At 40.8% G+C, this 54,816-nt stretch carries 58 protein-coding genes; 57 read left to right on the top strand and 1 reads right to left on the bottom strand.

Annotated features, from left to right (window positions below):
- The 26 genes from AN618_RS13990 to AN618_RS06900 form a co-directional block, all read left to right on the top strand.
- Nucleotides 1-142, top strand: a 142-nt coding sequence (locus AN618_RS13990; protein ID WP_157081658.1) for a zinc ribbon domain-containing protein, incomplete at its 5' end; no start/stop codon positions are given.
- A gap of 19 nt (nt 143-161) precedes the next feature.
- A complete protein-coding gene (locus AN618_RS13875) occupies nt 162-290 on the top strand; it encodes a hypothetical protein (protein ID WP_281176817.1) in 129 nt (42 codons plus the stop codon).
- A gap of 7 nt (nt 291-297) precedes the next feature.
- The gene (locus AN618_RS07010) at nt 298-1,170 is read left to right on the top strand and encodes a YbaK/EbsC family protein (protein ID WP_342670475.1); all 873 of its coding nucleotides are present in this window, start codon (nt 298-300) and stop codon (nt 1,168-1,170) included.
- Nucleotides 1,171-1,237: 67 nt separating this feature from the next.
- Complete coding sequence (locus AN618_RS07005) at nt 1,238-1,882, top strand: glycosyltransferase family 2 protein (protein WP_066353461.1); 645 nt, start codon at nt 1,238-1,240, stop codon at nt 1,880-1,882.
- A 6-nt stretch (nt 1,883-1,888) separates the two neighbouring features.
- Nucleotides 1,889-2,551 (top strand): MgtC/SapB family protein, encoded by a 663-nt coding sequence (locus tag AN618_RS07000; RefSeq protein WP_066353475.1) that lies wholly within the window; start codon nt 1,889-1,891, stop codon nt 2,549-2,551.
- Nucleotides 2,552-2,564: 13 nt separating this feature from the next.
- Complete coding sequence (locus AN618_RS06995; protein ID WP_083515100.1) at nt 2,565-6,812, top strand: PolC-type DNA polymerase III; 4,248 nt, start codon at nt 2,565-2,567, stop codon at nt 6,810-6,812.
- Between the two features lie 168 nt (nt 6,813-6,980).
- Nucleotides 6,981-7,454, top strand: coding sequence for a ribosome maturation factor RimP (locus tag AN618_RS06990; RefSeq protein ID WP_066353459.1), 474 nt, complete (start codon nt 6,981-6,983; stop codon nt 7,452-7,454).
- Between the two features lie 11 nt (nt 7,455-7,465).
- Nucleotides 7,466-8,497: a transcription termination factor NusA gene (gene nusA, locus AN618_RS06985; protein WP_066353458.1), complete on the top strand. Its 1,032-nt coding sequence runs from the start codon at nt 7,466-7,468 to the stop codon at nt 8,495-8,497.
- 13 nt (nt 8,498-8,510) lie between these two features.
- Nucleotides 8,511-8,786, top strand: a complete 276-nt coding sequence (rnpM, locus tag AN618_RS06980; RefSeq protein ID WP_066353470.1) for an RNase P modulator RnpM — start codon at nt 8,511-8,513, stop codon at nt 8,784-8,786.
- Complete coding sequence (locus tag AN618_RS06975; RefSeq protein WP_222926384.1) at nt 8,773-9,114, top strand: L7Ae/L30e/S12e/Gadd45 family ribosomal protein; 342 nt, start codon at nt 8,773-8,775, stop codon at nt 9,112-9,114. Before rnpM ends, AN618_RS06975 begins: the two co-directional genes overlap by 14 nt.
- Nucleotides 9,101-11,089 (top strand): translation initiation factor IF-2, encoded by a 1,989-nt coding sequence (gene infB / locus AN618_RS06970; RefSeq protein ID WP_066353457.1) that lies wholly within the window; start codon nt 9,101-9,103, stop codon nt 11,087-11,089. Before AN618_RS06975 ends, infB begins: the two co-directional genes overlap by 14 nt.
- A 22-nt stretch (nt 11,090-11,111) precedes the next feature.
- Nucleotides 11,112-11,474 (top strand): 30S ribosome-binding factor RbfA, encoded by a 363-nt coding sequence (gene rbfA / locus AN618_RS06965; protein WP_066353454.1) that lies wholly within the window; start codon nt 11,112-11,114, stop codon nt 11,472-11,474.
- Between the two features lie 3 nt (nt 11,475-11,477).
- Nucleotides 11,478-12,470: a DHH family phosphoesterase gene (locus AN618_RS06960; protein WP_066353453.1), complete on the top strand. Its 993-nt coding sequence runs from the start codon at nt 11,478-11,480 to the stop codon at nt 12,468-12,470.
- The gene (truB, locus tag AN618_RS06955; RefSeq protein WP_066353452.1) at nt 12,454-13,353 is read left to right on the top strand and encodes a tRNA pseudouridine(55) synthase TruB; all 900 of its coding nucleotides are present in this window, start codon (nt 12,454-12,456) and stop codon (nt 13,351-13,353) included. Before AN618_RS06960 ends, truB begins: the two co-directional genes overlap by 17 nt.
- 11 nt (nt 13,354-13,364) lie before the next feature.
- Nucleotides 13,365-14,384 (top strand): bifunctional riboflavin kinase/FAD synthetase, encoded by a 1,020-nt coding sequence (locus AN618_RS06950; RefSeq protein ID WP_187694894.1) that lies wholly within the window; start codon nt 13,365-13,367, stop codon nt 14,382-14,384.
- A gap of 71 nt (nt 14,385-14,455) precedes the next feature.
- On the top strand, nt 14,456-14,776 hold the full coding sequence (locus AN618_RS13545) for a hypothetical protein (RefSeq protein WP_222926382.1): 321 nt from the start codon (nt 14,456-14,458) through the stop codon (nt 14,774-14,776).
- Nucleotides 14,777-14,778: 2 nt separating this feature from the next.
- Nucleotides 14,779-15,168: a transposase gene (locus AN618_RS13540; protein ID WP_066353450.1), complete on the top strand. Its 390-nt coding sequence runs from the start codon at nt 14,779-14,781 to the stop codon at nt 15,166-15,168.
- A 9-nt stretch (nt 15,169-15,177) separates the two neighbouring features.
- Nucleotides 15,178-15,453, top strand: coding sequence for a zinc ribbon domain-containing protein (locus tag AN618_RS13535; protein WP_281176818.1), 276 nt, complete (start codon nt 15,178-15,180; stop codon nt 15,451-15,453).
- A gap of 313 nt (nt 15,454-15,766) precedes the next feature.
- Nucleotides 15,767-16,036, top strand: coding sequence for a 30S ribosomal protein S15 (rpsO, locus tag AN618_RS06935; protein ID WP_066353448.1), 270 nt, complete (start codon nt 15,767-15,769; stop codon nt 16,034-16,036).
- A gap of 114 nt (nt 16,037-16,150) precedes the next feature.
- Nucleotides 16,151-18,259, top strand: coding sequence for a polyribonucleotide nucleotidyltransferase (locus AN618_RS06930; protein WP_083515098.1), 2,109 nt, complete (start codon nt 16,151-16,153; stop codon nt 18,257-18,259).
- A 113-nt stretch (nt 18,260-18,372) separates the two neighbouring features.
- Nucleotides 18,373-19,095 carry a polysaccharide deacetylase family protein gene (locus AN618_RS06925; RefSeq protein ID WP_066353446.1) on the top strand — a complete coding sequence of 241 codons (723 nt, stop codon included), beginning with the start codon at nt 18,373-18,375 and terminating at the stop codon, nt 19,093-19,095.
- Between the two features lie 87 nt (nt 19,096-19,182).
- Nucleotides 19,183-19,632, top strand: coding sequence for a dUTP diphosphatase (gene dut / locus AN618_RS06920; RefSeq protein WP_066353444.1), 450 nt, complete (start codon nt 19,183-19,185; stop codon nt 19,630-19,632).
- Nucleotides 19,633-19,688: 56 nt separating this feature from the next.
- A complete protein-coding gene (locus tag AN618_RS06915) occupies nt 19,689-19,943 on the top strand; it encodes a YlmC/YmxH family sporulation protein (RefSeq protein WP_066353439.1) in 255 nt (84 codons plus the stop codon).
- 54 nt (nt 19,944-19,997) lie between these two features.
- Nucleotides 19,998-21,665: a ribonuclease J gene (locus AN618_RS06910; protein WP_066353437.1), complete on the top strand. Its 1,668-nt coding sequence runs from the start codon at nt 19,998-20,000 to the stop codon at nt 21,663-21,665.
- Nucleotides 21,666-21,712: 47 nt separating this feature from the next.
- Nucleotides 21,713-22,873 (top strand): pyridoxal-phosphate-dependent aminotransferase family protein, encoded by a 1,161-nt coding sequence (locus AN618_RS06905; protein ID WP_066353433.1) that lies wholly within the window; start codon nt 21,713-21,715, stop codon nt 22,871-22,873.
- Nucleotides 22,874-23,511: 638 nt separating this feature from the next.
- On the top strand, nt 23,512-24,783 hold the full coding sequence (locus AN618_RS06900) for a double-cubane-cluster-containing anaerobic reductase (RefSeq protein WP_066353432.1): 1,272 nt from the start codon (nt 23,512-23,514) through the stop codon (nt 24,781-24,783).
- 706 nt (nt 24,784-25,489) lie between these two features.
- Here AN618_RS06900 and AN618_RS06895 read toward each other — a convergent pair.
- Nucleotides 25,490-25,912 (bottom strand): hypothetical protein, encoded by a 423-nt coding sequence (locus tag AN618_RS06895; RefSeq protein WP_066353431.1) that lies wholly within the window; start codon nt 25,910-25,912, stop codon nt 25,490-25,492.
- A 507-nt stretch (nt 25,913-26,419) separates the two neighbouring features.
- Between AN618_RS06895 and AN618_RS06890 the strand changes: the two genes are divergently transcribed.
- The 31 genes from AN618_RS06890 to AN618_RS06740 all read left to right on the top strand — a co-directional run.
- Entirely contained in the window at nt 26,420-27,118 is a 699-nt protein-coding gene (locus AN618_RS06890) for an ATP-dependent Clp protease proteolytic subunit (protein ID WP_066353465.1), read from the top strand.
- A 20-nt stretch (nt 27,119-27,138) separates the two neighbouring features.
- Nucleotides 27,139-27,363 (top strand): YlzJ-like family protein, encoded by a 225-nt coding sequence (locus tag AN618_RS06885; protein WP_066353429.1) that lies wholly within the window; start codon nt 27,139-27,141, stop codon nt 27,361-27,363.
- Nucleotides 27,364-27,431: 68 nt separating this feature from the next.
- A complete protein-coding gene (locus AN618_RS06880) occupies nt 27,432-29,612 on the top strand; it encodes a DNA translocase FtsK (protein ID WP_066353428.1) in 2,181 nt (726 codons plus the stop codon).
- 78 nt (nt 29,613-29,690) lie between these two features.
- The gene (locus AN618_RS06875) at nt 29,691-30,521 is read left to right on the top strand and encodes a helix-turn-helix domain-containing protein (RefSeq protein WP_066353427.1); all 831 of its coding nucleotides are present in this window, start codon (nt 29,691-29,693) and stop codon (nt 30,519-30,521) included.
- 111 nt (nt 30,522-30,632) lie between these two features.
- Entirely contained in the window at nt 30,633-31,961 is a 1,329-nt protein-coding gene (gene rimO / locus AN618_RS06870) for a 30S ribosomal protein S12 methylthiotransferase RimO (protein WP_066353426.1), read from the top strand.
- Between the two features lie 167 nt (nt 31,962-32,128).
- Nucleotides 32,129-32,578, top strand: a complete 450-nt coding sequence (locus AN618_RS06865; protein WP_187694893.1) for a hypothetical protein — start codon at nt 32,129-32,131, stop codon at nt 32,576-32,578.
- Nucleotides 32,579-32,601: 23 nt separating this feature from the next.
- Nucleotides 32,602-34,089, top strand: a complete 1,488-nt coding sequence (locus AN618_RS06860; protein ID WP_222926378.1) for an AAA family ATPase — start codon at nt 32,602-32,604, stop codon at nt 34,087-34,089.
- A 55-nt stretch (nt 34,090-34,144) separates the two neighbouring features.
- Nucleotides 34,145-35,407 carry a competence/damage-inducible protein A gene (locus tag AN618_RS06855; RefSeq protein WP_066353423.1) on the top strand — a complete coding sequence of 421 codons (1,263 nt, stop codon included), beginning with the start codon at nt 34,145-34,147 and terminating at the stop codon, nt 35,405-35,407.
- On the top strand, nt 35,395-35,943 hold the full coding sequence (gene thpR / locus AN618_RS06850) for an RNA 2',3'-cyclic phosphodiesterase (RefSeq protein WP_066353422.1): 549 nt from the start codon (nt 35,395-35,397) through the stop codon (nt 35,941-35,943). Before AN618_RS06855 ends, thpR begins: the two co-directional genes overlap by 13 nt.
- A gap of 64 nt (nt 35,944-36,007) precedes the next feature.
- Nucleotides 36,008-37,042: a recombinase RecA gene (gene recA, locus AN618_RS06845; protein WP_066353421.1), complete on the top strand. Its 1,035-nt coding sequence runs from the start codon at nt 36,008-36,010 to the stop codon at nt 37,040-37,042.
- Nucleotide 37,043: 1 nt separating this feature from the next.
- On the top strand, nt 37,044-38,051 hold the full coding sequence (locus tag AN618_RS06840; protein ID WP_066353420.1) for a metallophosphoesterase family protein: 1,008 nt from the start codon (nt 37,044-37,046) through the stop codon (nt 38,049-38,051).
- Nucleotides 38,052-39,503, top strand: a complete 1,452-nt coding sequence (locus AN618_RS06835; RefSeq protein WP_066353419.1) for an AAA family ATPase — start codon at nt 38,052-38,054, stop codon at nt 39,501-39,503.
- Between the two features lie 3 nt (nt 39,504-39,506).
- On the top strand, nt 39,507-39,749 hold the full coding sequence (locus tag AN618_RS06830) for a hypothetical protein (RefSeq protein WP_066353417.1): 243 nt from the start codon (nt 39,507-39,509) through the stop codon (nt 39,747-39,749).
- Nucleotides 39,750-39,760: 11 nt separating this feature from the next.
- Nucleotides 39,761-40,435: an AAA family ATPase gene (locus AN618_RS06825; RefSeq protein WP_066353416.1), complete on the top strand. Its 675-nt coding sequence runs from the start codon at nt 39,761-39,763 to the stop codon at nt 40,433-40,435.
- Between the two features lie 222 nt (nt 40,436-40,657).
- The gene (gene rny / locus AN618_RS06820; RefSeq protein ID WP_083515096.1) at nt 40,658-42,196 is read left to right on the top strand and encodes a ribonuclease Y; all 1,539 of its coding nucleotides are present in this window, start codon (nt 40,658-40,660) and stop codon (nt 42,194-42,196) included.
- Between the two features lie 57 nt (nt 42,197-42,253).
- The gene (locus AN618_RS06815; protein WP_157081654.1) at nt 42,254-43,030 is read left to right on the top strand and encodes a TIGR00282 family metallophosphoesterase; all 777 of its coding nucleotides are present in this window, start codon (nt 42,254-42,256) and stop codon (nt 43,028-43,030) included.
- 88 nt (nt 43,031-43,118) lie between these two features.
- Entirely contained in the window at nt 43,119-43,379 is a 261-nt protein-coding gene (locus AN618_RS06810; protein ID WP_066353413.1) for a stage V sporulation protein S, read from the top strand.
- A gap of 56 nt (nt 43,380-43,435) precedes the next feature.
- Nucleotides 43,436-44,248 (top strand): PHP domain-containing protein, encoded by an 813-nt coding sequence (locus AN618_RS06805; RefSeq protein ID WP_066353411.1) that lies wholly within the window; start codon nt 43,436-43,438, stop codon nt 44,246-44,248.
- 147 nt (nt 44,249-44,395) lie between these two features.
- On the top strand, nt 44,396-44,605 hold the full coding sequence (locus AN618_RS06800) for a 4Fe-4S dicluster domain-containing protein (RefSeq protein WP_066353409.1): 210 nt from the start codon (nt 44,396-44,398) through the stop codon (nt 44,603-44,605).
- Nucleotides 44,598-45,746: a 2-oxoacid:acceptor oxidoreductase subunit alpha gene (locus tag AN618_RS06795; protein ID WP_066353408.1), complete on the top strand. Its 1,149-nt coding sequence runs from the start codon at nt 44,598-44,600 to the stop codon at nt 45,744-45,746. Before AN618_RS06800 ends, AN618_RS06795 begins: the two co-directional genes overlap by 8 nt.
- Entirely contained in the window at nt 45,739-46,557 is an 819-nt protein-coding gene (locus AN618_RS06790; protein ID WP_066353407.1) for a 2-oxoacid:ferredoxin oxidoreductase subunit beta, read from the top strand. The genes AN618_RS06795 and AN618_RS06790 overlap by 8 nt, the downstream gene beginning before the upstream one ends.
- A 3-nt stretch (nt 46,558-46,560) precedes the next feature.
- On the top strand, nt 46,561-47,097 hold the full coding sequence (locus AN618_RS06785) for a 2-oxoacid:acceptor oxidoreductase family protein (RefSeq protein WP_066353406.1): 537 nt from the start codon (nt 46,561-46,563) through the stop codon (nt 47,095-47,097).
- Nucleotides 47,098-47,134: 37 nt separating this feature from the next.
- Nucleotides 47,135-48,382, top strand: a complete 1,248-nt coding sequence (locus tag AN618_RS06780; protein ID WP_066353404.1) for a Glu/Leu/Phe/Val family dehydrogenase — start codon at nt 47,135-47,137, stop codon at nt 48,380-48,382.
- Nucleotides 48,383-48,509: 127 nt separating this feature from the next.
- Nucleotides 48,510-50,189, top strand: coding sequence for an acyl-CoA mutase large subunit family protein (locus tag AN618_RS06775; protein WP_066353403.1), 1,680 nt, complete (start codon nt 48,510-48,512; stop codon nt 50,187-50,189).
- 15 nt (nt 50,190-50,204) lie between these two features.
- A complete protein-coding gene (icmB, locus tag AN618_RS06770) occupies nt 50,205-50,606 on the top strand; it encodes a coenzyme B12-dependent isobutyryl CoA mutase small subunit (RefSeq protein WP_066353402.1) in 402 nt (133 codons plus the stop codon).
- 17 nt (nt 50,607-50,623) lie between these two features.
- Nucleotides 50,624-51,562, top strand: a complete 939-nt coding sequence (gene meaB / locus AN618_RS06765; protein ID WP_066353401.1) for a methylmalonyl Co-A mutase-associated GTPase MeaB — start codon at nt 50,624-50,626, stop codon at nt 51,560-51,562.
- Nucleotides 51,563-51,569: 7 nt separating this feature from the next.
- On the top strand, nt 51,570-51,971 hold the full coding sequence (gene mce, locus AN618_RS06760; protein WP_066353400.1) for a methylmalonyl-CoA epimerase: 402 nt from the start codon (nt 51,570-51,572) through the stop codon (nt 51,969-51,971).
- Nucleotides 51,972-51,986: 15 nt separating this feature from the next.
- The gene (locus AN618_RS06755; protein ID WP_066353397.1) at nt 51,987-53,540 is read left to right on the top strand and encodes an acyl-CoA carboxylase subunit beta; all 1,554 of its coding nucleotides are present in this window, start codon (nt 51,987-51,989) and stop codon (nt 53,538-53,540) included.
- A gap of 22 nt (nt 53,541-53,562) precedes the next feature.
- Nucleotides 53,563-53,928: an OadG family protein gene (locus AN618_RS06750; RefSeq protein WP_066353395.1), complete on the top strand. Its 366-nt coding sequence runs from the start codon at nt 53,563-53,565 to the stop codon at nt 53,926-53,928.
- Nucleotides 53,929-53,978: 50 nt separating this feature from the next.
- Nucleotides 53,979-54,374, top strand: a complete 396-nt coding sequence (locus AN618_RS06745) for a biotin/lipoyl-containing protein (RefSeq protein WP_066353394.1) — start codon at nt 53,979-53,981, stop codon at nt 54,372-54,374.
- Between the two features lie 33 nt (nt 54,375-54,407).
- The coding region (locus AN618_RS06740) for a sodium ion-translocating decarboxylase subunit beta (RefSeq protein WP_187694892.1) at nt 54,408-54,816 on the top strand (409 nt) is incomplete at its 3' end.

The raw sequence follows: 54,816 nt of genomic DNA, 5'->3' as shown, positions 1-54,816 counted from the left end.
TCCGAAGTGCGGGAATGCTTCCCGGTATAACCGGAAGACCCAAGGCTGGTTTAAATGCATAAAATGTGGATACCAATCTGATGCGGACAGGGTGGGGGCAATAAACATAGCCGCGAGAGCGCTCGATGCTCTCGGGGCATGACCCCGGGAGAAAGGGGAGGGTGACACCCCTTAAGGCCAAGGTGATGAACCGGGTAGACCGGGGAGTGCTGGCTAACCTGCGGTGTGTACCGCCGTCCCACGCTGGGATGCCCCCTAATTCATTAGGGGGAGGATGTCACACCCAGTAAAAAAACGATAAAGGATCTGTGTGATTTTTTAGGAATACCTCCAGAAAAAACCATAAAAACATTGATATATAAAGCATATACTGAAAAAGAAAAAAATTATTTCGCTGTGTTAGTCCCAGGCTCCAGGAATATAGATGAAAGGAAGTTAAAATCGGTATTAAATGGAAAAGAGGTAGAACTTGCAGGTATAGAGGAGGTAGAGAGATTGACGGGAGCACCCCACGGCTTTGCAGGTCCCGTCGATTTAAAGGGGTTGAAGATAATAGCCGATATAGAGGTCGCGAAAATGAGGAATGTTGTAACGGGAGCAAATGAAAGGGATTATCATTTGATTAATGTGAACCCCGGCCGCGACTTTTATATAGATATACTTGCCGATGTAAAGGAAACGCAAGAAGGGGATAGCTGTCCATTATGCGGAAATAAATTGAATATAAGTGAAGGCATTAAAATAGCAGAGTGGGAGAAGTTTTGTTATAAGAATATGGAAGCAGAAAGCGGAACTATCTATTTTGATAATGTGATATTGGCACTTGCTGAGCAAAATTGTGACGAAAAAGGACTGAAATGGCCGTCGACTATTGCTCCATACAAAATTGTTGTAATACCAATTAATGTAAAGGATGAGAAACTCGTAAACCATGCTTTTTCATTATATACCAAACTAAATAAAATAATTCCGACAGTCATAGACGATAGAATTCAAAGTCCGGGAGTGAAATTTAAAGATGCAGAACTTTTGGGTTTTCCCATCTTTATAATCTTAGGCTCAAAATCATTCGAAAAAGGCTCTGCGGAAATTAAAATAAGGGAAACGGATGAAAAATTAGAAATCGATATCGATAAAGTAATTGAAAAAGTGTGTGAGCTGCTGTGTTGAATTTTAAAAGTAACTGTGATACATTTTTCTTGCTGGAAACATTTTAAGATAAGAAAGGAAGATTTTAATGCCTGTAGCGGCAGTTATCCCCGCTTATAATGAAGAAAAGACGGTAGGAAACATACTCCAACTTTTAAAATCAATAAGCCTTATTGATGAAATTATTCTTGTCAGCGATGGTTCCACTGACAATACAGCATATATCGGCAGAAGTTATGATGTTAGTGTAATAGAGCTTCCACAAAATCGGGGGAAAGTCGGTGCTGTAATGTGCGGGGTTAAAAGTACTAACGCAAATGTCATATTGCTTTTAGATGCCGATTTGGTCGGTTTAAAAAAGGAGCACGTCTACGACCTTTTACTGCCCGTTTTAAAAGGCGAATCAGACATGACTATAGGAGTTTTCAAAAACGGCAGAGGAGCCACCGACCTTGCTCAAAAGATTGCCCCGTTTTTATCGGGTCAGCGCGCTCTCCAAAGATGGGTTTTTGATAAATTGAAGGATTATAATGTAAAGGACTATGGCCTTGAAATGGCCCTTACCATTATAGCTAAAAAAGAAAATTTAAGGGTTAAGACAGTTGTTCTCAACGAACTAACCCATGTGATGAAGGAAGAAAAGAGGGGTTTTATCATAGGTGTTGCTTCCCGAATAAAAATGTATTGGGATATTCTGACTTGTATGCTTAAATTAAAATTAGAGGTGTTTTAAGTGGAAATGTCCCAAGCAGATATCCTGTTTAGACTTTTCCTGTCGGTTTTATTGGGAGGCATCATTGGAATAGAAAGGGAAAGCGTGAATAGGCCTGCAGGTTTCAGAACTCATGTACTGGTTTGTACAGGATCGACGCTGACAATGTTAGTTTCCATATATATGTTTGAAAAATACCGCGTCCTTACTACAATGGACCCGGCTCGAATTGCGGCCCAAGTGGTAAGCGGTATTGGTTTTTTGGGTGCAGGCACCATAATTAGAGAAGGGCCAACCGTAAAAGGTTTGACTACCGCTGCAAGCTTGTGGACGGTAGGTTCTATCGGTCTTGCGATTGGAAGCGGATTTTATGTAGCTGCCGTAGTTGCCACTTTATTTACCTTTTTAACTTTGATATCCTTGTCCAGGCTCGAAAATTTAATAATTGGGAGGAAACTTTTGCACTCTATATGCTTAATCGTAGATGATAAGCCGGGCCAGATAGGCAAGATTGGCACTGTTTTGGGCGAAATGGGAGTGAGTATTAGAAAAATACGAATTGAAAATGCCGAACAAGAGGATTCAAGAGTAGCGATATCTCTTTTAATCCGTTTACCATCGAACGTTAAGCTGGATGAAGTAATTTCTCGGTTTTCTCAAATAGAGGGCGTATATAGTATAGAAACATAACTGGGGGATACATATGATAAAAATGAACGCCGTCCTTGATACGAGCAAGTTCAGCCATGAAGAAAGGCTACTACTAGACAATGTTTTCATCAAAAAAGTGACCGTTAATGCCGCCAAAAGAAAGATAAAAATCGAATTGGCAACCGATCAAAAACTGTCGGAAGAAATGATCTTGAAAATCCAAAACGGATTAAAAGAAAATCTGAAAGGTTGTCTGGATGTTTCCTTACATTTTGTAGAAAAGAATCTCTGGGTCGAAAAAAAGCCAAGTGAAATAGTTAAGGAAAAGTGGAATGAATGTTTGAAAAGTCTTTTTAAAAAAATCCCCTCAGCTAGATTGTGGATGTTTAATAGCACATGCGAGTACGACAAAAGTACTCTATTTGTTTATATAGAAAAAAACGGAATCGAATATTTGCAAAAGAAACGGTGCGGTAAGTTTATAGAAGAATTTTTTAAAAATCTAGAAGTTAGATTGAAAGTCGTATTTAAAGAGAAAGAACAAACGGAATATTATGACATATCTGAGGAAGAAAGACAACTTGTAGAAGCTATATTGAAAACTACAACCGAAAAATCTGATGATAGGCCGAATGAAGAAGTTTCAAATAACGTAATTTTAGGCAAGGATGTGGAAGGCGAGCCGGTTCCTTTAAAGGATATAACAGACGAAATTAACGAAGTAATCGTATGCGGAGAGGTATTCAAGCTAGAATCCAGAGAAATTAAAAACGGCTCTAAAATGATTACTTTCGGGCTTACCGATGGTTCAAGTTCTTTGCCGGTAAAAATATTTTCATCTTCCGAAAATTATAGCAAGCTAGAAACAATCGAAGAAGGAATCTGGGTAAAGATAAGAGGGAAAATTGAAAAAAATTCTTACTCAGGAGAATTAGAATTAAAACCCAAAGACATCAAAATTATCCCCAAACCCATTAGAACGGACAATTGTGAAAAAAAGAGGGTTGAATTGCATCTACACACCAAATATAGCGCCATGGATGCGGTTTGTTCGCCCAAAGAAGTTATTGAGTTGTGCAAGAATTGGGGACATAAAGCGGTGGCTTTTACAGACCACGGTGTCGTCCAGTCCTTTCCTGAGGTTTACGAAGCTGCCCAAAAAGCAGGTATTAAACCAATCTATGGTCTGGAGGCTTACATATTTGATGACGAATTTCCTGTAATAGTCGAACCACCTGAAGGATTCATCGACGACTTTGTATACGTAGTCACCGATATAGAAACGACAGGTTTATCCATGGATTTGGACGAAATAATAGAGATCGGTTCGGTCAAAATCTATCGTGGGGAAATAATAGATAGATTCCATTCCTTTGTAAATCCCCGAAAACCCATTTCCCCACAAATAACAAATTTAACCGGTATCCGCAACGACATGGTAGAGCAGGCACCGTTTATAGAGGAGGTCCTTTCAAATTTCCTGAAGTTTGTGGGAGAAGGTATATTTGTAGCTCATAATGCTGAATTTGACTCGGGTTTTATTAGAAGGGACTGCGAAAGGTACGGCATGAAATTTAACAATAAAGTGATAGATACTTTAAATCTTTCGGCCATTGTTTTTCCAGAACTTAAAAACCACCGCTTAGAGACAATTGCTAAAAAGTTCAATGTAAATATGGGAAAACATCACCGAGCAGACGATGATGCCAATACGGCGGCAATGGTACTCATTGAGTTATTTAAATTGCTTAAAGAAAAGGGGATAGACGACCTTTCCAAAATAAATTATGTGGGAAAGAAAGCTGCTCAACACCTAAATTCTTACCATGCTACCATTTTGGTAAAAAATCAAAAAGGACTGAAAAATCTTTATAAATTAGTTTCAGCCTCTCATCTAGAGTATTTCTATCGCCATCCCCGAATTCCCAAAAGTCTTCTAAGGAAACACAGAGAAGGATTAATTATAGGGTCGGGATGCGAGGCCGGAGAATTATTCCAAAGTTTAATTTACCATCATTCGGAAGATGATATTAGGCGCATTGTGAGCTTTTACGATTTCTTAGAAATACAACCTTTGCAAAACAATAAATTTTTAATTGAAAAAGGCATTTTAGCCAATGAAAAAAGCCTTGAAGAGTTAAACAAAAAAATTTATTCTTTAGGCAAAAAATACAACAAACCCGTCGTAGCTACCGGCGACGTGCACTTTTTAAACCCCCAAGATGAGATTTTCAGAAAAATTTTGCTTACAATTCAGGGATATAAGGACAGCGATATCAATTCAGGCCTTTACCTAAAAACGACGGAGGAGATGCTCCGCGACCATGAATACCTAGGTAAAGACGCGGCAATAGAAGTGGTAATCGAAAATCCAAACAGAATTGCGGATGAGATAGAAGATGAAATAAAACCGGTTCCCGATGAACTTTATCCTCCCAAAATAGAAGGGGCCGATGAAGAAATTATAAACATGACCTATAAACGAGCCAAGGAGTTATACGGGGAAGATCTCCCTGAAATAGTTAAAAAGAGAATAGAACGGGAATTAAACTCGATAGTGAATAACGGGTATTCGGTTATATACTTGATTGCTCACAAGCTTGTGAAAAAATCTCTTGACGACGGTTATCTAGTGGGGTCCAGGGGTTCAGTGGGCTCATCGCTTGTTGCGACAATGTGTGGAATTACCGAAGTCAACCCGTTACCTCCCCACTATTTATGTCCAAGGTGCAAAAAATCTATTTTCCCAGAAAACGTCGAGGGAATTGTGGGACCAGACCTCCCCAACAAAAATTGCCCCGACTGCGGAACTCCCATGAAAAAAGACGGGTATAACATACCCTTTGAAGTTTTTATGGATTTTGAAGGGGACAAAGTACCTGACATAGACCTGAATTTTTCCGGTGAATATCAGCCTACTGCCCATAAATATACCGAAGAATTATTCGGAAAAGACAACGTATTCCGTGCCGGTACCATTTCAACAATAGCGGAAAAGACCGCCTACGGTTTCGTTAAGGCTTTTCTAGAAGAGAAAAATTTGAGCGCCTCTGAATACGAGATTAGTCGTCTGGCCGCCGGTATAACCGGAGTCAAACGAACTACGGGGCAGCACCCGGGAGGTCTAATGATTCTTCCGAAGGATAAGGAAATATACGAATTCACACCAATCCAATATCCCGCCGATGACAAAGAGTCAGGAGTTATCACTACGCACTTTGACTATCATTCGATAAGTGAACGGCTGCTTAAACTAGATCTGTTAGGTCACGACGATCCCACCGTTATCAAAATGTTAGAAGAAGAAACGGGCGTTAATGCAAAGAAAATCCCTTTAGATGACAAAGAAACTATGAAAATTTTCTCCTCCGTCGAACCCCTGGGAGTAACCCCTGAAGATATAGGGACGACCGTGGGAACGTTAGGCGTTCCCGAATTCGGTACAAAATTTGTAAGGCAGATGCTGGAAGAAACTCGTCCCACGACGTTTTCAGAGCTTGTAAGGATAAGCGGCCTTTCCCATGGCACAGACGTTTGGCTTAACAACGCCCAAGACCTCATAAGAAATAAGGTGGCGACTCTTAAAGAGGTTATAGCAACCCGCGATGACATTATGATTCATTTGTTGGAAAAAGGTGTTGAACCCAAAATTGCGTTTAATATAATGGAGAAAGTTAGAAAAGGCAAGGGATTGAGTCCTGAAGATGAAGAGGTTTTAAAGAAAAATAACGTAGAACAGTGGTTTATAGAATCCTGCAAGAAGATAAAATACATGTTTCCCAAGGCCCATGCAGTTGCCTACGTAATTATGGCTTTCAGAATCGCTTATTTCAAAGTTCACTACCCGGAGGCATTTTATGCGACTTACTTTACCGTAAGAGCCGATGACTTCGATGCCGAACTCATACTGCAAGGGCCTAAAAAGATAAAAGAAGTAATAGAGGAAATTAATAAAAAAGAAAAAAATGCTACCCCGAAAGAAAAAAATTTGCTCACCATTTTAGAAGTAGCAAATGAAATGTACATGAGAGGCATTCAATTTTTACCTATAGACCTTTATAAATCGCATTATAAGAAATTTATCATTACTAAAGACGGGATTTTACCTCCGCTTAATGCCTTGCCAGGGTTAGGTCTCGCCGCGGCACAAAGCATTTACAATGAACGGCAAAAAGGAAAATTTACATCAATCGAAGATCTCAGAATACGGACAAGAGTAACCAAAAATGTAATAGAAATTCTCCGGCAAAACGGCGTCCTCAATGGTTTGCAAGAAACAAACCAGATTAGTCTATTTTGAAGCACAATTGTTTTCTTGATATTGTAATAAAAACTAATATGTGTTATAATAAGTAAAGATAATCATTTGAATTCATTAAGCTTAGGAAGCGTAAGAGTGGGTTTAATCCCACTCTTTCATATTAGTAATCGCTTTCTCTATAAACTATTTTTTAAAAGGGTGAAGGGAATGCAAAAAAATAAAATTTTAAAAAAGGTAAGCGAAATTGGAGAACGGGTTGTAAACTCCAAGGGATTCGAGATGGTGGACGTAGAATTTGTCCAAGAAAGTGGGTCCTGGTATTTGAGGTATTACATCGATAAACCCGGAGGGATAACCTTGGATGATTGCCAGGAAGTGAGCGAAGAAATAAGCAGGTTGTTGGATATAGAAGATCCGATTCCTCACAGTTATATATTGGAAGTTTCATCGCCCGGCATAGAGAGGAAGCTAAAAAAAGAGAAAGATTTCATAAAGTACATCGGCTCGGAAGTAGAAATAAGAACTTTTGAACCTATTAACGGAAAAAAAGTCTTAACAGGAACTTTGAGCGATTACAATAATGGAATGGTAATATTAAAAACAAATTCAACCGTTATAAATATTCCTTTTGAAAAAATATCTTCTGCTAAACTGAAATACAAATTCAATTTTGACGAATAGGAGAGGTAAAAATGAATATCGAATTTATCGAAGCTTTAGATCAAATAGAGAAAGAAAAAGGTATTTCCAAAGAGATACTTTTGGAAGCCATTGAAGCTGCTTTAGTTTCCGCCTACAAGAAAAATTACGGTACGGCACAAAACGTAAAAATTAATATAGACAGGGCAACGGGAGAAGTTAAAGTTTTTTCTCAAAAAACGGTTAAGGAAGAAGTGAAAGACCCGCTTTTAGAAATTAGCCTGGTCGAAGCCAAAAAAATTAATCCCTTAGTTAAAATAGGTGATATAATCTCTATAGAGGTAACACCTCAGAAATTCGGGCGAATAGCAGCTCAAACCGCAAAACAAGTAGTAATGCAGCGTATTAAAGAAGCAGAGAGGAACATTATCTACGAAGAATTTGCCGGAAGAGAAACGGATCTTGTAACGGGAACAATTCAGCGTTTCGATAAAAAGAATGTGATTATCGATCTAGGAAAAACCGAAGTTATTTTGCCACCAAACGAACAGATACCAACAGAAACCTATACCCCTGGAGATAGAATAAAAGTATACATCCTTGAAGTTAGGAAAACAACCAAAGGACCAGTCATTGTAGTGTCCAGGTCCCATCCGGGATTGGTAAAAAGATTATTCGAATTGGAAGTACCTGAAATATACGAAGGAATTGTGGAAATAAAGAGCATTGCGAGGGAAGCAGGTTCTAGAACTAAGGTAGCTGTTCACTCAAGAGACGAAAACGTAGATCCGGTGGGGGCCTGCGTTGGACCGAAAGGCGCTCGTGTTCAAGCCGTGGTGGAAGAATTAAAGGGAGAAAAGATTGATATCATAAAATGGAGCAAAAATGCGGCTGAATATATTTCAAACGCCCTAAGTCCTGCAAAGGTCCTCAGCGTAGAAGTTGAGGAAGATAGTAAAATAGCACGGGTATTGGTGCCTGAACACCAGCTTTCCCTTGCTATAGGCAAGGAAGGACAAAACGCAAGACTTGCGGCAAAACTTACAGGTTGGAAGATAGATATAAAGAGTCCCAAAAATGATTAAAGAGGGGATGAAAATGAGCCCTAAAAAAATACCCATGAGGATGTGCTTGGGTTGCAAACAGATGAAACCTAAAAAAGAATTAATCCGCATCGTAAGGACGCCGGAAGGTTCAATTGAGCTGGATCTTACAGGAAAGCGTTCGGGTAGAGGAGCTTATTTCTGCAAAGACGTTAAATGTCTGGAAAAGGCACTAAAAGAAGATAGGCTATCCAAAGCATTAGACCATGAAGTGAGCAAGGAAACAATAGAAAAGCTAAAGGAGGATTTAATAAAAAGTGAGGCCCTTTGATATTCCGCCATTGCTTGGAATTGCCCGTAAGGCAGGCAAGGTTATAGCGGGTCAGGAAGCGGTGGAAAGGGCCGTTCTGTCGAAAAAAGTTTGCTTGGTTATAATATCCGAAGATGCATCCTTCAATACAAAAGATAAGTTTATAAGTATTTGTAAATCGAGGGGAATAAATTGCATAATCTACGGTACATCCGACGTGTTGGGAAAATCTATCGGAAAGGAAGCCAGAAAAATTATCGGTATTACCGATAAAAATTTTTCGAAAGAGATACTGAGGCGTTTAGGCGCAACAAAAACGACGGAGGTGGGGAATATTGTCGAAAGTTAGAGTATACGAACTTGCTAAAAAGCTAGGGATATCTAGCAAAAAATTGATTTCCATACTGGAAGAGTTGGACGTCGATATAAGAAATCACATGAGCAGCCTTGAAGACGATATGGCTCAACTTATAATGGACTTGGTCTCGGAAGAAAAAGGCAGTAAAAAAACAAAAAATGAGACCCCAAAAACCCCGGAACCGCCCAAGAACACAGAAGAAGTAAGCACAAAACCAAAAATTCAAAAGGTTGTTCTCCCGTCCAAAATCAGCATCAAAGATTTAGGCAGTCGAATAAACATCGAGCCGGTCAAGTTGATAAAAAAATTAATGGATTTTGGACTAATGGTAAATATTAATGCCGAAATAGATTTCGAATCGGCCAAGAAACTAATAAAAGAATTTGGATATGAAGCCGAGGAAGAAAGAGAAGATGAACTTGCCGAACTAGAGAAGGAAGAGGAGACGCGGCCAGAAGAACTAAAACCGAGACCTCCGGTTGTAACCGTCATGGGACATGTAGATCACGGCAAAACGACGCTTTTGGATGCAATAAGAGAAACGAATGTCGCCGCATCTGAAGCAGGAGGTATTACACAGCACATAGGAGCTTCGCAGGTAGAAAAAGATGGTAAAACAATAGTATTCATTGACACACCGGGGCATGAGGCTTTCACCGCTTTAAGGGCCCGCGGAGCAAAAGTGACAGATATAGTAGTTTTGGTAGTCGCCGCCGACGACGGAGTTATGCCTCAAACCGTAGAAGCTATCAATCACGCCAAAGCAGCAGGAGTGCCTATAATTGTGGCGATAAACAAAATAGATAAACCGGGCGCCAATCCTGAAAGGGTAAAACAACAGTTATCGGAATACGGTCTAATACCCGAAGAATGGGGCGGGGACACCATATTTGTCAACGTTTCTGCTAAAAATCGCATAGGAATTGATACTTTATTGGAAATGATACTTTTGGTTGCTGAAATGGCCGAACTCAAGGCTGATTACAACGCAAGGGCTTCCGGAGTAATAATTGAAGCCAAATTAGACAAAGGTAGGGGTCCCGTGGCCACGGTATTAGTGCAAAAAGGCACTTTAAAGGTCGGCGATGCAATAGTAGCTGGACCGGCTTATGGAAAAGTACGGGCGATGAGAGATTCTCGGGGCAGGATGGTAAAATCGGCGACTCCTTCTATTCCAGTGGAGGTCATGGGGTTTTCTGAAGTTCCCAGTGCTGGCGATGTTATAAGAGTGGTATCCAGCGAGAAAGAGGCAAGGGAGATTGCGGAAAAATACCATGAAATCCATAAAGAAAAAGAAAATATAACTACTCCTAAAGTTTCATTAGATAGAATTTTTGACAGGATAAAACAGGGAGAAATAAAAGAACTCAATTGCATTATAAAAGCCGACGTTCAAGGTTCGTTAGAAGCTTTAAAACTTGCATTAGAAAAATGTTCGACGGATCAGGTGCAAGTAAAAATTATTCATGGAGCGGTAGGAGCGATAAACGAAAGCGACATATTGCTCGCGTCTGCTTCTAATGCCATAGTAATAGGTTTTAACGTAAGGCCCGATTCAAATGCTAAAAAATTAGCTGAACAAGAGAAGGTCGACATTAGAACTTACAGGGTAATTTATGATGCCGTAGATGACATTAAAGCTGCCATGAAAGGAATGTTAGAGCCGGAGTTCAAAGAAGTCGTATTAGGAAGAGCTGAGGTAAGGGCACTGTTTAAAGTTCCGAACGTGGGTACTGTTGCTGGGTGTTACGTTACCGAAGGAAAGATAACGAGGAATTCCTTCATCAGAGTAATCAGGCAAGGGGTAGTAATATATGAAGGGAAAATACTTTCTTTAAAAAGATTCAAAGATGATGTGCGTGAAGTAATGAGCGGCTTTGAATGCGGTATAGCTATTGAGAAATTCAACGACCTCAAAGAAGGAGATATACTGGAGGCATTTGTAAATAAACAAGTGGAACAATAACGAAAACCGGGGAGGCATTGAGGTGGAATTTTCTAGAACTGAGAGGGTATCTGTAGAAATCCAAAAAGCGGTAAGTGAGATTATCAACAACGAACTTAAAGATCCCCGCATTCAAGGTCTGATATCCGTAACGAAAGTAGAGGTATCCAAGGATTTACGGTACGCAAAGATTTTTCTAAGCATATATGGAGACGAGGAAACGAAACATAATGTCCTTGAAGCGTTAAACCACGCGGAAGGTTTTATAAAGCGGGAATTGGCAAATCGTGTAAGACTTAAATTTATGCCAAAATTGAATTTTAAACTGGACGAATCAATAGAGTACAGCATTCATATTTCAAAATTGTTGAAGGATATGAATAATGATAACGGAGATGAGTATTAGAAAATGGATTTTCCTAGACTTGCGGATGTAATCTTTAAACATAACTCTTTTATTGTAACATCGCATATCGCACCCGACGGCGATGCTGTGGGTTCGGTTTTAGCCTTAACTACAGTCTTGGAAAAATTAGGTAAAAATGTGGTGCCTATCATCAACGATGTTGTTCCCGCAAAATATAATTTTCTACCACATTCTGAAAAACTAAGACCATATATCCCGGAAAAAGATCGTGCTGAAGTCATGATATGTTTGGACTCGGGCGATGTGGAGAGATTAGATTTTAAAAAAGACCTTAGATCGATCTGTGAGCTTATAGTTAATTTGGACCACCATAAAAGCAATTCATTATATGGAGATATAAATATTATAGACGACAAATCGTCCGCTGTAGGCGAAATGGTATATTATTTGGTGAAGACTCTCAACGTGCCAATCGATATCGATATAGCCACGTGCATCTACACTGCAATTATTACAGACACCGGCTCCATAAAATATTCCAATACTACCCCATCGTGTCTGAAGATATTGTCAGAAATGGTGGAAATCGGAGTGCGACCGGATTTCATTAGTAGAGAAGTCTTTGAAAAGAAAAGCTACGCATCGATTTTGCTGTTAAAAGAAGTATTAGGTACCTTAAAACTTTCCGAAGGCGGCAAAATAGCATACATGGAGCTAACAAGAGATATGTTAAAAAAAGTAGGGGCCAAAGAAGAAGATGCGGATGGTTTTATCAATTTCGCAAGAGAAATAGAAAGCGTAGAAGTTGCAGTCCTTTTTAGAGAACAGGACAATTTAAAAGTAAAAGTCGGATTGAGATCTAATGTGTGGGTGGATGTGAGCAAAATAGCGGAGGAATTTGGAGGGGGCGGCCATGCACGAGCCGCCGGCTGTACTCTTGAAGGCCCCTTGGAAAAAGCAAAGAACGTTTTTTTGTCTGCTTTAAAAGAATATATGCAAACATCGAAGAGGGATCGCGGTGAACGGAGTAATTAACTGTTTAAAACCACCTGGAATGACTTCTCATGATGTCGTGGATTTTTTAAGAAAACAACTGGGTATAAAAAAAGTTGGACACGGTGGTACGTTAGATCCCGGTGCAGCCGGTGTTCTGCCGATTTTTGTTGGAAAGGCCACAAAAGCGGTAGAGTTTTTTGAAGCCAGCGAGAAAGAATACGTCGCAGAAATGACGCTGGGCGTCACGACCGACACGGGTGACAACCTGGGCAAAGTTCTAGAAACTAAAGATTGTAACGCAGAATCGGCATCGATAATCGAAGTTTTTAATAAATTTGTTGGAAAAATACAGCAAATACCTCCTATGTATTCGGCGGTGCGGCACAAGGGAAAAAAACTATATGAGCTTGCTCGCCAAGGGATTATTGTCGAAAGAAAACCACGCACAGTAGAAATTTATTCCGTAGAGCTCATTAAATATGAAAAACCACGGGTTTTATTCAGAGTAAGCTGCTCCCGAGGCACTTATATTAGGACGCTTTGTGAAGATATCGGACGAGCATTGGGTTGCGGCGCTCATTTATCTTGCCTTATAAGAACCAAGCTGGGGCCTTTTAAAATATCTCAATCTATAACTTTAGAAGATATAAAAGCTTCTGTATCATCGGGAAAATCGCAAGAAATCCTTACGTCTTTAGACAAAATTCTTTCCACTTTCATGTCCTCCGTTATTATTCAACTAAGAAACGAAAAATCTTTTTTCAAAGGCGCCGAATTTCCTATAGAAAACATATCAACCGAACCGGATAATGAAAATCAGTATGCGGTAATTTACGATCAAAAAAAGCAATTTCTCGGTGTAGGAAAAATATTTCATCGAGGGCCAAATATCCTAGTTAAGGTAGAAAAGTCTTTTTTATGAGGTTGAGAATGATGAAAGTATACAGTAATTTTGATGCTTTAGAAGTAAAGACTCCAACTGCTTGCGGAATGGGGAATTTCGACGGCGTTCATTTGGGTCATCAAAGATTAATACATGAACTAGTAACAAGAGCCGATAAAGAAGGCCTCGAATCATTCGTTGTCACTTTTGAACCCCACCCTTTAAAAATATTATCCCCTAAAGATGCTCCACCGTTAATAACCTCTCTCGAGCAAAAAAAGAAACTTATCGAAAGCTATGGAGTAAAAAATCTCTTGCTCATACCTTTTACTAAAAAGTTCTCGCAAATGTCCTACGAGGAGTTTATAAACCGCATCTTAATTGAAAAATTAAATGCAAAACTCATAGTTGTGGGTTATAACTTTCAGTTTGGTAGCGGCGGAAAGGGCACGGCAGAAAACCTGAAATCTATAGGATTACAAAAAGGCTTTGAAACTTTAATTGTCCCTCCGGTCACTGTCAACGGAAGAATCGTTAGCAGCACTCTAATTAGAAATATGATTGAAAGCGGCAAAATGAAAGAAGCAAAAACGTTGCTCGGCCGGCCTTTTAGTATTCGAGGAAAAGTAGTAAAGGGGGAAGCTATAGGGAGAAAACTAGGCTTCCCGACCGCAAATGTATTCCTTTCACCTCAAATAATCAAACCGGCTTTCGGAGTTTACGCGGTTTTGGTGTCGCGAGATGGTGCAATTTATCGCGGAGTGGCCAATATAGGGCAAAAACCTACTTTTAGGAACAAAGCCGGTGCCTGTAACATAACTCTAGAAGTTCATATTTTCGATTTTGATGAGCAAATCTACGGCGAAGAAATCGAAGTATATTTCATCGAAAGAATAAGGGAAGAAAAGGCTTTCCAGGATGTAGAAAGCCTTGCACTTCAGGTAAAAATGGATATTGTGAAAGCCCGGTCTATATTAGATCTTTTACAAAAATCCCGCCAGAATGCCCCCGATTTTAATCGGGGGATGAATGGCGGCTTGCAATTTTTCTCCGGTTATGCTAAAATTTAAGCGAACCGGAGGAGATACTATATGCAGACAGTAACCGTCAAGGTAAAACTCTTATCCCCAAAAAAGGCAAAGTGGAGAAAATGGCCCGAATGCTGGAAACATATCGAAAAGCCTGCGCCTGGTTCCTGGAACAGGCCGAAACTTTGAACACTACCAGCAGGGCAAAGTTAAACCGCGAAACCTACCGCAGGGCCTGTGAACTTTTTGACCTCAACCGCGCTACACTCCAGTGCGCCATGCTCAAAGCACTCTCAGCTTATCGCTCATATCTTTCCCGCACAAAAAATGGCAAGAAATCCAGCCTGCCCAAATTTGATTCTATTCAATACATCAGCTGCCGTCAGGCACATGGGTCATTAAGTTTCCCGTCTCCTCCGGCAGGAGTCAGATAGCAGTGCCCATTGCCACTTCCGAATACCATACAAAAAGGCTCCAGGACCTGGCAGGAGGTTCCTGTCGACAAGGGTCCATGGAGATATGGCATGAGAAAGACGGAGAGTGGTATGCTGCTATATCATTAATATACGAGACTCACTTAAACGAGCCGTGCGGCGTAATCGGGGTCGACTTCGGCATAGTAAAGCTTGCCGTGCTGTCCAACAACATCTTTTTTGACGGCCGAAAGGTCAGGTGGCGCAAGGAACAGTGGGCAGCAAGGAGGGCTGCACTTCAGCAGGCGGGCAGGCTTTCCCGAGTCAAAAAAGAAGCCGGCCGCGAAACAAGGTGGATGCGGTATATCAACCACTGCATCTCAAAGCGCATAGTTGAAATAGCGAAGAAATAAGGCAAGGCCATCGCACTTGAGAACCTGCTGGGTATCCGCGAGCGGGCCAAAGGATCAAAAAAGTTCAACCGGATGATGTCCGGGTGGAACTTTAAGGAGCTGGCCTCGTTTATCGAATACAAGGCAGCCCTTGCCGGAGTGCCCGTAATCTACGTCGACCCCAAGGAGACCTCCAAGACCTGTCCGAAGTGCGGGAATGCTTCCCGGTATAACCGGAAGACCCAAGGCTGGTTTAAATGCATAAAATGTGGATACCAATCTGATGCGGACAGGGTGGGGCAATAAACATAGCCGCGAGAGCGCTCGATGCTCTCGGGGCATGACCCCGGGAGAAAGGGGAGCGTGACACCCCTTAAGGCCAAGGTGATGAACCGGGTAGACCGGGGAATGCTGGCTAACCTGCGGCTTAAAGTCGCCATCCCACGGTGGGATGCTCCCTAATTCATTAGGGGGAGGATGTCACATAATTCTTGTAATCAAAGTCTTTGTATGCTATAATAAATTCTGCTTGAATTGATGAACCCTTACTCGGTCAATCGATGCCTCCGACGATCGACTGGGTTACAGGGGATTTTAATATGTTGAGGAGGTGAGAACAGTGGCATTGGACAAAGAAGCAAAACGCGACATAATCGAGAAATTTAAAATTCACGAGAACGATACGGGATCTCCAGAAGTGCAAATCGCTATTCTTACAGAAAGAATCAACCAACTAACAGAGCACCTTAAAGTTCACAAGAAAGACCATCATTCTCGTCGCGGACTCCTAAAAATGGTAGGAAAAAGAAGAGCTCTTTTGAATTACCTGAAGAAAAAAGATTTAGAGCGCTATAAAAACATTATAGAAAAACTCGAACTCAGAAAATAGATTAAATGCGGGGATTCCCCGCTTTAATTTTTAAAAACTCAAAGAAGGAAATAATAACAATGATGTAGAATAAAAATTATATTTTCCAATAAAGGGAAAGGAGGATTAATTTACTTGGAAGTATTCAAAACAGAAATAGCAGGTAGGCCTTTTATTATAGAAACAGGGAAAATGGCCCAGCAAGCCAACGGGGCCGTACTTGCAAGATATGGAGATACGGTAGTTTTGGTTACAGCCACGGCTTCAAAAGAACCTAGAGAAGGTGTTGATTTCCTGCCATTAACAGTGGACTATGAAGAAAGACTCTATGCCGTTGGTAAGATTCCCGGAGGTTTCATAAAGAGGGAAGGAAAACCTAGCGAAAAAGCTATACTGTCTGCAAGGGTTATCGACAGGCCCCTTCGACCGCTTTTCCCAAAAGGATTTAGAAATGACATCCAGATTATAGCCACCATCCTTTCCGTAGATCAGGATAATACTCCAGATGTAGTTGCTATAAACGGTGCATCCATCGCTCTTTGTATATCAGATATACCCTTCGAAGGACCAGTAGGGGCCGTGTCGGTAGGTTTGGTAGACGGAAATTTCGTAATAAATCCGACGGTAGAACAGTATGAGAAAAGCAGACTAAGACTTATTGTTGCAGGAACAAAAGATGCTATCTTGATGGTAGAAGCTGGAGCAGATGAAGTAACAGAAGAAGAAATGATAAATGCAATAAATTTTGGACACGAAGAGATAAAGAAAATAGTAGAATTCCAGGAAGAAATTATCGCAAAAGTTGGTAAACCCAAGATGGAATTTACTGTTCAGGAAATCGATCCGGAATTGGAAAAAGCGGTAAGAGAATACGCGAGAGAAGAAATACTCAAAGCCATACGAATCTACGACAAGCAGGAAAGAGAAGCGTATTTGCAAAAAATAAATGAGGATACTATTGCCCATTTCCAGGAAACCTACCCTGAAAAGGAAAAAGAGATTGCAGACGTATTGTACAACATTCTAAAAGAAGAAGTAAGGAATATGATAACCTATGAAGGAATAAGACCTGACGGGAGAAAAAGCACTGAAATTAGGCCTATTTCGTGTGAGGTAGGCATTTTGCCGCGAACCCACGGCTCAGGTTTATTCACCCGCGGTCAAACCCAAGTTTTGACGGTAGCTACTCTTGGAGCACTGGGTGACGTTCAGATCTTAGATGGGCTGGAATTGGAAGAGAGCAAAAGATTCATGCACCATTACAATTTTCCGCCTTATAGTACCGGCGAGACCAGAGTGTTGAGAGGGCCTGGAAGAAGGGAAATCGGCCACGGCGCGTTGGCTGAGAGGGCTCTAGAACCCATGATACCTCCAGAGGAAGAATTCCCGTATACGATAAGGTTGGTTTCAGAAGTCTTAAGTTCTAACGGTTCTACTTCCATGGCCAGCGTTTGTGGTTCTACCCTGGCGTTAATGGATGCAGGTGTTCCTATCAAAGCCCCCGTAGCGGGTATTGCTATGGGACTTATCAAACAAGATGACAAAGTGACTATACTATCGGATATTCAAGGGATAGAAGACTTTTTAGGTGATATGGATTTCAAAGTCGCCGGAACGTCCAAAGGAATTACAGCAATACAGATGGACATCAAGGTCAAAGGTATAGATACAGACACCTTGAGAAAAGCCTTAGAACAGGCTAAGGAAGGACGGCTCTACATCCTAGAAAAGATGTTGGCCACTATCTCAAGTCCCCGAAGCGAACTTTCTCCTTATGCGCCGAGAATATTTACTACTGTAATTGACCCTGAAAAAATAAGGGATGTTATCGGTCCAGGCGGCAAAATGATAAACAAAATCATTTCAGAGACGGGAGTAAAAATTGATATCGAAGATGATGGCAAAATATATGTAGCAGCGCCCAATGAATCTGCCGGCAAAAAGGCATTGGAAATGATTAAAAATATAACGCAGGATGTGGAAGTAGGAAAGATATATCTCGGCAAGGTTTTAAGGATAACAAATTTTGGAGCATTTGTCGAAATACTCCCTGGGAAAGAAGGGCTCGTCCACATATCGAAATTATCAAAGGGGCGGGTAAAAAGAGTAGAAGATGTAGTAAAAATTGGAGATGAAATTTTGGTAAAAGTTACTGACATAGATAAACAGGGGAGAATAAACCTTTCTCACAAAGATGTGTTCCCAGAAAAACAACCTAAAAATAAGAACAAAGCAGAAGCATAAACCGAGGTTCATCGGTTTATGTTTTTTTATGTCATAAATCGTTGAAAAGTAAAGTAAGATTCATATTGATGGCACGAGTTTACGATGCGAAATCTATATAAAGGGGGGCACTTATGAGGTTATATGTTTTTAAAATACCCAGAAATTTGGCAAAAATATTATGTATTGTACTTCTTATTGCAAGCTGGATATTTACAAAGACAAATATACCAGCTGAAAACCTACCTACATTTTTAGAAAAACAGCCAATCTACCAAGCCGAAACTGACAAAAAAGCCATGGCTTTTACATGCAATGTGGCTTGGGGAAACGAATTTATACCTAAAATGCTAGAGATATTTGAAGAAAACGGCGTTAAAATCACGTTTTTTATAGAAGGAAGATGGGCAGAAAAAAATCCAGATCTACTGAGGTTAATACATTCTAAAGGGCACGAAATAGGAAATCACGGTTACAGCCATGCTCATCATTCCAAGCTGTCTTTTGACGAAAATGTGAACGAGATAAAAAAAGCGGAAGAAGCCATAAAAAATATAATTGGGGTGAAGACCCAACTTTTCGCACCTCCTTATGGAGAATTTGGACAGCAAACTTTACAAGCAGCAAATGCACTGAACTATAAATTGATTATGTGGAGCATTGACACTATTGATTGGAAAAAGCCCGGCGCAAAGTATATTATCGATAAAGTAATAAAATATGCAGGAAATGGGAAAATAGTTCTGATGCACCCTACGGAAGATACAATAGCAGCACTGCCCACCATCATAAAAAACCTTCACCAGAAAGGGTATAAAATTACAACAGTAAGCGATCTTATCTCAGATGGCAGTTAAGTCTTCGTTCATCATGAGTTGAAATCCGGGGGTAATTAATGTATACTTTAATTAATAAATATAGCATAGATAGGGAGAGATGGTTTTTTGAAAACCGTAAAAGTAAAAGTTAAACGAATAAGAGGCGCAGAGGATTTGCCCTTGCCTAAATATATGACATCATTAGCTTCAGGTATGGACCTTTATGCAAACGTAAAACATGATTTAGTTATAGCACCTGGAAAGTATGAAATAATACCAACCGGAATACAACTTGAAATACCCCCGGGTTTTGAGGGGCAAATTCGCCCTAGGAGCGGCCTTGCAGCCAAATATGGAATTACCCTCTTGAACAGCCCGGGAACAATAGATGCCGATTATCGGGGTGAGATAAAAATAATCCTGATTAACCACGGAACAAGCAATTTTACAATAAAGCGGGGTGATAGGATAGCGCAACTAGTTATAGCTCCTGTAACCAAGGCAGAACTAGTAGAAGTGGAATCTCTAGAAGAAACTCAGCGTGGAAGCGGAGGGTTCGGCCATACAGGTTTATAAAAGGTGTTATTTTTAATAAATGCTCCCCATAAAATAATTTTATGGGGGGTATGATGATGCGCTTAGGAGATCTGAACGGAAAGGATATAATAAATCTGAGCAAAGGGGTTAAATTGGGTATAGTAGGCAATTGCGACCTTCTTATCGACGAAAATTCGGGCAAAATTGAGTACTTACTGATACCTAGCAAGAGAAGCAGATTTTTTTCGCTCGGTGAGAAAAACTACATGAGAATATCATGGAATTCTATCAGAAAAATTGGTCCGGATGCTGTAATTCTAGATGTAGATGACTTCAATTTAGAAAGATAGCGTCATATTAAAAATTGTCGAAACAAAAATCGGAATAATGGAGGTGTTTTTTTATTGTCCAAAAATGAACAAAAGCTACTTATCATTCCATTAGGCGGACTGGGTGAAATAGGCAAAAATATGACAGTAATCCAATACGAACGGGAAATTCTTGTCATCGATGCCGGTCTTATGTTTCCAGAAGAAGAAATGCTCGGAGTAGACATGGTGATACCGGACATTTCTTATTTAGTGGAAAATAAAGATATGGTAAAAGGAATTTTGATAACCCACGGCCACGAAGATCATATAGGTGCGTTACCGTATGTATTGCAACAGATAAACGTTCCTATTTACGGAACAAAACTAACGATGGGACTGGTTGAAGGCAAATTAAAAGAAGCTAAATTTAAAAAAAGCGTAAACATGAACGTGATAAATCCACCGGCATCGGTGAAAATCGGAAGCCTGAACGTGGAATTTTTTAGAGTGAACCACAGCATCCCTGATTCTGTTGGAATAGCTATTCATACTCCATTAGGAACCGTGTGCCATACAGGGGACTTTAAATTCGATCAAACTCCGGTTGATGGGAAGATAGCAGACCTGCACAAACTCGCCGAATTAGGTTCAAAGGGTGTGCTCGTGCTGCTTTCAGACAGTACCAATGCCGAGCGCCAGGGATATACCATGTCAGAAAAAGTTGTTGGAGGTACGATAGAAGAAATATTTAGCAAGGCAAAGGGCAGGATAATAGTTGCAACTTTTGCAACAAACATTCACAGAATACAACAGGTTTTCGACGCTGCATTTAAATTCGGAAGGAAAGTAGCAGTTGTGGGACGTAGTATGGTAAACACCGTAAATATAGCTCTCAATTTGGGATACCTTTCTATACCTAAGAACTTGATGGTGGAGCTCGATGATATAAATAAACTTTCTAAGGAAAAAGTGGTAATAATAACGACTGGCAGCCAAGGCGAACCAATGTCGGCGCTTACCCGGATGGCCATGTCGGAGCACAAAAAGGTGGAAATTATTCCGGGAGACACGGTGCTGATAGCAGCGACCCCCATTCCGGGAAACGAGAAGTTAGTTGCAAGAACGATAGATCACCTTTTTAAACAGGGAGCAGAAGTAATATATGAAGCGATATCAGGCGTCCATGTTTCCGGACATGCAAGCCAAGAAGAACTTAAACTTATGTTAAACTTGGTGAAACCAAGGTATTTTGTTCCGGTTCACGGGGAGTACAGACATCTCATTCATCATGCCAACCTTGCCAAAGAAGTCGGTATTCCAGAAAAGAACATTTTCATCGCCGAAAATGGAAGGATAATTGAATTCACAAAAGATTCAGCCCGGTTGGCGGGAAAGGTTACTGCAGGTAAAGTCATGGTGGACGGATTGGGAGTAGGCGACGTAGGAAATATAGTGCTCAGGGACAGAAAACAGTTGGCACAAGACGGTATTTTAATCGTGGTTGTGACGATAGACAAAGAGACGACTGAAGTCGTTGCGGGTCCTGACATAATTTCAAGAGGCTTCGTTTACGTCAGGGAATCGGAGGAATTGATGGAGCAATCAAAAGAAATCGTAAGGCAGGCCTTAAAAAAGTGCCAAGAAGAAAAAGTCACCGAGTGGTCTATGATAAAATCTCAAGTGAGAGATACTTTGGGCAAATTTCTATTTGAACAGACTCACAGAAGACCGATGATTCTGCCGATAATAATGGAAGTATGAGTAATATAACAATATTGATTCAATTGTAATAGAGGAGGTAAAAATTTATGGGCATAAAAACTGGTCTTATAATGACGCCAGGTCCTACGGAAATAAGCGAGAGAGTAAGGAACGCTATGGCAAGACCTATAACTAATCCGGACCTTGACCCTGCCTTTTTTGACTTCTATTCTGAAACTTGTGACAAACTCAAAAAAATCATAAATACAAAAGAAGATGTACTTATCTTAAGTGGTGAGGGAATCCTAGGCTTGGAAGCAGCCATGGCTTCCCTAGTAGAACCCGGTGACGAGGTGCTTTGCTTAGCTAATGGTGTCTTTGGCGAAGGTTTTAAAGATTTTGCTACGCTTTACGGCGGGCAAGTCACAATTTTTGAAAAAGAATACGATGAACCTATTACGTCCGAGGATGTCAAAAAGTTTCTCTCTAAACACGGCGGCAGATTTAAAATAGCAACGCTAGTCCATTGTGAAACGCCAGCAGGATTGATAAATCCCATCCATGAAATATGCCCCGTCTTAAAAGAAGCTGGTTTGATAACAGTTGTGGATGCGGTTTCGTCAATTGCAGGACATGAAATCAAACCCGATGTGTGGGGTATTGACGTTGTTTTAGGTGGGTCGCAAAAGTGTCTTTCAGCTCCCCCTGGCCTTACATTTCTTTCTATAAGCCGGGATGCATGGATAAAAATCGAAAAGAGGAAATATCCCATTCCGAGTTTTTACGCCAATCTCATGAAATGGAAGGAAATGTGGTTCAAAGACAAAATATTTCCATACACTCCGCCAATCTCGGATATTTTTGCCCTATCTGAAGCAGCTTCTGCGGTACTAGAAGAAGGAAAAGAGATATATAAACGTCACGAAAAATTAAGTAGAGCTGTAAGGGAAACTTTAAGGGATGCAGGATTCAAAATATTTCCTAAAATAGGGGCTGAAGCTAACACGGTAACCGCTTTTTATATACCCGACGGAATAAATGACGAGGATTTTAGAAAACATCTCTGGGAAAAATATAGTGTAATGATGGCTGGAAGCTGGGGAAAACTTGCTGGAAAGGTTTGGCGCATAGGTCACATGGGTGAAAATGCCCGAGAATCAAAGATATTCGAGTTTTTTAGTGCTTTTGAAAAAGCGCTGAGGGATTTTGGCGTATCTACAGGAAAAAGGCTCACCGAAATATATGCTCTTAAAATAGATGATTGCTGAATCGGTTTTAATTAAACCCTTACAAGGTATGGCCAAATTTTGGTCATACTTTTTTGTTTAATGCAACTCGTAGCCACTAAATTAAAATCTGAAAGAATATTCGTGGAGGTTGACGTGGCAGGTAGGGCGTAGAAATACAGTAAGCGTGGAATAGGCGAATAAAATTGCTGAAATAAACAATAAACACGGGATTTCACGAACGGAGATCATCAAAAGGTCGATAGAAATCTTTTTAAACCAACTTACCGGTTAGAAAAATGGGGGGCACGAGGGGCAGTGAGTCCCCTCAATTTATTGAGAGAATACACGAAATATATTTAAAACAGTCTAGAAAGAGGAGTAGTGGCCGAGTAGTACGGCCTATGGTTCTGTCGCACTACCTTGGGGTGGCACGGAGTCCACGAATCGAAGTGCAAGAATTAATTCTTGCATGCATCCGCTTGAGGATGCCCCTCAATTTATCGAGAGGAGGACGTTACAGAACCCATCGGCAGCAGAGAATACTTAATATTCCATCTATAAAAAACCTCAATATTATCTAATTGGCTCTATTATATATTTCGATGGCAAGATCGTATGGACCATGATAAAATCTGAATTGGACATTATTTCTAAAAATCCATTAGGGGGATCTTTAAATGACCGACTACAAAAAGCTATGGGAATCGCTAGACATGGATCTTGAAAAACACGAACAGCTCTGCAACCTACTGCCGGATTTTTTTGCTGAAGTCTATCTTTCTCAGGAAAATAGGCCCGAAGGTATGAACTACTTTAACTTAGTGGTATCTTCAATTCACGGCCTTAGACCTGAAGAACTAAAACGGCACAGGGATAGCGGCGGAAAAGTAGTAGGAACTTTCTGCGTGTACGTACCCGATGAGCTTATATTTGCTGCCGGTGCTATTGGCATAGGGTTATGCGGCGGGTCCCAGTTCTGGGTGGCAGATGGGGAAAGAGTATTACCCAAAAATACTTGTCCGCTTATTAAATCTTTTATGGGAGCAAAGATAACCAAGACATGCCCTTACTTCCAGTCGTGCGACCTGCTAGTGGGCGAGACCACCTGTGACGGCAAGAAAAAGGCATGGGAAATTATGAAAAATTATGCTGATATCCATGTCATGCACCTGCCCCAAATGAAACGAGATATTGATTTAAGAGCTTGGAGCCATGAGCTGGAAATATTGAAGGAAAGGCTGGAAGAGCTGACGGGAAACGAAATAACTCCGAGTAAATTGAAAGATGCAATAAAGCTTATAAACGAAAAAAGGAAGGCTCTAAGGCGCCTTTATGAGTTAAGGAAGGCGAATCCAGTACCCATAAGCGGAAAAGATGCCCTTTTGGTTACACAGATAGCGTTTTATGATGATCCGGAGCGCTTTACCTCCAAGGTGAACAGTCTTTGCGACGAATTAGAGGAAAGGGTAAAGTTGGGGAAAGGTGTCTTCCCCAGCGGAACTAAGCGCATTATAATAACCGGGACGCCTATGGCAATTCCTAACTGGAAGTTACACCATATAGTGGAGACAAGCGGGGCAGCTGTAGTTTGCGAAGAAACCTGTACCGGTACAAGATACTTTGAAAACTTAGTGGATGAAGAACTGGATACGCTAGAAGCGCAGATCATGGCAATGTCCGAAAGGTATATGAAGACCAACTGTGCATGTTTTACTCCTAACCAGGGAAGGATCGATGATATAATTAGACTTGTGCGAGAATATAAGGCCGATGGCGTCATTTACTATAACCTGCAGTTCTGCCAGCCCTACGCTGTAGAGTATGAACTTGTAAGGCAGGCTTTGCAGAGGGAAGGGATACCGGTGCTTTTTATTGAAACTGATTACAGCGAAAACGATTCGGGGCAAATAAAAACACGGGTTCAAGCATTTCTTGAGATGCTGGGCTAAAAACTCAAAGGGAACGGCTTTAAAAAACCGCTTCCCTCTTTAATTTTTTTATTTTTTTGTTAAGGATAACCAAAGAAAGCAGTCTTATAAAGGTACGAAGTTATGAATCAAACAACTAATACGATCGAAGTCGTAAACATTGCAGCAAAAACCGCCACTTTACTCCTCCGGTTTTGCGCTTGATGGTCCATAGGATGGTGGCACAGAGAAAGGAAGTAAGAGTAGTCCAGCCATAGTTTCTCAATAATTCCTTTAAGCTAATTAGTTGCCATTGAAAAACACAATTTTAAATCTTATCCCTTTTTGGTTGAACCTTGATAACCTAATCTTTATTCATTTATTTTTACCGACCCTGCCATTTTCTAACATTTTCTAACAGATTTGAACCATCAGTTTTGCTAACTTGGTGACATTGTAGCTAAAAATGGACAGATTAACCCATATGCCTGTATTTTCACCATGAAACAGACACACGTCAAACCCATATTTCCTTTTTAATAGACCAATAGTAGCTTCACCGCAGCTCTCCATCGTATCAGCCTTTTAAACCAATGCTGACGTTCGTGCTTTAATCTCTTCTCGCTCTTCTTGCCTGGCTTGGGTATAGCTACATGTTCTACATTAAGGTCCAGTATCTCTCTTTCATTTTCGCTGGGGTAAAAACCTCTATCTGCGGCAACTTCTTCGGGAGCTTTATTTAAAGCCTCTATACTCTTTTCTTCACCATTGGCACGGGCAGGGTTTTATCGCAAGAATTACCTTCTTCAACTTGGCTTGAAATTATCAAACCTTCTTCTGATTCTGCAAGCGCTACTTTTCTGCCAAATTCTACTTCTGCTTTTGCCTTGCCTCTTTTTATAGGCCTTGCTCCCTGGTCGAAAATGCTCACTATCCTGTCGGGAATGGATGTGTTTCCTTTTAATACTTTATTGGTAATGTATGTGTCAACAGGGGTGCTGTGTCTTCCGCATTTGGAATTAAACTTTTCTATAAACGGTGCAAGTAAGCTTTCGTCATCTAGTATTTTATCGACAACAGCCAGTTCGCCTTTAAGTTCCAGACATGATTTTGGAAGCATTTGGTCAAATCCACTTAATTGTTCGAAGTCTTCGTTCTTAATTATCAGCATTCTCCATCCCTCTCCTTCTTGCTATATTATACCGTAAATATCCTTTTTTGGGATGAAGATGCTGGTTTTTTGCGGGTTTGAGGGAATTGTTTTTCAATGGAAACTACTTAATTTTTCCAATGATTTTCAAAAGAAAAATTTCTGCACATTGATTTTCTCCACATGAAGCTGAATCTATGGGAGCTAAAGTATGCTAGGTATGCGGAGAAATCTGAAACAAAATTCAAGGAAGAAACCATCGATTCTTAAAACTCTCTTCCGCCTATTCCCCTCCTAGGTTAGTGGTTTTGCGTCTAATTATTTTTTGCCAGTTTTGTTTTTTGTTATGGCTGTTTTCAATTTATTACACAAATGCTATCATAATGGAAGGATAACTTTACAAGGTATGGCCAAATTTTGGTCATACCTTTTTTGTATATTTTTGATTTAAAAAATAAATTAATATAACTAGCAGCCATTAAATTAAAATCTGGAAGGATGATAAACCAGATGCTGTTTTTTTCCAATATGGACAACGAAGGAAATGAAAAAAGCATGCCGGCTCCAACGGTAGGAACACTCCAGCAGCTAGGTCAACTTGAAATCCCCAAACCGGAAAGCAATATACACTGCATAACCATAGTCGGACAAATTGAAGGTCACATTATCTTGCCACCGCAAAATAAAACCACCAAATACGAACATATAATTCCTCAGCTAGTGGCCATAGAACAGAATCCTAAAATTGAAGGCCTTTTAATAATCCTAAACACAATTGGAGGAGATGTAGAAGCCGGACTTGCCCTTGCCGAAATGATAGCTAGCATGACAAAACCTACCGTTTCTTTGGTATTGGGGGGCGGGCATTCCATAGGGGTTCCGATAGCGGTTGCCAGCAATTATTCTTTTATTGCGGAAACGGCAACCATGACGATCCACCCAATAAGGTTAACCGGTCTCGTGATCGGAGTCCCGCAGACCTTTGAGTATCTTGACAAAATGCAAGACAGAGTAATAAAATTCGTTGTGCAGCATTCTAAAATTGAAGAGGAAACTTTAAGAAAATTAATGTTTAACACAGGACAACTTGCAAGGGATATTGGAACGGTCCTTGTGGGGGCTGATGCAGTAAGATATGGCCTAATTGATGAAGTTGGCGGCTTGGGTGAAGCAGTTAAAAAGTTGGAAGAACTCATAAATGAGCGAAAGAAAAACGTACAACAATAATTTATAGGTGGTAATATAAGATGATATTGTACACGGCGTTACCTCTAGAACTTGTTTTAGATGGAATTGATAGAAAATATGATTTTAGAGAGATAGAAATTGATAATATAAAAATTCTGGTGGAACCTGTCGATGTGGATAAAGGAAAGATAATCAGCGTGATTAGCAGCAACCCCACGGTATATCTAAATCCCAAATTATATCCTGGAAATATAATAAAATTCATTCCGAGTCAAAGGCTTTAAAGCCTTTTTGTTTTTTTTTAAAGGATTTTTTGCAAAAGTGGAGAATAAAAACATAGAGGTGTCATGGCGTGAAAGGTAATAGGAACAAAAGTTGTGCGTTTTACAATGATATCCGCTGGGAAATATACGGGATTTTAATAATTTGCATCGGAGTTCTGGGATTAGTATCATTATATACTGATTCCGTTGGAGCGCTTGGAATAATATTAAAGAAAAACATGAAAGGTTTGGCAGGTGCAGGAGCTTTAACTATACCTCTAAGTATTTGTATGGGGGGCTTTTATTGCCTATTAAGAAAAAAATTTCCCAGATTTACTCCCAAACTCTATGGTATATTGTTAGTTATTTTTGTAGTTCTAGTAGTTTTACATATAAAACCTTATATCGAAATGAAAAATTTGAGCTTTATTGAGAAGATGCGAAGAAGTGCAGATTTAGGTGAAAATGGAATAGGCGGGGGACTAATTGGTGGAATTTCAGCATTAATTCTTTTTACCTTATTTGGTTCAGCAGGTACATACGTGCTTTTATTCGCTTTCTTATGCATAGGTATAATTTTATCTACCGGTATCTCGATTTCTGAAGTAATAAAGCATTTAATTAAGTCGAAAAAAGAAAAACGTCGCGAACCGAAGCCGCATATTATTAACAGTGCCGCGGCCACTTCAGAAGAAACTGAAGAAAAATTGGATGAGAATGAAAAAATCAAAGAAAATGAAAATCTCTTTATTACATCACAATCGAATACAGAAAAAACAGAATCGGTGACCGAAAGAAATAAAACTTGCGAAACTTCCGATAATACTTTTTGTGTAGAACAACATCATAAAAATCAGGAGTACAATTTTCCTCCCGTAAACCTCCTGCAAAAAGGTTCTTCAAAGCAAAACAACCTCAATGAAAAAGAACTGTTAAACAACGCGCAGATTTTAGAAAATACTTTAGAAAGCTTCGGTATTCAGGCAAAAGTCGTGCAGGTCAGTTTCGGCCCTGTAGTTACAAGATACGAAGTCCAACCGTCACCCGGAATCAAGGTAAGCAGGATAGTAAATTTAGCCGATGACATCGCATTGAGCCTTGCGGTGCCAGATGTTCGAATTGAAGCTCCAATACCCGGTAAAGCCGCTATAGGGATTGAAGTTCCAAATAAGGAAGTATCGAAAGTGTATTTCAGAGAAATCGTTGAATCTGCTGAATTTAAAAATTCATCATCCAAACTTACTGTTGCCTTGGGTAAAGATATCGCTGGAAAACCTGTAGTGGCCGATCTTGCCGAAATGCCACACCTATTAATTGCTGGTGCCACCGGGTCAGGGAAAAGCGTATGCATAAACACAATAATAACCAGTATCTTATACAAAGCATCTCCCAATGAGGTAAAGCTTTTACTAATAGACCCCAAAGTCGTCGAACTGACAACATATAATGGAATACCCCATTTAATTGCACCGGTGGTAACGGATGCAAAAAAAGCTGCATCTGCTCTTAACTGGATGGTATCGGAAATGGAAAGAAGGTATAAATTATTTGCTAAAGAGGGAGTACGAGAAATCAACAGATTTAATGAAGTAAGCCAAGAAAAATTGCCAAAAGTTCTGGTAATCATAGATGAGTTAGCAGACCTTATGATGGTATCACCCAGAGAAGTCGAAGAAAGTATTTGTAGATTAGCACAGATGGCGCGTGCAGCGGGAATTCATCTTGTAGTCGCAACTCAGAGGCCATCGGTAGATGTGATCACAGGTTTGATAAAAGCAAACATACCTTCTAGGATATCATTCGCTGTGTCGTCACAGGTAGACTCAAGGACAATTCTCGACATGGCTGGGGCTGAAAAACTTTTAGGAAAGGGAGATATGTTATTCTTCCCTGTAGGAGCAGCAAAACCCATGCGAATCCAAGGGGCATTTTTAAGCGAAAAGGAAGTTGAGAAGGTAGTAGCTTTTGTAAAGAATCAGATGGAACCCAGTTACGAAAAAAATTTATCGGACTTTGATGAAGAAAAGTCGCTTAAAAATGAAGATGATGTGGACGAATTATTCAAAGAAGCCTTGTCGGTGGTCATTGAAAACGGCCAGGCTTCCGCTTCATTGCTTCAGAGAAAGCTTAGGATAGGTTACGCCCGGGCAGCCCGCCTAATTGATCAAATGGAGGAAAAAGGTTTCATAGGCAAATACGAAGGTTCAAAACCTCGACAGATTTTGATAACCAAAGAACAATTTGAGAAATATTTTAACGAATCTGCTTAAACAAGCGGTCGAAAATAATACTAAAATTGGGAAAATTGCTATTACCTGGGAAATATATTTTAAGGAGTGAGAGGTAATATGAACCTCGATGATGTAAAAAATCCGAAAGAACTCGGAGATTATTTAAAGAATTTGCGCCTTAAAAAAAATATATCGCTCGAAGAAATTAACCAGGAAACAAAAATCAGAATTAAGTACTTGAACGCCATCGAAGAAGGAAATTTCGATGCCATTCCTGGGGGAGAAGTCTATTTAAAGGGGTTTCTGAAAAATTACGCAGAAGCGGTAGGTATTAATTCGAACGAAATTCTAAAAAAATACAAAGAAATTTCAGCTCCCAAATCGCAGGAATTTCAACAAGAAAACACAGCGGTAAAAAAAGACCGAAGACTTATTATCGATGAAGAAAGGCCTAAATCCAAGGTACCAAAAATACCTTTATTGTTGGTAGGACTTGTTTTCGTTATTGCATTGACAACACTTTCGTTTTTAAAAACGCAGCCGGATACATCCTTAGAACCGCCCAAAACAACCGTCAATAGTGATTTACCTTCAGAAAACGATACAAGCCCCACTTTAGAAACCGAAGAAGAAAGAAAGGAAGAATTATTAAACCAAATCAGTTTAGCGAGTGATGATGGCCGGAATATAACTTATACGGTGTCAGGAAATTCAATTAATGTTAAATTTGAAGTAATAAATGATAGGTGCTGGATAAGGGTAAACTCGGACGGTATCGTCACATTTGAAGGCACTCTCAATAAAGGAGAATCAAAGTCGTTCGAAGCAAAAAACAAGCTGACAATAAAAATAGGAAACCCCCCTGTAGTTAAAGTTACATTAAACGGAAAAGAAATAGAAATTCCCGGAAATTATCCAAAAACTCTCTTAATAATGAGGAATCAATAATTCCTCATTTTTATTTGCTTTACTTTACTTATAGTCAAAAGGTCTATATACTATTAATTGTATCTAAGTGAAAAATTAGAGCAAAAACCTCGGCAACTTAGGAGGTATAAAGTGGAGGTCAAAGTTGCATTAGTATCGTTAGGATGTGATAAGAACCTTGTCGATTCAGAATATATGCTCGGAAGTTTATTAGAAAAAGGTTATTCGATAACCAGCGAAGTTGGCAGTGCGGATATCATAATAATAAATACTTGCGGTTTTATAAACTCGGCAAAAGAAGAGTCGATAAATACCATACTCGAAATGGCCGAATATAAAAAGAAGGGCAAATGTAAACTACTGATAGCTACTGGTTGTTTGTCGCAACGCTACGGAGACCAGCTTTTGAAAGAAATACCGGAACTCGATGCAGTAATCGGGACAGGTGACTTTTTGAAATTGCCGGATTTGATAGAACAGGTTAAAGTATCGAGACTAAATATAACTCGCAATAAAACAGTAATTGATTACGATATTAAAAAAAGAGTCAACACGTTAAAATATGTTTCTTACGTCAAAATAGCGGAAGGATGCAATAATCGTTGCTCTTATTGCGCCATACCGCTGATAAAAGGTCCTTATAAAAGCAGACCTATGGAGTCGATAAAAGAAGAAGTTGAATTTCTTGTATCCCGCGGAATAAAAGAAATAAATATAGTAGCTCAAGATACCACGAGCTACGGCATAGATATGTACGGTAAACCATCGCTCCCAGAGCTCTTAAAAAAACTTACGGATGTAAAAGGCGAATTTTGGATAAGGGTATTATATGCATATCCGACTCACATAAACGATGAACTTTTGGAAATAATTTCTTGCAACCCCAAAATAACAAAATATTTGGATATCCCTTTGCAACATATAAGCGATAGGATTTTAAGGCTAATGAACAGGCCCACAAATTCCGAGCAAATAAAAAAACTTATAGAGAAGGTGAGAAATGTTGTACCTGATATCGCACTGAGAACTACTTTTATAGTTGGATTTCCTACAGAAACCGAATCGGATTTTAGAGAACTTATCAATTTCATCAAAACATATCAATTTGACCGGGTCGGCGCTTTTAAATATTCCAGAGAAGAAGGAACTTACGCAGCCACTTTAAGACCGCAGGTGCCTGAAAAAATCAAGCAAAAAAGATTCGACACACTGATGAGAGTTCAGCAGGATATCTCAAAAAATAAAAACGAGAAATTAGTAGGATCAATATTGACTGTACTTACCGAAAATTACGATTCAAAAAGAAAATTATTCATCGGCCGCTCGCAGAAAGACGCACCGGAAGTCGACGGCACAGTAATTTTTACCGCAGATAAGTGCGAACCCGGCCAATTTTGCAAGGTTAAAGTTACAAAGGCTTTTGAATACGACCTATATGGTGAAGCTGTGCAAATTCTTTAAAGAAGGCATTCCCATAAAATGCCTTCTTTACTTTTATGACATGAGAAAAACAGTATGATATAATTATTTTATGTAAACATTGCTTTTGATTGAGGTGAGAGTTTTTGGTTCTCGACAAAAAAAAGGCTTTTTATGCTTTTGCAGCTTTTTTTCTTTCACTTTTTTTATTGTTCAGTGCTCAGCAATTGTTTAACAGGTTTGTAGCCTTCAATCCACTTATTAAAACCTTTTCGCAAAAAGAATACGTAAAAGAAGTCAACATAAAAAAAGAAGCCGGTAAAATTAACCTAGAAATCTGTCTTAAAGACGTAGACAACTTAGCAGGCGTATACTATGATATTCAAGACACCGCTTCCGATATCCTCAAAGGAAGACCCTTTACCGTAAAAATTATAAATAAACCATCCGAATTACTAGAAAACATATACACCCAAAAGGTTCAATTCGTAATTTTCGAGGGGATAAAAACGGGCAAATTTACAGAAATGAGAGCGAAGCTTGACCAACTCGAAACCGAGTATAAAATTGATATCGGAGTTTTTCTCGACAACGAAAATCTCTACCTGAAAATAAAATCCGATCATGATGTACTCTATAAAATCATTAATATGAAATAGATTTGCTTGGGAGGGGAGAAAAATTGCCCTTTGAAATAATAATTGGCGTCATCCTGGCAGTTATGATATTTCTTTTTGCAAACGGAATAAATGCATTGCCTTTGGCTGTGATAGGACTTCTTGCGTACGTGCTGCAAAATTACATGGATAAATCAAGTATTATTAAAAATTCGGCAAAACCTGCTGATGCCGGTAAAGCAATAACATTTGAAGATATTGGAGGTCAAGAGACTGCAAAGAACGAACTGTTAGAAGCACTGGATTTTATAAAAAATTATGATGAAATTAGTAAAATGGGTATAAGACCATTGAAGGGCATCCTTCTCACAGGTGCTCCTGGTACGGGAAAGACTTTACTAGCCAAAGCTGCATCTAATTATATCGATTCTGCTTTTATTTCAGTTTCGGGGAGCGAATTCATAGAGTTATACGCAGGAGTAGGTGCTCAAAGGGTAAGGCAGTTATTCAAGACGGCTAGGGAACTCGCCCGAAAGAATTCCAAAAAGCATTGCGTAATTTTTATCGATGAAATTGAAGTCATAGCAGGTGTTAGAGGGAAAAACAGCAATCATTTGGAATATGATCAGACTTTAAACCAATTGTTGGTAGAAATGGATGGACTGTCGGCTAAAGATGATGATGTGAAAATATTAGTAATCGGCGCCACAAACAGGCCGGATATTTTAGACCCAGCTATTTTAAGGCCCGGAAGATTTGACCGAATAGTAAAAGTTGACCTTCCCGATAAAGATGGGAGACTCGAGATTTTAAAACTGCATACTAAAGGCAAGCCCCTCGCTGAAGATGTAGATTTGGAGCAAATAGCAAAGGAAACATTTGGATTTTCCGGTGCCCATCTAGAAAATCTTTGCAATGAAGCAGCTATCCTCGCAAGACGTGCCGGGGAAAAAGTAATAAGACAATGCCATTTTATGGAAGCTATCGATAAGGTGATAATGGGCGAAAAATTGAAAAGGAAACCCACAAAAGCTGAAATGAAACGCATCGCAGTTCACGAATGCGGCCACGCTCTAATCAGCGAATTTTTCAAGCCTAATTCGGTATCTACCATAACGATAACGTCGCGCGGAGAAGCTCTAGGTTACATGCGTCAAAAACAAGAAGAAGATATATATCTTTATACTAGAAACCATTTGGAAACAGAAATCGCTATTGCGCTGGCTGGAGCAGCTGCTGAAGAAGTAATCTTAGGCGAAAGCAGCACAGGTGCCTCGGGAGACATTAACCATGCAGTTGAACTGGCCAAAAAAATAGTATTTTCAGGAATGTCTGAAATGGGTATCGTTGATAGAGATTCAATACCTTTAAAAGAGCTTCATCGGGAAATTTCAAAGATAATAAATGCTCAAAAAGAAAAAGCTAAGGAAATTATAGAAAAGTACAAAGAAGACCTAAATCTTATTATCGATTATCTTATGGAAAACGAAAAAATAGACGGCGAGACCTTCAGAAGATTTTTAAAGGACCTAAAAAATTTTAAAGCAGCTTAATTTTAAAAAAGGGTTAGTAAAAAAAATGGAGAATCTTTTATAAAGGTGATGTTTTATGAAATCGGAGATAATTAGCGTAGGCACTGAACTTTTATTAGGTCAGATAATTAACACTAACGCACAAATAATTTCTCAGGAACTGCAAAAAATCGGGGTAGACATATATTACCATACAGTGGTCGGAGATAACAAAAAACGTTTGATGGAAGTTTTTCACACTGCATGGAATCGCTCTGAAGTTATCATCTTGACAGGCGGATTGGGTCCGACCCAAGACGACCTCACGAAAGAGACGATAGCCGAATATTTAAACATTCCGCTCGTATTAGATGAGGAGAGCCTAAATAGAATACGGGAATATTTTCAAAAAAGGCATAGGGAGATGCCAATAAACAACATGAAGCAGGCCATGCTGCCGAAAGGTTCAAAGGCCATTCCGAATCAAAAAGGTACTGCTCCGGGAGTTATTTTGGAGAAAGATGGAAAAACGATCATTATGCTCCCGGGGCCTCCATTCGAAATGGAACCCATGCTTAAAGATTATGTAGTCCCTTTACTGTCGAAGAAAACTTCCGCGGTAATACTCTCTAGGGTACTGAAATTTTACGGGATAGGAGAATCAACGCTGGAAGAAAAAATCAAAGATTTAATGGAAAATCAAACCAATCCAACGATAGCCCCTCTGGCAAAAATGGGAGAGGTAACTTTAAGGATCACAGCAAAAGCAGGCAGTGCAAAAGAAGCTATGAGTTTAATTGCCCCTATAGAATCTCAAATAAGACAAAGAGTTGGTGAATATCTTTACGCTTTCGATGAGGAAAAAATAGAAGATGTGGTCGCCCGGTTGTTGCTAGAACAAAATAAAACATTGGCGATTGCCGAGTCCTGCACGGGTGGCCTTATGTCCCATAAATTAACCGAAGTTCCCGGCATCTCAAAGAGTCTTGACAGAGCAATAGTATCCTACAGCAATAGAGCTAAACAGGAGATTCTTTTCGTAAGAAGTGAAACTCTAGAAAAATACGGTGCGGTAAGCGAGCAAACGGCAATTGAAATGGCAGAAGGCGTAAAGAGGATTTCTAAAACGGACATCGGCCTTTCGATAACAGGGATTGCCGGGCCTTCAGGTGGTTCAACAGAAAAACCTGTTGGTCTCGTATATATTGCCTATGCAGACTCTTCCGGTTGTTCCGTGGAAAAGCACTTTTTTTCCGGCAACAGATCCGAAATAAAAGAAAGGGTTGCTAATGCTGCATTGCATCTTTTGAGAAAAAATCTTTTAAAATATCATGAGGAGGACGAAGTTTGGAAACCGTAAGATGTTTTATTTCCATAGAACTTGACCCCGTTACCAGAAATTATGTTTCCCAATTTGTGAATAACTTAAAATTTATGAGGGGTATAAAATGGGTTAGCGAAGAAAATTATCACATAACTCTGGCCTTCATGGGTGAACTTTCGATAAGCAAAGTGCCTCTTGTCTGTGATGCGTTGGAAAAAATATCTTTACGCCATGGCCCATTCGTGCTGAACCTGTATGGTTCAGGTTTTTTCCCCAATGAAAATAATCCAAAAGTATTCTGGATAGGGATACAAAAGAGCGAGGAACTTTACAGCTTAAAACGCGATATAGATGAATCCTTGCGATCTTTAAATATCGATTTTGACGCTAAACCCTTTTCTCCGCACCTCACAATAGGGAGAATTAAATCCGGTGTAGATACAACTCTTCTCCCACGTAAAAGAGATTTCTCTGCATCTTTTTTAGTAAAAGAAGTTTATTTCATGAAAAGCCAATTGTTTAAAAATGGACCGGTATACACTGAGATTTACAAGACCGCCCTGAAAGGGTAATGTTTGACACATAAAGTTTATTGTTATATAATTTGTTGAAAACATGTGTTTGGAGGGATTTTCTTTGTTGGAAAAACAGAAGGCTTTGGAAATGGCTTTGGCCCAGATTGAACGGCAATTCGGAAAAGGGTCCATAATGAGGTTGGGCGAAGCCCAGTCCAAATTCAGCGTCGAGGTCATACCTACCGGTGCCCTTTCTTTGGACATTGCCCTGGGAGTTGGTGGGGTACCAAGGGGAAGAATCATCGAGATATTCGGGCCGGAATCCTCGGGAAAAACCACCGTGGCTTTACATATCATTGCCGAAGCGCAAAAAGCCGGTGGAACCGCAGCATTTATAGACGCAGAGCACGCATTAGATCCGGTCTATGCCCGCAAATTGGGAGTCGATACGGATAACCTACTCATTTCCCAGCCGGACACAGGAGAGCAGGCTTTGGAAATAGCCGAAGCCCTGGTAAGAAGCGGTGCCGTAGACGTGATTGTAATAGACTCCGTCGCCGCTTTAGTACCGAAAGCAGAACTGGAAGGCGAAATGGGCGAAGCCCACGTAGGATTGCAAGCCAGGTTGATGTCACAGGCCTTGAGGAAATTAGCCGGTTCCATAAGTAAGTCAAAAACGGTAGCCATATTTATCAACCAGCTGAGAGAAAAAGTGGGAGTCATGTTCGGCAATCCAGAAACCACGCCCGGAGGAAGAGCGTTGAAATTTTACGCCTCGGTGCGGATGGAAGTTCGAAAAATCAGCGTTATCAAGGAAGGCGAGGAAGTTATAGGCAGCAGAGCTTCGGTAAAAATTGTAAAAAATAAAGTTGCTCCGCCTTTTAAAAGTGCCGAGTTCGATATAATGCACGGAGAAGGAATATCAAGGGAAGGTTGTGTTTTAGATTTTGCCACCGAAGCGGGCATAATACAAAAAAGCGGCGCATGGTATTCTTATGAAAAGGAACGCATCGGACAAGGTCGCGAAAACGCCAAACAGTATTTAAAGGAACACCCTGAACTTTTGAATGCCATAGAGCTTAAGGTGAAGGAAAAATATAATCTTATAAAACCTGATACCAACAAAGCGGATGACAGTAAAGAAGGGACATCATGATATGCGTTTCTTGTTTTTCACCGACACTCACATAAGGGGTACCGGACCTCAAAGCCGTACGGATAATTTTTACGAAACTTTGCGCGAAAAAATACGTGAATTGATTAATATCGCTCACGAGGAGAACGTTGACGTAGTGCTTCATGGAGGTGATATTTTCGACAGACCCGATGTATCGCCATCTTTAGTAAGAGATTTTGTAGTTTTAATGAAAGACCTAAAGCCACCTTTATATGCTATAGCTGGCAATCACGATATATACGGCCAAAACCCTTCTACTATAAGCCGCACTATGTTAGGCATTCTAGATTCTGCTGGTATTATTAAACTGATAAATCCCGGCGAAAAAATATTTTTCAACGATAGAGGAATCAAAATTCAACTGACGGGACAACACTTTTTTTATGGAATAGATTCAGAAAATCAAAGGCTCGCCTATTGTATCAAAAAAGATGAAGGTGTTGATTTCGCAATACACTTAGTTCACGGAATGCTTCTCGATAAACCATTTATCCCGGGGGTTTCTCATACGCTGATAGAAGATATTTTGGCAACGGAAGCCGACGTAACACTAAGCGGCCACTATCACGCAGGATTTGGCATCATAAACATTGAAAACAAATATTTTATAAACCCGGGGAGTATTGCACGTATTGATGGCACCCTGTCCGAACTGATGCGAATACCGGCGGTAATTTTGTTAAACGTCACAAAAGATGGGATCGAGGTACAAAAGAGAATTTTAAAATGCGCTCGCCCGGGACATGAAGTTTTTGATCAAAAAAAACTGGAAGAGAATTCTTTCAGGGAACAAAAGCTAGCGGAGTTTGTCCAAGTTATAAATTCTACCGGCGAATACAATTTTACAAACATTACTGCTATTGTGGAACAGTTGGCAAAAAAACAAAATATGGACGCCAGAATAGTTAAAGAAGCTCTGTGCAGAATAGGGAAAGCCCAAGAGATGCTTTCGCAAAAAGATGGCAGTGACATTTACGAGGTGAGCTAATTGGGTTTTATAAAAAAACTTAAAATTAATAACTTCCAATCCCATAAAAATACAGAAATTACTTTTGACGAAGGTTTAACGGTGATATTAGGTCCTACTGATCAGGGAAAGAGCGCCATAATAAGGGCTCTCAAATGGGTTTTGTATAACGAACCGCGTGGTACAGACTTTATATCTGTAGGTAGCAATTTATGTCGCGTAACGCTCGAAATGGATGACGGAACGGTTATAACAAGGGAAAGAACAAACAATAAAAATAGATATATATTAATAAAAAATGGCAAAAAACAAATATTTGAAGGTTTTGGAAATGTGGTTCCAGTAGAAATCACCAAAGCTCACGGTATACCTAAAATATACTTGGACAAAGATTCGACCTGCACTGTTAATTTAGCCGAACAACTAGACGGTCCTTTTTTGTTATCGGAAAATGCCGGTGTAAGAGCTAGAGTGCTCGGCAGGCTTATAGGAATTCATATTATAGACGCCGCTCAAAGATTGACAATCAACGACCTGTCGAATGCCGAACAACAGAGCAAAACGATTAAAAGTGAGATAGAAGAAATAAATTTAAAACTGAAAGAATACGAGGACCTCCCTTTATTGAAACAGAAAATAGATACGCTCCAAAGTATCGTTAAAGAACTAAAAGAAAAAAATCTGTTGTATAAAAAATTAACAACCATAAAAGACACTTTTTCTTCGTGCAACGCCGAAATAAAAACTTTGCAAGCTACCTTGAAAAAACTGGAAACTGTTTCGCAAGCAGAATTCCTTGTGGAAAAGATCGATTTCGCTATGAAGGTAAAAACCAATCTCATCGATCGCAAGCTAAGGTTAAAATCTATTGAAAACGAAATAAATAAGGAACAAAACAACATCGAAAAGACCGAAAAGTTAGAAGAAGCCTCATCTTACCACAATCAGGCTTACGAGTTTTATCTTCGGTTGAAAAAATTGCTAGCAGCAAAAGAAATTATCGTAAAAATGGACAGCGAAATATCGACATTTAAAAAAGTCTTGGAAAAGACCAGGAATTTAAATCACACAGTTTCGTTAGTCAACCAATTAGAGAGAAGCTGCGAAAAACTCTCTGAACTAAAAAAGGCGAAAGAAATGAAAAGCAAAGTAGAGAGTCAAATAAACCGATTAAATCTTGAACTGGAAAAATTTAAATCTATTGAAAAGCTCGACGACTTCATAAATGAAGCAAGTTCACTGAACCAAAAACTATCCAGTCTTATTTCATATAAGCATGCTTTAAACGAAGTCGAAGCTTCCATCACTAAAGGGCAGGCTTTTATCATGCAAAATAATAAAGACCTAACATCACTCGCATCAAAATATGCTGAACTTCTAAGAAAACTTTCAAAGTGCCCCACTTGTATGAATTCCATAGATGATGCTAGAGCTGACCAGATAGCGGCCGAAATATTAAAAAGCGGGGGATGATCAATGAACGTAGATCCCGAAAAGGAAATCCAGGAATTAAAAACAAAAATAGACAAAGCCAAGGCAATGAGATATAGGGCCGAAGCTCGCCTTGAAGAACTCCTAAAGCAAAGACAGCAGATATTAGATGAGCTTGATAAACTGAACGTTAAACCAGAAAATTTAGATACAGAAATAGAAAATCTGAGCCGGGAAATCAATTCTCTGATAGAAAAAGCCAAAAAATTACTCCCTGAGGAATTATAGGAGTGGCTACCATGCAGGGAATGGAAGAATTAATCGAAAGAATAGAAAGTGGAACGCAAAAACTTATACTGGACTACACGGCAAGGAAAAGCATAAAGGACAGTTTGGAGGAAGAAAAGGCTAATAAAATAAAACAGCTTGAAAGGTTAAAAGAAGAAATCGATTTACTGGAAAAGGTGAGGATTTTACTCCAAAAGACCTCTGATTACGCTCGAGAACAGGCAAAGCAACAAATCGAAATGTTGGTAACGCGCTGTTTGCAATTCATTTTTGGAGAAAATATAGAATTTAAAATAGAACTCAGCGAAGTTCGAGGAAGACCAGAAGCTGAATTTTACGTGGTTTCATCTTATGGAGATACCCGCGTAATAACAAAACCGCAAGATGCAAGGGGCGGCGGAATTGTTGATGTAATTTCTTTAGCTTTGAGAATTGCAATAATACAATGCAGCAACACCTATGTAAACGGCCCCATCATCCTTGACGAACCGGCAAAGCACGTAAGCAGTGAATACATAGCTAACGTTGCATATTTTTTAAAACAAATAAGCAAAGTTTTCAAAAGACAGATAATAATGGTCACCCATAACCAATTTTTGAGCGAAATTGCTGACTTAGCCTACAAAGTCGAATTAAAAGACGGAGAAAGTGTTGTAACAATTTGCAGTGCTAATGAAAATGTATAAAAAGATTCAAGCAATAATTGGAAAGGCTGGCTTGTGCTTGACAGTAATATACAAAAAGTATAAAATAGAATTCAGGAAGCTTCATACATTATTCACAGCAAACTTGGGAGGTTTGGGGGCGCGAAATAAATTAAATTTAGAGCACTACCCTACGTAAAACCGAGTTCCCCTCGGTTTTTTGTTTTATGTCTAGATATCTGGGATACTTTTTTAAGGAGGTGAATAGGTATCAATACACTAATATATGCAGCTATCTCCGGATTATTATCCTTATTCATCGGATACTTCCTTCGAAAATACATTGCTGAAGCTAAAATTGCATCAGCAGAAGAAGAAGCAGAAAAAATTTTAAAAGAAGCTCAAGAAAAAGCCGAGTCAATTAAGCGGGAAGCGATTGTTGAAGCAAAAGAAGAGATTTTGAAGTTAAAGAACGATTTTGAAAGAGAATTAAAAGAAAGGCGAAACGAACTTCAACGCTCGGAACGACGTCTTTTTCAGAAGGAAGAAGCTTTAGAAAGAAAAGCAGAAATGTTGGAAAAGAAAGAGGATGCTATAGCCAAAAAAGAAGTTGAGGTAAACAAGCTTTTCGAGCAGGCTAACGAACTTTATAAAAAGCAGTTGAGCGAACTTGAGCGAATTTCAGGGATGACCTCTGAAGAAGCAAAAGATTACCTGTTGAATAAAATAAAAGAAGAGGTCCGTCACGAAGCGGCAATGATGATTAAGGAAATTGAAACGCAAGCTAGAGAGGAAGCTCAAAAGAGGGCAAAGGAAATTATTTCTTACGCTATTCAAAAATGCGCTGCCGATTATGTCGCAGAAACTACAGTTTCTGTTGTAACCCTTCCCAATGATGAAATGAAGGGTAGAATAATTGGACGAGAAGGAAGAAATATAAGGGCCCTCGAAACATTAACAGGAGTGGATTTGATTATCGATGACACCCCCGAAGCCGTCATCCTTTCTGCCTTTGATCCAATCAAGCGCCAAATAGCAAAAATTGCCCTTGAAAAGTTAATAATAGACGGTAGAATCCATCCAGCGAGAATAGAAGAAATGGTTGAAAAGGCCCAAAAAGAAATTGAAAATATTATCCGCGAAGAAGGGGAAAAGGCAACCTTTGACGTGGGCATTCATGGCCTCCACAGCGACCTTATTCGTTATCTCGGCAAACTCAAATTCAGGACCAGTTACGGACAAAATGTACTCCAACACTCGATAGAAGTTGCCCATTTAGCTGCAACAATGGCAGCCGAGCTGGGAGTAGATGTACAGCTTACAAAGCGAGCAGGTTTGTTACACGATATCGGCAAGAGTGTGGACCAGGATATGGAAGGTCCTCATGCGTTGGTAGGAGCGGAACTTGCTAAAAAATATGGTGAAACTCCAGAAGTAGTTAATGCCATTGCTGCCCATCACAATGACGTTGAACCAACGACTATAGAGGCCATTTTGGTGCAGGCAGCGGATGCCATCTCGGCTGCAAGGCCTGGAGCACGACGCGAAACGCTGGAGGCTTATATAAAAAGACTTGAGAAACTAGAGGAAATTGCCAATTCCTTTAAAGGAGTAGAGAAAGCTTACGCCATTCAGGCGGGACGCGAAGTTAGGATAATGGTAAAACCTGACGAAGTGGACGATTTGGGCGCCATAGAACTTGCAAGAAATATCGCAAAAAAAGTGGAAGAGGAGCTTGAATATCCGGGACAAATTAAGGTGAATGTAATAAGGGAAACTAGAGCTACCGAGTACGCAAAATAAAAGTGCGCAGGTTTTGCGCACTTTTTTTGCAAATATATAAAGCAAGGAGTGAAGACCTTGAACATAATGTTTATTGGAGATATAGTAGGAAGACCTGGTCGAAAGATCATCAAAGAAGTTTTGCCTGAATTAAAAAATAAATACAAGGTTGATTTCGTAATAGCTAACGCCGAGAATGCCGCCGGAGGCAATGGTATAACGAAAAAGATAGCAGAAGAACTTTTTTCATACGGCATTGATTTTCTAACCATGGGCAATCATGTATGGGACAATAAAGAAATTTTCGATTTTATAGAAGAAGAATTGAGAATGGTGCGTCCGGCCAACTATCCCCCGGGAACTCCAGGAAGGGGTTCGCAAATAATAGAATTAGATGGAACTGTAAAAATAGGGATTTTAAATATATCGGGTCGAGTTTTCATGCCAGATCTGGATTGCCCTTTCAGAACGGCCGACAGAGAACTTGAAAAGCTAAAAAAGCTCACCAATATTATTGTAGTCGACTTTCACGCGGAAGCCACTTCGGAAAAGCAGGCGCTCGGGTGGTATTTGGATGGCAGGGTCTCCCTGGTCGCAGGGACTCATACCCATGTACAGACTGCCGATGAGCGGATACTCCCCAAAGGAACAGCTTATATCACAGACGTGGGAATGACGGGCGCCTATGACGGAATACTGGGTATTGAAAGGGAGCCTGTAATAAGGAAGTTTTTAACTCAAATGCCGACTAGATTTGAAGTGGCAAAAGGGGCACCTCAGTTAAATGCGGTTGTCGTAGAAATTGATGTAGCAACTGGTCTTGCCATGAAAATACAAAGATTAATTATGAAATAATAAAAATTATTGTTAAATTAAACAGGAATTTACCGAGACACCTAGAATAATTTTAATAAGCTAATTATAATCAAGGAGGAATGAATTTATGGAAGTATTGAAAGTTTCAGCAAAGTCCAATCCCAATGCGGTAGCTGGAGCCATCGCCGGTGTGATTAGAGAAAACGGTGTAGCTGAAATTCAAACAATTGGTGCCGGAGCTTTAAATCAAGCGGTAAAAGCGATAGCCATAGCCAGAGGATTTGTAGCCCCAAGCGGAATCGACTTAATATGCATACCGGCTTTTACTGATATTGAAATAGATGGTCAGCAAAGGACCGCTATCAAGCTTATCGTTGAACCCCGATAATGCTTTCATTCAACCCTCTCAGTAAATAATTTTAGCATAGCCGCAGGAGGAAACCCATGCGAGTCGATCTTCACATCCACACCATATATTCCGATGGCACTTTGACACCCGAACAGGTAGTTGATAAGGCATTTTCGTTGAAATTGCGGGCAATAGCTATTACCGACCATGATACCGTGGAAGGAATAGAACCTGCCTTAAATAGAGCCAAAGAATATTTATCTTTCGAAGTAATTCCGGGAATCGAAATAAACTCATTTTATTTAGATGAGGAAGTACATATTTTGGGATATTATATCGACTGGAAAAGCAGTATTTTGAGATTGACGCTAAAGGCATTGCAAGAGGAGCGCATAGAACGTACTAAGAGGATAATTGAAAAACTAAAAGATTTGGGCATTGAAATAAACCTTGAAGATATAAGTGAAAAGGCATCTTGTGCATCCATTGGCAGGCCTCATATAGCCATGGCCCTTGTGGAAAAAAAAGTTGTATCTTCGATAGAAGAAGCCTTCGAGTTTTATTTGGATAAGGGAAAACCGGCATACGTGCCTAGAGAAAAAATAACGCCTTACTATGCCGTGGATATCGTAAAAAAAAGCGGAGGAATTTCGGTCCTGGCCCATCCAGGAAAGGTAAAAAATCAAAGTATAGTAAAATCTTTAATAAATTACGGTATTCAAGGGATCGAGGTTTACCACAAGGACCACGATGAGGAAAAGGTACAATACTACCAAAGCATTGCTGCAAAATACGGATTGTTGATGACCGGAGGATCTGACTGTCACGGTAAACCTTTAATAATGGGGAGTCAACCCGTTCCTTATGAATATGTGGCTCAACTAAAACAACTAAAAAAACGTATTTGAGTCCAAAAATACGCTGTGTATACAATAGTTCAGGTTTTTTAGTATATTTATTTTTTTTCTCAAAATACAGAAGGATATTTTTCTATTGTCTAGAATACATAATACAGTGTAGAAAAATGTTGAGTTATGTAGAAACGGGGTGATAAAGTGCCTGGAGGATCGGTCCGAATCAGTATTGACGAAAGAGCCTGCAAGAAATGCGGAATTTGTATTGCTTTTTGCCCCAAAAAAGTGTTTTCTTCAGACAATGATAGACCTGTTGTGGCAAATCCGGAAGCGTGTATAAAATGTATGCTATGCGAATTGAGGTGTCCTGATTTTGCCATAGTCGTCGAAGGAGAGGGTAGCGATGAGTAGTATGCCAAGATTAATGCAAGGTAATGAAGCGTGTATTGAAGGGGCTATAGCCGCCGGTATGCGATTCTATGCCGGCTATCCTATAACTCCTTCTACCGAAATAGCCGAGCTTGCAGCCGAAAAGCTCCCCAAAGTCGGCGGGAAGTTCATACAGATGGAAGATGAAATAGCCAGCATGGGAGCCGTAATCGGAGCTTCGCTTGCAGGTCTTAAAGCAATGACAGCTACTAGCGGTCCGGGATTCTCTTTAAAACAGGAAAACATCGGTTTCGCATGTCTTACCGAAGTGCCGTGCGTTATCGTCAACGTTCAAAGGGGAGGGCCCAGTACGGGGCAACCCACTTTGCCAGCCCAAGGAGATGTAATGCAGGCCAGGTGGGGAACACATGGTGATCACCCCATTATAGTGCTCTCTCCCTCTTACGTCAGGGAAGTTTTCGATTTGACAGTAAGAGCTTTTAATCTTTCGGAGAAATACCGCGTGCCGTGCATACTTTTGATGGATGAAGTTGTAGGACATCTCAGGGAAAAAGTTCAACTGCCTGATCCGGCCTCATTAAAGATTATAAACAGGAAGAAGCCTGATTTATCGAAAATTAGCCATTACAACCCATATCAGGACTACGACGGCGACGGAATACCTCCTATGGTAAACTTTGGAGAAGGTATTCCCTACCACGTTACAGGTCTTATCCACGATATAACTGGTTTTCCCTCCACAAAACCAGAAGTTACGGAATATTTGATAACGCGATTGATGAGGAAAATTTACAACAACATAGACGATATAGTGGAATATGAGAAGCATTTCACAGAAGATGCCGAAACCGTAATAGTTTCGTTCGGATCCACTGCTCGTTCTGCCATAAGAGCTGTCAAAATATTGCGAAGCGAAGGGGAAAAAGTTGGTTTAATACGTTTGAAGACAATATGGCCGTTCCCCAGAAAAGCATTTCGGGAATTGCCATCGACTGTCCGAAATGTAATTGTAGCCGAAATGAATTTCGGACAATTAATAGAAACAGTTGAAGCAGCTTGCGAGGGCAAGTTTAACATTTTCGGGCTTAATAAATATAACGGAGAATTGATGAGTCCCGACGAAGTCATCGCAAAGGTTCGGGAGGTAAATAAAAATGCGTAAAAGTCTGGAAAAATATTATAGAATAGATAAACTGCCTCATATCTGGTGTCCCGGCTGCGGTAACGGGATAATTACAGGTGCGTTGGTAAGAGCTATTGATAATTTAAAATTGGATAAAGACAAAATATGCATCGTATCAGGAATCGGATGTTCATCTCGGGCGCCCGGATACTTAAATTTCAATACCCTTCATACCACTCACGGTAGAGCGCTGGCTTTCGCAACAGGTATAAAACTTGCACGGCCCGAACTCAAAGTGATAGTGTTGACCGGAGATGGCGATTGTGCAGCTATTGGAGGCAATCACTTTATACACGCCTGCAGAAGAAACATAGATATAACAACTATCGTGTTCAACAACAGCATATACGGAATGACAAGCGGCCAGTATTCTCCTTTAACTCCCGTGGGCGCGTACGCTACAACCGCTCCTTACGGGAACATAGATAGAAACTTTGATCTATGCAAATTGGCAGAAGCAGCAGGCGCCACCTATGTAGCAAGAGGAACGGTTTATCATGTGCCGCAACTTATAAAATTTATCGAGAAAGCCCTTCTGCACAAGGGATTTTCGGTTGTAGAAACAATAAGCACTTGTCCTACTTATTTCGGCCGCAAAAACAAACTAGGTTCTCCCGTAAGAATGATGGAAATGTTGAGAGACAATACGGTTTCTGCAAAAGCAGCTGAGAAGATGTCAAAAGAAGAACTGGCCAGCAAGATAGTTATAGGAGAATTCGCGGAAATCAATGCTCCGGAATATACCGAAGAGTATATGAAAATAATTAAGCGAGCACAAGGGGAGGAATGAACGGTGGAAGAACGGATCGAAATAAGGCTTAGCGGCTCAGGAGGACAGGGGCTTATTTTAGCAGGGATTATATTGGCTGAAGCCGCCATTCTGGACGGCAAAAATGCGGTGCAATCTCAATCATACGGTCCCGAAGCAAGGGGTGGTGCGAGCCGCGCAGAGGTAGTAATAAGCAGCAGTGAAATCGACTATCCAAAGGTTACGCGGCCACAAATCCTGCTGGCCTTAACCAATGAAGCGTTCAATAGATTTAAAGACAACATGGCTGAAGATGGAATAATAATATTGGATTCATCAATAAAGAAAGAAGATACTTCAAATAAAATAATACAGCTGCCAATTATTGAAACTGCCAGAAAAGATATCGGCAAAAGTATGGTGGCTAATATAGTAGCTGTCGGAGTAATTACTGAGTTGACGAAAGTAGTATCGCGGCAGGCGGCAGAAAAAGCGATTTTAAGTAGAGTTCCAAAAGGGACGGAGGATTTGAACCTAAAGGCCTTTTACGCAGGTTGCAGTCTGGCCGAAAAATTAGCCTAAAATACTTTTTTATAAAAAATAAAAGGGAGGCTTTTTTATGGCTGAAACCCTAAATCCATTCGAGATCGTGCAAAAACAAATTAAAACTGCGTGTGACAAATTAGGACTCGAAGAATCGGTTTATGAAATTCTTAAAGAGCCCGAAAAGGTCCTGACCGTATCGATCCCTGTAAGGATGGACGACGGCAGCATAAAAACTTTTATAGGTTACCGTTCCCAGCACAGCACAGTTTTGGGCCCCGCAAAAGGCGGCGTAAGGTTTCATCCCGATGTTACCATGGACGAAGTAAAAGCCCTATCTGCATGGATGACTTTCAAATGCGCAGTCGTAGGCATTCCATACGGTGGCGGCAAAGGTGGTGTCCGTTGCAATCCAAAAGAATTGTCTAAATCAGAATTAGAGAGATTAAGTCGCGGTTATTTCAGGGCAATAAGTCCCATAATCGGGCCTGAAAAAGATATACCCGCTCCTGATGTTTATACAAATGCGCAGGTCATGGCATGGTTTATGGATGAATTCAGCCAGCTGAAAGGTTATAATACTCCTGGTGTGGTAACTGGAAAACCCATAGTTTTAGGAGGTTCTTTAGGGAGAAGCGAAGCAACCGCTAGGGGAGTGACTTTCACCATTCGCGAAGCGGCGAAAAAAATCGGTTTAGATCTTACAAAAGCCACTGTAGCAATTCAAGGATTCGGAAATGCCGGCAGCGTCGCTGCAAGACTTTTACATGAATTAGGATGCAAAATAGTTGCCGTAAATGATTCCCAGGGTGGTGCTTATAATCCCGATGGCTTAGATCCCGAAGCAGTTAATGAATATAAAAAGAAAAATAAAACCGTAAAAGGTTTTCCTGGCAGCAAAGATATATCGGGAGCGGAACTGTTGGAGCTTGATGTAGATATACTGGTGCCAGCCGCTTTGGAGAACGTGATAACCAGCAGCAATGCAGCCAACATAAAGGCAAAAATTGTAGGTGAAGCGGCAAACGGCCCGACAACACCGGAAGCCGATGAAATCCTATACAAAAAGGGTATTTTGGTAATACCGGATATACTCTGCAATGCAGGTGGCGTCACAGTATCCTATTTTGAATGGGTCCAAAACTTGATGAACTTCTACTGGACCGAAGAAGAAGTAAACAACAGGCTTGAACAAATCATGGTTAAAGCTTTCAACGAAGTTTTTGATATCCATGAACAGTACAGTGTTAACATGAGAGAAGCCGCTTACATGCTGGCTATTAAGAGGATTGCCGAGGCGTTAAAGCTAAGAGGATGGGTATAGTAAATTTTCTTCAATCCCTCCCTGAAAACTTTGGGGAGGGATTGAAAATATAAACCAAAAATAAAGGATTTTCTCGATTTATATAGAAAATAATAATATTTGAAAGCATAAACTGGGAGGGCTGTTGATGTTTGACAAGGAATCCCTCGAAAGACTTGAACAGGAGAAGGCAAGATGGGAAAATTCTACTGTTAAAAAAGTAATAGAAAAGACGCCAGAGAGATACGAAAGATTTCACACCGGTTCCAATTTAGAAGTAAACCGCTTGTATACACCATTAGATGTGCAGGAAATGGATTACATGAAAGACCTGGGATTCCCGGGCGAGTATCCCTTTACCCGCGGAATACAACCCACCATGTACAGGGGACGCCTGTGGACCATGCGCCAGTATGCCGGTTTTGGAACGGCAGAAGAATCCAATAAAAGATACAAGTATTTGCTATCTCAAGGTCAGACTGGTCTAAGCGTCGCTTTCGACCTGCCTACCCAGATAGGGTATGACTCCGACCATCCTCTTGCTCAGGGCGAAGTAGGTAAAGTGGGAGTAGCCATAGATTCCCTAAAGGACATGGAAACCCTTTTCGACGGAATACCGCTGGATAAAGTCAGCACATCCATGACCATAAACGCACCTGCCGCCATACTTCTTGCCATGTATATAGCAGTTGCAGAAAAGCAGGGAGTAAGCTCCGATAAGCTTTCGGGTACCATTCAAAACGATATATTGAAAGAATACGTAGCACGGGGAACTTACATATTCCCACCTGAACCCTCGATGAGGCTTATTACCGATATTTTTGAATTCTGCTCGAAGCACGTGCCCAAATGGAACACCATCAGCATAAGCGGTTATCATATAAGAGAGGCGGGTGCAACGGCTGTCCAGGAAGTGGCCTTTACCCTTGCCAACGGCATAGCCTACGTTGAAGCTGCCATAAAAGCAGGGCTAGATGTGGACGAATTTGCACCCAGGTTATCCTTCTTCTTCAACGCACACAACGACCTTTTCGAGGAAGTGGCGAAATTCCGGGCAGCCCGGAGGCTATGGGCGAAGATTATGAAGGAGCGCTTCAAGGCAAAAGATCCAAAATCCATGATGCTGCGCTTCCATACTCAGACGGCCGGTTCGACGTTAACGGCCCAGCAGCCCGACAATAACATAGTGCGCGTCACAATACAGGCCTTAGCGGCCGTTCTAGGAGGAACTCAATCGCTGCACACCAATTCCAGAGACGAAGCATTAGCCCTGCCAACTGAAGAGTCGGTAAGGATAGCCCTGAGAACGCAGCAGATAATAGCCTACGAAAGCGGAGTAACGGAAACCGTAGATCCGCTGGCAGGTTCCTACTATGTGGAACACCTGACGAACCTTATAGAACAAAAAGCGATGGAATATATAAAGAAAATAGACGAACTGGGCGGTGCACCTAAGGCCATAGAAAAAGGCTACATACAGCAGGAAATTCAGGACAGCGCTTACAGGTATCAGCAGGAGATAGAATCAGGCCGCAGGATAGTGGTAGGAGTAAATAAATTCCAAATTGAAGAAGAACCTCCAAAGAACCTATTGAAGGTAGATCCCGAAGTAGAAAAGATCCAGAAGGAAAAACTCAGCAAATTAAAGGCTACGAGGGACAATTTGGCTGTAAAGAATGCTTTAGAGGAACTTTCCAAAAAGGCAATGTCCAATGAGAATCTAATGCCGACCATTATAACCTGCGTAAAGACGTATGCAACGTTGGGCGAGATATGTGATGCTCTGCGCCGAGTATTCGGCGAATACAAAGCTACAGTAAGTTTCTAGAGGGGGTGAATAAAGATGCAGGGAGAACGGACTATAAGAGTTTTAATCGCAAAGCCCGGCCTTGACGGTCATGACAGGGGAGCAAAAGTAATCGCAAGAGCTTTACGTGACGCGGGTATGGAGGTTATTTACACCGGACTCCGTCAAACTCCCGAACAGATTGTGGAAGCAGCTATACAGGAAGATGTAGATGTAATAGGTCTTTCTATATTATCAGGTGCTCACAACGTACTTTTTCCAAGGATAATGGAACTTTTGAGGGAAAGGGGTATCGACGATATACTTGTAATCGGCGGCGGGGTAATACCGCACGAAGATATTCCTTTCCTTAAAGAATGCGGCATCGCCGAAATATTCACCCCTGGCACCCCTATTTCTCAAATAATAGATTTCATAAAGAACAACGTGAAGAAATAAAGTTAGGGGTGTGAAATTTGGAACTAGTAGAGGGAATACTTAAAAAAGACAAGAAAACTGCAGCAAGGCTTATCACTCTTATAGAAAGAGAAGACCCAAAAGCTATAGATGCTCTAAAAAAACTTTACAAGCATACGGGCAATTCTTACATCATAGGTATAACAGGACCTCCAGGAGCTGGGAAAAGCAGTCTCGTAAACGAACTAGCCAAAAAAATGAGAGCAAAGGGCAAAACGGTGGGGATTATAGCAGTAGACCCCACCAGCCCTTTCACAGGTGGCGCTTTATTGGGAGACCGAATAAGGATGCAGGATTTAACCCTTGACCCGGGTATCTTCATAAGAAGCATGGCAAGCCGGGGATCTCTTGGAGGAATAGCAAAAGCTGCCTATGACGCCGTTAACGTGTTGGACGCCTTTGGCATGGATTACATAATCATCGAAACAGTCGGAGTAGGACAAACGGAAATAGACATAGTAAAAGTAGCCGATATGGTGGTAGTGGTTCTTGTACCGGGACTTGGCGATGATGTACAGGCTATAAAGGCTGGAATAATGGAAATCGCCGATATATTCGCCGTGAACAAATCTGACCGCGAAGGTGCCGATAAACTTGTTACCGAAATAGAAATGATGTTGGACCTCTCCCAGAAAGAATTCGATTTAAAACCTCCGATAATAAAAACCGTTGCCACCACTGGTATAGGTATCGACGAACTGGAAGCAAAAATAAGTGAACATCTCAGTTACATCCAAAATAAAGGTTTGCTGGAGCAAAAAAGGAAGGAAAAAACACGGGAAAAATTCATGGAACTAATAAAATTTCACATCAGCAAAATGATATTTCAAGAAAAAGGGGATATTATAGAAACTTTGCTAAAGGATATATCAAATAAAGTGATCGATCCTTATACAGCTATGGAAAAACTTTTACAAAGCATTATAAAGGGGGAATAGTAAATATATGAAAACCTTGAAAATAGATCATATTGGCGTAGCCGTAAAAAGTATAGAAGAGGCATCGAAAATATACACCGAACTTTTGGGACTTGAAATGCATGGCATAGAAGAGGTCCAGGATCAAAAAGTTAAGGTAGCCTTTATTCCGGTGGGAGAAAGCGAATTTGAACTTTTGGAAGCCACCGATCCCGAAAGTTCCATAGCAAAATTTATAGAAAAAAGGGGAGAAGGTATACAGCATATAGCCCTTCGGGTAGATGACATAGAAAAAGCCCTGGAAGAACTCAAACAAAAGGGAGTAAAGCTAATCGATGAAAAACCGAGATACGGTGCCGGAGGAGCGAAAATAGCCTTCATCCACCCCAAATCCACTAACGGCGTTTTAATAGAACTATGCGAGAGGTAAAAGGGGAGGAAGGATATGGAAACGATGGAACAAAAACTTGAGATACTGAGGCAAAAACGGGAAGAGGTAAGGCTGGGCGGCGGAGAAAAGCGGATAAAAAAGCAGCACGAAAGCGGAAAGCTCACAGCCCGGGAAAGGATAGAAAAGCTGCTCGATGAAGGAAGCTTCGTGGAAATCGACGCCTTTGTGGAACACCGCTGCATTGACTTCGACATGGCGGACACAAAAGCCCCCGGCGAAGGCGTGGTCACAGGCTACGGCACCATAAACGGCAGATTAGTCTTCGTCTTTGCCCAGGACTTCACCGTAATAGGTGGCTCCCTTGGCGAAATGCACGCCGCAAAAATATGCAAGATCATGGACATGGCCATGAAGATGGGAGCGCCCTTAATAGGCCTGAACGATTCCGGCGGAGCGAGGATCCAGGAAGGCGTAGATGCGTTAAAAGGTTACGGCGAAATATTCTTCAGGAACACCCTGGCCTCGGGAGTCATACCGCAGATATCTGTGATATTGGGCCCATGCGCCGGCGGCGCCGTATACTCACCGGCACTCACCGACTTCATCTTCATGGTAGACGGCATAAGCAAGATGTTCATCACCGGCCCGCAGGTAATTAAGGCGGTGACCGGCGAAGAAGTGAGCCCTGAAGAGCTGGGTGGCGGCCTTGCCCACAACACCAAGAGCGGAGTGGCCCATTTTCTGGCATCAAGCGAAGAAGAATGCATAGAAAGCATAAAAAAGCTTCTATCCTATATACCGTCCAACAACCTGGAGGATCCGCCCTACGTAGAACCCAGCGATGAAGCATACAAGGTCATTGAAGAACTGAACACACTGATACCGACTGACCCTAACAAACCCTACGATATGAAAGAGCTGATAAAAAAAGTAGTTGATGACGGTGACTTTTTCGAAGTGCAGCCGCACTATGCGCAAAACATGATAACCGGCTTTGCCAGGCTCAACGGAAGGAGCGTGGGCATACTTGCCAACCAACCCAAAGTTCTAGCGGGCTGCCTAGACATTAACGCCTCCGACAAAGCGGCAAGGTTTGTGCGCTTCTGCGACGCCTTCAACATCCCATTGATAACCTTCACCGATACCCCTGGGTATCTACCCGGAGTAGCCCAGGAACACGGCGGCATAATAAGGCACGGCGCAAAACTTTTGTATGCCTACTCCGAAGCCACCGTGCCGAAGATAACAGTAATAGTTAGAAAGGCTTACGGCGGGGCGTATATAGCCATGTGCTCGAGGCACCTTGGAGCCGACCAGGTATTCGCATTCCCCACCGCCGAGATAGCCGTAATGGGACCAGAAGGGGCGGCCAACATAATATTCAAAAAAGAGATAGAAGAATCGGCGGACCCCATAGCCACGAGGAAGGAAAAGATAGAAGAATACCGGGACAAATTCGCAAACCCTTATCAGGCAGCCAAGAGGGGATACGTTGACGACGTAATAGAGCCCTCAACCACCAGGATAAGACTGATAAGCGCGTTAGAGATGCTGGCGAGCAAGAGGGAGAAGCGCCCGGCCAAGAAACACGGCAACATGCCCGTCTAAAGAGGGAAGGGGATGAAGAAAAATGAGCAATCTTACCAAAGGTCTTGCAGAATCGCTAAAAACAGGTTTTCTAGGCATGGGGATAACCCTCATCTCACTATATGTACTCTCCCTTCTTCTAGACTTTATGCGGGTCATATTTTATAAGCCGGCTGACAAAAAAAAGGTAGAAACATTGCCAGGCCGTAATAAAGAAGAAATAACTCCTCAGGAAAGAAAAGAGGAAGAAAATGAAGAAGATGAAGAAGAACTGGTGGCAGTAATAACGGCAGCCCTCTCGGCATACCTTAAAAAGCCTGTCGACCAGATAAAAATAGGATTCATCAGACGGATTCACGAAAGGACCCCTGCCTGGGGCATGGAATCAAGATTCAATCCAATGGAGTAATTTCTACCGCCGATAAATAAAATAATCAACAACGGAAAGGAGATTTACCTATGAAAAAATATAGAATCACAGTAAATGGAAAAACTTACGAAGTCGAAGTGGAAGAAATAACAGCATCTGCCCCCGCACCAAAAAAGGAAACGCCTTCTGTTTCCACTATTGAAGCACCAAAGGCTAAAGAAGAACCTGCTCCCGCACCTGCAGCCACACCCAAAAAAGCAGCGCCAGCGGGTAAACTCACCATAAACGCTCCGATGCCCGGAACGATCTTCTCCATAAAAGCAAAACCAGGTAGTATCGTCAAAAAAGGCCAGGTGATAATGATCCTTGAAGCCATGAAGATGGAAAACGAAATTCTCGCCCCGCAGGACGGTACGATTCTTTCTATAGAAGTGACCGAAGGAGCCACCGTCAACACCGGCGACATTTTGGCTGTTATGGAATAAAGCCAAGAAGCGGGGATGGGGAGGAGAAACAAGGTGCTAGATCAAATAATAAACTTTTTCAAAACCACCGGATATTTTAACGTCACACCTCAGCAGCTTGTTATGCTTTGCATAGCTTTCATCCTAATGTACCTTGCAATAGTCAAAAAATACGAACCGCTTTTACTTGTCCCCATAAGCTTCGGTATGATGCTGGCCAACATACCGGTAGCTGGCCTCATGGAACCCGGAGGATTTCTATACTGGATATACCAGGGGGTAAAACTGGGTGTATTTCCACCCCTCATATTCCTGGGGGTGGGCGCTATGACCGACTTCGGCCCTTTAATAGCATACCCCAAGAGTCTTCTTCTAGGTGCGGCAGCACAACTTGGCATATTCATCACCTTTCTCGGCGCAACCCTTTTGGGATTTAACGTAAAAGAAGCCGCATCCATAGGCA

Source organism: Fervidicola ferrireducens, from assembly GCF_001562425.1.
In the GTDB taxonomy this organism is placed as follows: Bacteria; Bacillota; Thermosediminibacteria; order Thermosediminibacterales; family Thermosediminibacteraceae; genus Fervidicola; species Fervidicola ferrireducens.
The sequence above is the reverse complement of the archived record's forward strand: the minus strand, read 5'-3'. Positions and strand labels throughout refer to the sequence as shown.

Coding starts and splice junctions, on each gene's coding strand:
- AN618_RS06885 (WP_066353429.1), top strand. CDS start 27,139: ATGATATTGTACACGGCGTTACCTCTAGAACTTGTTTTAGATGGAATT.
- AN618_RS06830 (WP_066353417.1), top strand. CDS start 39,507: ATGAACGTAGATCCCGAAAAGGAAATCCAGGAATTAAAAACAAAAATA.
- AN618_RS06755 (WP_066353397.1), top strand. CDS start 51,987: ATGGAAACGATGGAACAAAAACTTGAGATACTGAGGCAAAAACGGGAA.
- AN618_RS06895 (WP_066353431.1), bottom strand. CDS start 25,912: ATGCTGATAATTAAGAACGAAGACTTCGAACAATTAAGTGGATTTGAC.
- AN618_RS06905 (WP_066353433.1), top strand. CDS start 21,713: ATGGGCATAAAAACTGGTCTTATAATGACGCCAGGTCCTACGGAAATA.
- AN618_RS06950 (WP_187694894.1), top strand. CDS start 13,365: ATGAAAGTATACAGTAATTTTGATGCTTTAGAAGTAAAGACTCCAACT.
- AN618_RS06840 (WP_066353420.1), top strand. CDS start 37,044: ATGCGTTTCTTGTTTTTCACCGACACTCACATAAGGGGTACCGGACCT.
- AN618_RS06745 (WP_066353394.1), top strand. CDS start 53,979: ATGAAAAAATATAGAATCACAGTAAATGGAAAAACTTACGAAGTCGAA.
- AN618_RS06775 (WP_066353403.1), top strand. CDS start 48,510: ATGTTTGACAAGGAATCCCTCGAAAGACTTGAACAGGAGAAGGCAAGA.
- AN618_RS06780 (WP_066353404.1), top strand. CDS start 47,135: ATGGCTGAAACCCTAAATCCATTCGAGATCGTGCAAAAACAAATTAAA.
- AN618_RS06900 (WP_066353432.1), top strand. CDS start 23,512: ATGACCGACTACAAAAAGCTATGGGAATCGCTAGACATGGATCTTGAA.
- AN618_RS06855 (WP_066353423.1), top strand. CDS start 34,145: ATGAAATCGGAGATAATTAGCGTAGGCACTGAACTTTTATTAGGTCAG.
- rnpM (WP_066353470.1), top strand. CDS start 8,511: ATGAGCCCTAAAAAAATACCCATGAGGATGTGCTTGGGTTGCAAACAG.
- AN618_RS07005 (WP_066353461.1), top strand. CDS start 1,238: ATGCCTGTAGCGGCAGTTATCCCCGCTTATAATGAAGAAAAGACGGTA.
- AN618_RS06825 (WP_066353416.1), top strand. CDS start 39,761: ATGCAGGGAATGGAAGAATTAATCGAAAGAATAGAAAGTGGAACGCAA.
- mce (WP_066353400.1), top strand. CDS start 51,570: ATGAAAACCTTGAAAATAGATCATATTGGCGTAGCCGTAAAAAGTATA.
- AN618_RS06795 (WP_066353408.1), top strand. CDS start 44,598: ATGAGTAGTATGCCAAGATTAATGCAAGGTAATGAAGCGTGTATTGAA.
- AN618_RS06990 (WP_066353459.1), top strand. CDS start 6,981: ATGCAAAAAAATAAAATTTTAAAAAAGGTAAGCGAAATTGGAGAACGG.
- icmB (WP_066353402.1), top strand. CDS start 50,205: ATGCAGGGAGAACGGACTATAAGAGTTTTAATCGCAAAGCCCGGCCTT.
- AN618_RS06890 (WP_066353465.1), top strand. CDS start 26,420: ATGGACAACGAAGGAAATGAAAAAAGCATGCCGGCTCCAACGGTAGGA.
- AN618_RS07000 (WP_066353475.1), top strand. CDS start 1,889: ATGTCCCAAGCAGATATCCTGTTTAGACTTTTCCTGTCGGTTTTATTG.
- AN618_RS06750 (WP_066353395.1), top strand. CDS start 53,563: ATGAGCAATCTTACCAAAGGTCTTGCAGAATCGCTAAAAACAGGTTTT.
- AN618_RS06875 (WP_066353427.1), top strand. CDS start 29,691: ATGAACCTCGATGATGTAAAAAATCCGAAAGAACTCGGAGATTATTTA.
- AN618_RS06805 (WP_066353411.1), top strand. CDS start 43,436: ATGCGAGTCGATCTTCACATCCACACCATATATTCCGATGGCACTTTG.
- AN618_RS06790 (WP_066353407.1), top strand. CDS start 45,739: ATGCGTAAAAGTCTGGAAAAATATTATAGAATAGATAAACTGCCTCAT.
- AN618_RS06915 (WP_066353439.1), top strand. CDS start 19,689: ATGCGCTTAGGAGATCTGAACGGAAAGGATATAATAAATCTGAGCAAA.
- AN618_RS06810 (WP_066353413.1), top strand. CDS start 43,119: ATGGAAGTATTGAAAGTTTCAGCAAAGTCCAATCCCAATGCGGTAGCT.
- nusA (WP_066353458.1), top strand. CDS start 7,466: ATGAATATCGAATTTATCGAAGCTTTAGATCAAATAGAGAAAGAAAAA.
- AN618_RS06960 (WP_066353453.1), top strand. CDS start 11,478: ATGGATTTTCCTAGACTTGCGGATGTAATCTTTAAACATAACTCTTTT.
- AN618_RS06995 (WP_083515100.1), top strand. CDS start 2,565: ATGATAAAAATGAACGCCGTCCTTGATACGAGCAAGTTCAGCCATGAA.
- AN618_RS06925 (WP_066353446.1), top strand. CDS start 18,373: ATGAGGTTATATGTTTTTAAAATACCCAGAAATTTGGCAAAAATATTA.